The 57671-nt window shown below is 36.8% G+C and carries 53 protein-coding genes and 3 other annotated features (1 of these 56 running past the window's edge); of the genes, 9 read left to right on the top strand and 44 right to left on the bottom strand.

Annotated features, from left to right (window positions below; all coding sequences use genetic code 11):
- The 3 genes in view from polX to zapA are tightly spaced (at most 48 nt apart) and all read right to left on the bottom strand, a layout consistent with a single transcriptional unit that may run on beyond the window.
- Positions 1-407, bottom strand: partial view of a DNA polymerase/3'-5' exonuclease PolX gene (gene polX / locus AC1DFT_RS07145; protein ID WP_477918507.1) — the beginning only. 1297 nt of this gene lie to the left of the window's left edge; 407 of the gene's 1704 nt are visible here — the first part of the coding sequence; its start codon is at positions 405-407; the stop codon falls past the left edge of the window.
- A gap of 48 nt (positions 408-455) precedes the next feature.
- Positions 456-998 carry a CvpA family protein gene (locus AC1DFT_RS07140; RefSeq protein ID WP_477918506.1) on the bottom strand — a complete coding sequence of 181 codons (543 nt, stop codon included), beginning with the start codon at positions 996-998 and terminating at the stop codon, positions 456-458.
- A gap of 4 nt (positions 999-1002) precedes the next feature.
- The gene (zapA, locus tag AC1DFT_RS07135; RefSeq protein ID WP_477918505.1) at positions 1003-1263 is read right to left on the bottom strand and encodes a cell division protein ZapA; all 261 of its coding nucleotides are present in this window, start codon (positions 1261-1263) and stop codon (positions 1003-1005) included.
- A 77-nt stretch (positions 1264-1340) separates the two neighbouring features.
- Between zapA and rnhC the strand changes: the two genes are divergently transcribed.
- Positions 1341-2282, top strand: a complete 942-nt coding sequence (rnhC, locus tag AC1DFT_RS07130; RefSeq protein ID WP_477918504.1) for a ribonuclease HIII — start codon at positions 1341-1343, stop codon at positions 2280-2282.
- A 216-nt stretch (positions 2283-2498) separates the two neighbouring features.
- Here the strand turns inward: rnhC and AC1DFT_RS07125 are convergent, their stop codons facing one another.
- The 4 genes from AC1DFT_RS07125 to AC1DFT_RS07110 all read right to left on the bottom strand — a co-directional run bounded on the left by AC1DFT_RS07125 (position 2499) and on the right by AC1DFT_RS07110 (position 4732).
- A complete protein-coding gene (locus AC1DFT_RS07125) occupies positions 2499-2930 on the bottom strand; it encodes an SRPBCC family protein (RefSeq protein WP_477918503.1) in 432 nt (143 codons plus the stop codon).
- 3 nt (positions 2931-2933) lie between these two features.
- Positions 2934-4004 (bottom strand): NAD(P)H-dependent flavin oxidoreductase, encoded by a 1071-nt coding sequence (locus AC1DFT_RS07120; protein ID WP_477918502.1) that lies wholly within the window; start codon positions 4002-4004, stop codon positions 2934-2936.
- A gap of 73 nt (positions 4005-4077) precedes the next feature.
- Complete coding sequence (locus AC1DFT_RS07115) at positions 4078-4341, bottom strand: hypothetical protein (RefSeq protein ID WP_477918501.1); 264 nt, start codon at positions 4339-4341, stop codon at positions 4078-4080.
- Between the two features lie 157 nt (positions 4342-4498).
- Entirely contained in the window at positions 4499-4732 is a 234-nt protein-coding gene (locus tag AC1DFT_RS07110) for a hypothetical protein (protein ID WP_477918500.1), read from the bottom strand.
- 175 nt (positions 4733-4907) lie between these two features.
- On the opposite strand from AC1DFT_RS07110, the gene AC1DFT_RS07105 reads away from it, so the two are divergent.
- Positions 4908-6050: an MFS transporter gene (locus tag AC1DFT_RS07105; RefSeq protein WP_477918499.1), complete on the top strand. Its 1143-nt coding sequence runs from the start codon at positions 4908-4910 to the stop codon at positions 6048-6050.
- A 193-nt stretch (positions 6051-6243) separates the two neighbouring features.
- Positions 6244-7542, top strand: coding sequence for an RNA polymerase factor sigma-54 (gene rpoN, locus AC1DFT_RS07100; RefSeq protein ID WP_477918498.1), 1299 nt, complete (start codon positions 6244-6246; stop codon positions 7540-7542).
- A 77-nt stretch (positions 7543-7619) separates the two neighbouring features.
- Here the strand turns inward: rpoN and hutH are convergent, their stop codons facing one another.
- The 8 genes from hutH to hutU all read right to left on the bottom strand — a co-directional run bounded on the left by hutH (position 7620) and on the right by hutU (position 17211).
- A complete protein-coding gene (gene hutH / locus AC1DFT_RS07095) occupies positions 7620-9158 on the bottom strand; it encodes a histidine ammonia-lyase (protein ID WP_477918497.1) in 1539 nt (512 codons plus the stop codon).
- A gap of 22 nt (positions 9159-9180) precedes the next feature.
- Entirely contained in the window at positions 9181-10353 is a 1173-nt protein-coding gene (locus tag AC1DFT_RS07090; protein ID WP_477918496.1) for a M20/M25/M40 family metallo-hydrolase, read from the bottom strand.
- Positions 10354-10376: 23 nt separating this feature from the next.
- Positions 10377-11630 (bottom strand): imidazolonepropionase, encoded by a 1254-nt coding sequence (gene hutI / locus AC1DFT_RS07085; RefSeq protein ID WP_477918495.1) that lies wholly within the window; start codon positions 11628-11630, stop codon positions 10377-10379.
- Between the two features lie 58 nt (positions 11631-11688).
- Entirely contained in the window at positions 11689-13038 is a 1350-nt protein-coding gene (locus tag AC1DFT_RS07080) for a YjiH family protein (protein ID WP_477918494.1), read from the bottom strand.
- Positions 13039-13120: 82 nt separating this feature from the next.
- Positions 13121-13843 carry an amino acid ABC transporter ATP-binding protein gene (locus tag AC1DFT_RS07075; protein WP_477918493.1) on the bottom strand — a complete coding sequence of 241 codons (723 nt, stop codon included), beginning with the start codon at positions 13841-13843 and terminating at the stop codon, positions 13121-13123.
- Positions 13840-14496, bottom strand: a complete 657-nt coding sequence (locus AC1DFT_RS07070; RefSeq protein ID WP_477918492.1) for an amino acid ABC transporter permease — start codon at positions 14494-14496, stop codon at positions 13840-13842. Before AC1DFT_RS07070 ends, AC1DFT_RS07075 begins: the two co-directional genes overlap by 4 nt.
- Positions 14497-14566: 70 nt before the next feature.
- Entirely contained in the window at positions 14567-15382 is an 816-nt protein-coding gene (locus AC1DFT_RS07065; RefSeq protein ID WP_477918491.1) for a transporter substrate-binding domain-containing protein, read from the bottom strand.
- Positions 15383-15492: 110 nt separating this feature from the next.
- A complete protein-coding gene (hutU, locus tag AC1DFT_RS07060; protein ID WP_477918490.1) occupies positions 15493-17211 on the bottom strand; it encodes a urocanate hydratase in 1719 nt (572 codons plus the stop codon).
- 364 nt (positions 17212-17575) lie between these two features.
- Here hutU and AC1DFT_RS07055 point away from each other — a divergent pair, with 364 nt between their 5' ends.
- Positions 17576-19288, top strand: a complete 1713-nt coding sequence (locus tag AC1DFT_RS07055) for a sigma-54 interaction domain-containing protein (RefSeq protein ID WP_477918489.1) — start codon at positions 17576-17578, stop codon at positions 19286-19288.
- A 278-nt stretch (positions 19289-19566) separates the two neighbouring features.
- Here the strand turns inward: AC1DFT_RS07055 and AC1DFT_RS07050 are convergent, their stop codons facing one another.
- The 9 genes from AC1DFT_RS07050 to AC1DFT_RS07010 form a co-directional block, all read right to left on the bottom strand.
- On the bottom strand, positions 19567-20199 hold the full coding sequence (locus AC1DFT_RS07050; protein WP_477918488.1) for an FMN-dependent NADH-azoreductase: 633 nt from the start codon (positions 20197-20199) through the stop codon (positions 19567-19569).
- 336 nt (positions 20200-20535) lie between these two features.
- A complete protein-coding gene (locus tag AC1DFT_RS07045; protein WP_477918487.1) occupies positions 20536-20838 on the bottom strand; it encodes an AtuA-related protein in 303 nt (100 codons plus the stop codon).
- Positions 20825-22153, bottom strand: a complete 1329-nt coding sequence (locus AC1DFT_RS07040; protein WP_477918486.1) for an acyclic terpene utilization AtuA family protein — start codon at positions 22151-22153, stop codon at positions 20825-20827. The genes AC1DFT_RS07045 and AC1DFT_RS07040 overlap by 14 nt, the downstream gene beginning before the upstream one ends.
- A gap of 10 nt (positions 22154-22163) precedes the next feature.
- A complete protein-coding gene (locus AC1DFT_RS07035; RefSeq protein ID WP_477918485.1) occupies positions 22164-23459 on the bottom strand; it encodes a CitMHS family transporter in 1296 nt (431 codons plus the stop codon).
- Positions 23460-23721: 262 nt separating this feature from the next.
- Positions 23722-25059: a sigma-54 interaction domain-containing protein gene (locus tag AC1DFT_RS07030; protein ID WP_477918484.1), complete on the bottom strand. Its 1338-nt coding sequence runs from the start codon at positions 25057-25059 to the stop codon at positions 23722-23724.
- Between the two features lie 189 nt (positions 25060-25248).
- Entirely contained in the window at positions 25249-26664 is a 1416-nt protein-coding gene (locus AC1DFT_RS07025; protein WP_477918483.1) for an alanine/glycine:cation symporter family protein, read from the bottom strand.
- A 267-nt stretch (positions 26665-26931) separates the two neighbouring features.
- A complete protein-coding gene (locus tag AC1DFT_RS07020; RefSeq protein ID WP_477918482.1) occupies positions 26932-28089 on the bottom strand; it encodes a M20 aminoacylase family protein in 1158 nt (385 codons plus the stop codon).
- A gap of 80 nt (positions 28090-28169) precedes the next feature.
- Complete coding sequence (dpaL, locus tag AC1DFT_RS07015) at positions 28170-29399, bottom strand: diaminopropionate ammonia-lyase (protein ID WP_477918481.1); 1230 nt, start codon at positions 29397-29399, stop codon at positions 28170-28172.
- Positions 29400-29417: 18 nt separating this feature from the next.
- The gene (locus AC1DFT_RS07010) at positions 29418-29798 is read right to left on the bottom strand and encodes a RidA family protein (RefSeq protein ID WP_477918480.1); all 381 of its coding nucleotides are present in this window, start codon (positions 29796-29798) and stop codon (positions 29418-29420) included.
- A gap of 381 nt (positions 29799-30179) precedes the next feature.
- Here AC1DFT_RS07010 and AC1DFT_RS07005 point away from each other — a divergent pair, with 381 nt between their 5' ends.
- Positions 30180-30842: a GntR family transcriptional regulator gene (locus tag AC1DFT_RS07005; RefSeq protein WP_477918479.1), complete on the top strand. Its 663-nt coding sequence runs from the start codon at positions 30180-30182 to the stop codon at positions 30840-30842.
- A gap of 94 nt (positions 30843-30936) precedes the next feature.
- Here the strand turns inward: AC1DFT_RS07005 and pheT are convergent, their stop codons facing one another.
- The 3 genes from pheT to AC1DFT_RS06990 all read right to left on the bottom strand — a co-directional run bounded on the left by pheT (position 30937) and on the right by AC1DFT_RS06990 (position 35949).
- On the bottom strand, positions 30937-33348 hold the full coding sequence (gene pheT / locus AC1DFT_RS07000) for a phenylalanine--tRNA ligase subunit beta (protein ID WP_477918478.1): 2412 nt from the start codon (positions 33346-33348) through the stop codon (positions 30937-30939).
- Positions 33349-33360: 12 nt separating this feature from the next.
- Entirely contained in the window at positions 33361-34398 is a 1038-nt protein-coding gene (pheS, locus tag AC1DFT_RS06995; protein WP_400785151.1) for a phenylalanine--tRNA ligase subunit alpha, read from the bottom strand.
- Between the two features lie 210 nt (positions 34399-34608).
- Positions 34609-34844 (bottom strand) — a binding site (T-box leader).
- Between the two features lie 343 nt (positions 34845-35187).
- Positions 35188-35949, bottom strand: coding sequence for a TrmH family RNA methyltransferase (locus tag AC1DFT_RS06990; protein ID WP_477918477.1), 762 nt, complete (start codon positions 35947-35949; stop codon positions 35188-35190).
- Between the two features lie 92 nt (positions 35950-36041).
- Between AC1DFT_RS06990 and sspI the strand changes: the two genes are divergently transcribed.
- The 3 genes from sspI to AC1DFT_RS06975 all read left to right on the top strand — a co-directional run bounded on the left by sspI (position 36042) and on the right by AC1DFT_RS06975 (position 38806).
- A complete protein-coding gene (sspI, locus tag AC1DFT_RS06985) occupies positions 36042-36248 on the top strand; it encodes a small acid-soluble spore protein SspI (protein WP_477918476.1) in 207 nt (68 codons plus the stop codon).
- Positions 36249-36429: 181 nt separating this feature from the next.
- Positions 36430-37824 carry an FAD-binding oxidoreductase gene (locus tag AC1DFT_RS06980; RefSeq protein ID WP_477918475.1) on the top strand — a complete coding sequence of 465 codons (1395 nt, stop codon included), beginning with the start codon at positions 36430-36432 and terminating at the stop codon, positions 37822-37824.
- 1 nt (position 37825) lies between these two features.
- A complete protein-coding gene (locus tag AC1DFT_RS06975; RefSeq protein WP_477918474.1) occupies positions 37826-38806 on the top strand; it encodes a bile acid:sodium symporter family protein in 981 nt (326 codons plus the stop codon).
- A 183-nt stretch (positions 38807-38989) separates the two neighbouring features.
- Here AC1DFT_RS06975 and argF read toward each other — a convergent pair whose 3' ends face one another.
- From argF to AC1DFT_RS06955, 4 genes are all read right to left on the bottom strand, one after another.
- A complete protein-coding gene (gene argF, locus AC1DFT_RS06970) occupies positions 38990-39955 on the bottom strand; it encodes an ornithine carbamoyltransferase (RefSeq protein WP_477918473.1) in 966 nt (321 codons plus the stop codon).
- Positions 39956-40095: 140 nt separating this feature from the next.
- Entirely contained in the window at positions 40096-41184 is a 1089-nt protein-coding gene (locus AC1DFT_RS06965; RefSeq protein ID WP_477918472.1) for a M42 family metallopeptidase, read from the bottom strand.
- An 80-nt stretch (positions 41185-41264) separates the two neighbouring features.
- Positions 41265-43163 (bottom strand): DUF2207 domain-containing protein, encoded by a 1899-nt coding sequence (locus AC1DFT_RS06960; RefSeq protein ID WP_477918471.1) that lies wholly within the window; start codon positions 43161-43163, stop codon positions 41265-41267.
- A 69-nt stretch (positions 43164-43232) separates the two neighbouring features.
- Positions 43233-43718 carry a dUTP diphosphatase gene (locus AC1DFT_RS06955; RefSeq protein WP_477918470.1) on the bottom strand — a complete coding sequence of 162 codons (486 nt, stop codon included), beginning with the start codon at positions 43716-43718 and terminating at the stop codon, positions 43233-43235.
- A gap of 93 nt (positions 43719-43811) precedes the next feature.
- On the opposite strand from AC1DFT_RS06955, the gene AC1DFT_RS06950 reads away from it, so the two are divergent.
- The gene (locus AC1DFT_RS06950) at positions 43812-44198 is read left to right on the top strand and encodes a sigma-w pathway protein ysdB (RefSeq protein ID WP_477918469.1); all 387 of its coding nucleotides are present in this window, start codon (positions 43812-43814) and stop codon (positions 44196-44198) included.
- Between the two features lie 16 nt (positions 44199-44214).
- Here the strand turns inward: AC1DFT_RS06950 and AC1DFT_RS06945 are convergent, their stop codons facing one another.
- The 13 genes from AC1DFT_RS06945 to AC1DFT_RS06885 all read right to left on the bottom strand — a co-directional run bounded on the left by AC1DFT_RS06945 (position 44215) and on the right by AC1DFT_RS06885 (position 56782).
- On the bottom strand, positions 44215-44499 hold the full coding sequence (locus AC1DFT_RS06945; protein WP_477918468.1) for a DUF1294 domain-containing protein: 285 nt from the start codon (positions 44497-44499) through the stop codon (positions 44215-44217).
- 61 nt (positions 44500-44560) lie between these two features.
- Complete coding sequence (rplT, locus tag AC1DFT_RS06940) at positions 44561-44920, bottom strand: 50S ribosomal protein L20 (RefSeq protein WP_142609353.1); 360 nt, start codon at positions 44918-44920, stop codon at positions 44561-44563.
- Between the two features lie 43 nt (positions 44921-44963).
- Positions 44964-45164 (bottom strand): 50S ribosomal protein L35, encoded by a 201-nt coding sequence (gene rpmI, locus AC1DFT_RS06935; protein ID WP_053588661.1) that lies wholly within the window; start codon positions 45162-45164, stop codon positions 44964-44966.
- Positions 45165-45194: 30 nt separating this feature from the next.
- Entirely contained in the window at positions 45195-45758 is a 564-nt protein-coding gene (gene infC / locus AC1DFT_RS06930; RefSeq protein ID WP_221887547.1) for a translation initiation factor IF-3, read from the bottom strand.
- Positions 45759-45796: 38 nt separating this feature from the next.
- Positions 45797-45945, bottom strand: a sequence feature (ribosomal protein L20 leader region).
- A 67-nt stretch (positions 45946-46012) separates the two neighbouring features.
- On the bottom strand, positions 46013-47938 hold the full coding sequence (gene thrS, locus AC1DFT_RS06925; RefSeq protein WP_477918467.1) for a threonine--tRNA ligase: 1926 nt from the start codon (positions 47936-47938) through the stop codon (positions 46013-46015).
- A gap of 54 nt (positions 47939-47992) precedes the next feature.
- Positions 47993-48221, bottom strand: a binding site (T-box leader).
- Positions 48222-48290: 69 nt separating this feature from the next.
- Positions 48291-48998, bottom strand: coding sequence for an ABC transporter ATP-binding protein (locus tag AC1DFT_RS06920; RefSeq protein WP_477918466.1), 708 nt, complete (start codon positions 48996-48998; stop codon positions 48291-48293).
- Between the two features lies 1 nt (position 48999).
- Positions 49000-50631: an ABC transporter permease gene (locus AC1DFT_RS06915; RefSeq protein ID WP_477918465.1), complete on the bottom strand. Its 1632-nt coding sequence runs from the start codon at positions 50629-50631 to the stop codon at positions 49000-49002.
- A gap of 71 nt (positions 50632-50702) precedes the next feature.
- Positions 50703-51788 carry a Fe(3+) ABC transporter substrate-binding protein gene (locus tag AC1DFT_RS06910; protein ID WP_477918464.1) on the bottom strand — a complete coding sequence of 362 codons (1086 nt, stop codon included), beginning with the start codon at positions 51786-51788 and terminating at the stop codon, positions 50703-50705.
- Between the two features lie 206 nt (positions 51789-51994).
- On the bottom strand, positions 51995-52936 hold the full coding sequence (gene dnaI / locus AC1DFT_RS06905; protein ID WP_477918463.1) for a primosomal protein DnaI: 942 nt from the start codon (positions 52934-52936) through the stop codon (positions 51995-51997).
- Positions 52937-52945: 9 nt separating this feature from the next.
- Positions 52946-54301 (bottom strand): replication initiation and membrane attachment family protein, encoded by a 1356-nt coding sequence (locus AC1DFT_RS06900; RefSeq protein ID WP_477918462.1) that lies wholly within the window; start codon positions 54299-54301, stop codon positions 52946-52948.
- A gap of 27 nt (positions 54302-54328) precedes the next feature.
- The gene (gene nrdR, locus AC1DFT_RS06895) at positions 54329-54793 is read right to left on the bottom strand and encodes a transcriptional regulator NrdR (protein ID WP_477918461.1); all 465 of its coding nucleotides are present in this window, start codon (positions 54791-54793) and stop codon (positions 54329-54331) included.
- Positions 54794-55168: 375 nt separating this feature from the next.
- Positions 55169-55552, bottom strand: a complete 384-nt coding sequence (gene speD / locus AC1DFT_RS06890; RefSeq protein WP_477918460.1) for an adenosylmethionine decarboxylase — start codon at positions 55550-55552, stop codon at positions 55169-55171.
- A 207-nt stretch (positions 55553-55759) separates the two neighbouring features.
- Positions 55760-56782: a glyceraldehyde-3-phosphate dehydrogenase gene (locus AC1DFT_RS06885; RefSeq protein WP_477918459.1), complete on the bottom strand. Its 1023-nt coding sequence runs from the start codon at positions 56780-56782 to the stop codon at positions 55760-55762.
- Positions 56783-57671: the final 889 nt, after the last annotated feature.

Here is a 57671-nt window from a genome sequence, read left to right as displayed (position 1 = left end):
TCTGTTTTCGCTGCAAATCCAGCCAATGATTGTACTTTTCCTGCTTCGCAAGCTAATTTTAGCGCATCTATGGAATCGATTTGTAATTCTTTATATAACTTCGCAATTTTTTTACCACCAAGCCCTGGTATTTTCATCATTGGAAGTAAACCGCTAGGAACTGAATCTTGAAGCTCTACTAATAAGGAAGAAACACCCGTATTTAGTAAATCTTCAATAACGGCACCGGTTGAAGCACCTATTCCTTTTAAAGATAATATATTATCCATCTCGGCTAAGCTACGCGAATCAAGTTCTAACACTTGTGCAGCTTTTCGGAAAGCCGACACTTTGAAAGAGTTTTCTCCTTGTAATTCCATATACAATGCAATTTTTTCTAATGTATTTATGATTGTTTTTTTATCCATGAGAAGAGCTCCTTTCATTGCAAAAAAACTTCCCTCTAGTGAGAGAAGTCACTTTTCTATATAGATATACCACCAATTCTTCACTAGTTCCGATAAAATCGGCGTATGTTCCAACATCCATCCGGTTAAAATGGAGTTCGATATTAAATTTTGAATAAAATCAATTGGTAATAGGGCTAATACATATAGTAATACGAATACGATAAAGTAAAACTCGATAAAACCTAATACTGCCCCAACAAGATTACTTACAAAGCCTAGTATTGGCAAATACTTTAAGAAATCAAACATGGATGCGATCAACTGTAAGGCAAATTTCACCGCTATAAAAATAAGTACAAATGCAATCACCCGGTAAAAAGTTTGGTCTAACTCCAAATTATCTACTGCAATGGTTAACTTTGACCCAGCTGTTACCGCTGGAAATGGGATCCATAGAACAAATTTATCCGCAAGTGGTTTATAATAAGTGTACGCAACAATAAGTGCAATGATAAAACCAGTCATATGAATAAGTTGGACAATAAGCCCACGTTTTGCTCCGGTGATTAAACCGGCTACTAATAAGATTAATATAAGAATATCAAACATTTTTTCAGTCCTTTAATTTTTTCAATTCTGCTTCTAGTATTTCTAATTGCTCTTTAACTTTTATGTAATCGTTTACGGCATTTACTGCAGTAAGCACCGCAAGTTTCGGAATATCTAGCTGACTATTATGTGCCTGTATCTCTCTCATTTTATCATCCACCATAGAGGCAACAAGTCGCATATGACCAGTAGTTTCGGAGCCTACCATATTATAAGTTTGCCCATATATATCAACAGAAATTCTCGTTTTTTGCTGTTCTGACAAAGCCATACCCTCCTTGCAAAATCCTAATTACAATAATAACACGAAATAGAATACGATGTGAAGAAAGGAACAATGGAATGTCAAACGAAGTATTATTGATGCGACCCGATGAAATTGAAAAAGTAAAAGCATATTATGCTAAATATAAAGTAGAACGATCCGCTCCTGGAGTTATTTTCGCTGCAAAATTAGCAGATACAGCAGTGACCATCTATAAATCCGGAAAAGTCATGTTTCAAGGAAATGGAGCAGCTAGAGAAGCTTCACATTGGAGTGGAACTTCGAATAATCAAACGAAAAAAATATCCACTAGTAACGCAAAAGGCGATACACTGCCAGAAAACTTTGATTCACTTTCTGTCATTGGTTCAGATGAAACAGGGACTGGCGACTACTTTGGCCCAATTACAGTAGCAGCTTGCTTTGTTCGAGAAGACCAAGTAGAGCTGGTGAAAGAACTTGGTGTAAAAGATTCGAAAATGCTGACGGATGATATTATGCGTAAGATAGCTCCCGATTTAATGACCACTTTAACACATAGCGTGCTCGTGTTGAAAAACGAAAAATATAACGATATACAAAGTCGCGGATGGTCCCAAGGGAAAATAAAAGCGCTGATGCATAACCAAGCACTTAAACATGTGCTGAAAAAAATGGCGCCGGAAAAACCAGCCTATATATTAATTGACCAGTTTGCAGAACGTGGCATTTACTATAATCATATTAAAGCGGAGAAAGAAATAATCCGGGAAAATGTATTATTTTCTACTAAAGCGGAGCAACTCCATGTTTCCGTTGCAGCTGCTTCTATCATTGCAAGATATGCATTTTTAAAGGAAATGGACCGGCTGACTGAAATAGCTGGCACAACCATTCCAAAAGGAGCGAGTAGCAAAGTCGATGAAATTGGCGCTAGAATTTATTTAAAGCATGGGGAAGATTTTTTAAAATCCATCACAAAATGGCATTTTGCGAATACTGGGAAAGCGATGAAACTTGCGAACAAGAGAAGGTTTTAACTGAATTGGGTCGTTATTTTCAAATAAATGGTTAAGGGATACTAAATACATTATGTAGGCAATCATTTTGATGATGAAAGCAATTAAATCTCCTATTAGAGCAACTATTTAAGTTTTCAAGCAACCAATTTACCCTTGGAAGCAACCAACTAGAAAAGCTTAAAGGAAAATGACAAATTTCCTTTAAGCTTTCAATTTTTGAAGCTCTTTAATTGATTATGCCAATCCCGTTCTTAATTTGTTTACACCAAACTCTAAGTAGCCTTTTAAACATGTCAACATGTATACCCAACCTTCTTTATTGCCAATTAGCTGCTGAATAAAATCTGGATCGTCTTCTTTAAATCCTTCCTCGCTCACTTCAACTAATGTACTTTCATCACTTTGGGCTGTAAACGTAATTGTGACAATATGTCCTTCTTCATTTGGATCCCATTGATACACAATTTTTTGATTGTCGACGATCTCCATTACTTTAATCTCACCGATTGCATTATATTCTTTGTATTCCAATTTAATGGTCTTCCCTTGTTGCCATCTTTCTGAGCTCGATGAGAACCAAAAATTTCCGATCTTCTCAGGGTCAACAAATGCTTCAAAAACTTCATTTGCAGGCTTTAATATATTCATTTTCGTAAGGTTGTTCATAGTCTAACTCATCCCTCTTTCTGCATGTTTTATAATTCTTTGTATTAGTGCTTCTACGGTTTCATTTTTGGCTAATGTTGGACTTTGACCTGACCAAAGCGACATAAAGTCTGTATTATTTTGGGAAGATGAAGCTTTACGAATTGATTGTGTTAGTGTATTTTGAACCGGGTACATAAGAATTTCTACCTCATCTTCTTGCATTTCAATTGTAAATTTATTTTGGATGCCTCTTGCCCATTTTCCAGAGAATGCACGCGTTAACACGGTATCTTCATCTTTCGCATTTAGAATTGCTTCTTTGTGAACTGGATGTGCTCCGCTTTCTTCACATGTTAAAAAAGCAGTTCCCATTTGAACAACTTTTGCTCCTAAGCTTTGGGCAGCAATTAATCCTCTACCATCCATAATGCCTCCTGCTGCAATTACTGGTATAGTGACTCGATCTGCCACTTGGGGAATTAACGACATTATTCCAATCAAACCTTCTTCATGTCCACTTAAAAAGTTCCCCCTATGTCCTCCCGCTTCACTTCCCTGTACAACGACTGCATCCAGTCCAATTTTTTCGATAGTTTCTGCCTCTACAACCGTTGTGGCAGTGCCGATTAAAATAATAGCATGCTGTTTTAACTGCTCAATAATTTCAATAGTAGGAACCCCGAAAGTAAAAGAACAAATTGGTACTTTTTCTTCTATAATAACTTGTATTTGTTCATTGTACACTTGAAGTGCATTTTCCATACTTGGAAGCATTTTTTGTTCGTTTTCCATGTTTAATTGCGTACGGAATTTCTGTAATAAGTTGCTCGCTTTATTCCATTCATGTTCTGTTACTTCAAATTCGTTTGGCACAAATAAATTAACTCCAAAGCTTCCGGATGTCAGTTGCTTCACTTCTCTAATTTGTTCGCGCAATTGCGCAGGACTTAAATAACCTGCTCCAATCATACCAAGTGCACCATTATTCGTAACAGCAGCTACTAATGACGAAGTCGTAATCCCTCCTGCCATTGGCGCTTGGATGATTGGGTAATCTATTTTTAATAGTTTTGTAAGCTTATTCGTTAGCATATTTACCCTCCGATTTCATCTCAAAAAGCAACACCACTTATGATGCTGCTTTTATCTTTGTACCTCTTAGAGTTTAAAGTGATATATCCATTTTATTCAGTCCACTTTTTTCTAGAATATCGAGATTTTTTCGCGAAGTATGAAAAAAATAAAACTCATGATCCGGCTTTTGTTTGTGCAACTCAGCATGCCTTCTTAACGCTTCCATAGAATCATCGAAACGATCAAGTACTGCAATGTCTTCTACAAATCTCTTATTGTCGTTTGAATATGCACTAATTGCCTCTATAACAACCCATTGGTCTGGATAAGTCTGCCTTACTTCTTCCCATTGCATTGCGCTTCATCCCAATTTATTCAATGTAAAATAATGACCACCTCAGTATAGTGTCATGGTCTGCTTTCTTAATATAATTATACCAACATCAAAACAAACATCAAAGGAACTATATCATGTCCGCCATTTTGAGAACGATTATAAAATTACTCTTCCTCTATTTTCTTCGCTCATTTCCCCGTTTAAAGTTCCCAGTGATTTTTGCTAAAATTAATTGTTCTTCTTTTTCGTTTTCTGCTTCTTCTATTCTTTCTAAAAATTTTTCTGCTTCTTTACCTTTCAAAGTTTTCACACGTTTTCCGTGAAATTCTATAAAAACAGTATCATCTTTCGTAATTCGATAACTAAAAGGTTCTTCATCCAACCTATTCCTTTTATCAATATTACCCATTGGGGGACCTCCATAATTTTTCTTATCATTCACTTTCTCTATAGCGATGGATTTTTCCTCTTTCCTATTCTATAAGCTCAATAATTATGCTATTATATTCCTTCTGAATGCTTTTTCACTACTACAGTCAGATACAATTAAAGGAATCATTCCGTTCTAGGTAAGGAGAATTTATTTGAAAATACAAGTATTGCTAAAAGGGTATAATTTTTTATTTTTCGGTTTGCTGGCACTCTTTATTCCCTTTTTACCGGTATATTTGGGTGAACAAGGATTATCTGCTAGTGAAATAGGTTTAATTATTGGAACTGGAGGCTTTGTGACACTGATTGCTCAGCCATTATGGGGATTAATAAGCGATAAGACCAAAACTATTCGTAAGGTCATGCTATTACTCGTTTTCTTCACTGCAGTTTCGGGTTACTTTTTATTTAACGTAAATAGCTATGTATTACTGGTTGTTTTTGCATTGTCCGTTTATTTTTTCCTCATGCCACTTGACCCGCTTACGGAGAGCTTAAATTTCACGGTTTCTGAAATGGCGCGCATCAGCTATGGTTCCATTCGTACATACGGGGCACTTGGCTATGCAGTTTTATCATTAATTGCCGGGTTTGCAATGGATTATTTCGGGATGGGCAGCATCTCTATATTATTTGTCATGTTGGGACTGATATCATTCGGCATCATTTGGTTTATGCCCAATGTACAAGCTTCATCGAAACCGATCACCATGGCCGGACTGAAACAAGTATTAAAAAATAAAGAAATGCTATTATTTTTAGTATTGGTATTTATAAGTTCTGTGCCAGCACGTATGAATGACACATTTTTGGGGATTCATATGCTAGCACTTGGAGGAGACACTTCACTAGTAGGAATCGCCTTCTTTATAGCAGCCACTAGTGAAATTGTTATTTTTGCGTTAAGTTTTTGGTGGCTTCGTAAGGGCAAAGAGCTTGAGATGATAACGATTGCGACGTTTTTCTACTTCGTCCGCTTCCTAGCATCTGCTTTTGTCACAAGTCCAATTGCGCTGGTAGTAGTTCAACTATTGCAGATGGTCACATTCCCTATTTTTTATACTGCTGCAATTCAATATTTATACCAAATAATGCCGAAAGAATGGAGAGCTACTGGTCAAACCGTTCTTGCTCTATTATTCTTTGGACTGTCTGGTATTATCGCTTCTTATGCAGGGGGTTATATATATAACGAATTAGGTGGCCATACGTTTTATTTCATTAGTTCAATCATGTCATTTGTCGGTGTATTGTTTGGTATTTTCTTAATGATTCGTAAACGGAAAATAAGCTAATAGGAAAGGAGCTTGGCCTACAAATTGCCTAGCTCCTTTTTATTTATCCCATCTCTTCCAAATTCAAAATATTATATCGCACTATTAAAAATATTCTTATTTTTAATCGTAAATCAAATATATTCGTAGTATAATAGAAACTAGATGAAGGAAAACGCTTTCAATCTAAAGGGATTTTATGGGGGGGATAACTATGGAACTCGTTCTCAATCAAAGACAAGAACAAAGCTTAACGATGACTTTTCAACTAAGGCAAGCCATTGAATTATTACAATACTCCACTTATGATCTATATGAATATATAAAAGAAAAAGAATTAGAAAACCCATTAATCGAACTAGAAGAACATACGAAGGATTTTTCATTCGACGAAAGATCCACTAGAAAAGTAGCATCTTCTAGTACCTCTAAACAACTTATTGACTTTGTAAAAAGTCGAGAAATTTGTATGAGAGAAAAGTTATTTAAAGAAGCAAAATTACTATTTAAAAGTAAAGAAGATCTGAAACTTCTCCATTATATTATTTATAATTTAGACGATAGTGGTTATTTTCTGATAAAAGATCATGATGCTTTTGACGAGAAAGCTATTGAAAGAGGCATTCTCCTTCTACAACAGATTGGACCAGTTGGAATCGGTGCTCGAAGCTTGCGGGAATGCTTGCTTTTACAAGTAAAATATGAATTTCCTGAAGAGAAATTAGTCGAAACTTTAATTGAAAATCACTTAGATTTATTAGCAAATAGAAAATGGAATGAGATTGCACGTTATATGAAAATCTCGTTGTCTGACGTAAAAGTGATGTATGATTTTATTCAAACACTTAACCCAAAACCATTTTTCGGTATTTCTGATGGATCGGTGGAGTATTTAAACCCAGATATCATTGTGGAATATAAAGAAGGAAATCTCTCTTATTATTTAAATGACGGATACTTACCTGAAATTCATTTTAATAATGAGTATGCGGGATTACTACAAGAAAAGGATGAAACGTCCAAATACATAAACAATCAATACACGCAATATAAATGGTTGTTAAGTAGTATTGAGCAACGGCGTTCCACGATATTGAAAATAATAAAGGTACTTTTAGACAAACAAAAAATGTTTTTTACAGAAGGACTCGGCGCTTTAAAACCACTGACCTTAAAAGAAGTAGCAGTGGAAATTGACATGCATGAATCTACTATAAGTCGGGCAACAATGCACAAAGTCATACAGACACCACGAGGTACATTCGAACTGAAGTCATTATTCACTTCAAAGTTAGAAACAGCAGATGGAAGTTCCATTTCCCAAACAGAAGTTAAAGAACTTTTAGCCAGTTTTATCAAAAATGAAAACAAAACGAAACCATTTTCCGACCAAAAAATAGCAGATTATTTGAATACCGAAAGAGGGATTAATATATCTAGACGAACGATTAGTAAATATCGAGAAGAACTTAATATTCCCTCTTCTAGTTTACGGAAGGAAATTAGTGTTTAAATATATATAAAGAAGGGACAACGATTTTTATTTCGTTGTCCCTTCTTTTTATATGCCAATACTCTTTAGAACTCCAATTATTTCAAATCATCTGCTCGTAAAATATGCTGTGCAAGTTCTTCCATTTGATCAGAAATAGCACGGTCCGTATCTAATGGAGGGCATATTTTTCTTACTTTTTCTAAATAATTTCTCGTTGCTGGTGCCAATTGATTTTCAGCTTTTTCCAAGTAGATTGCTTGAGAAGCACATATTAACTCAATCGCTATTACCCGTGCACTATTATGAATGATTTCTCGTGCTTGGCGAGATCCGATTGTTCCCATACTAACATGGTCTTCCTGGTTTGCCGATGTCGGAATAGAGTCAACACTTGCTGGGTGTGCAAGTACCTTATTCTCAGAAACAAGTGCAGCTGCAGCATATTGTGCTACCATCAAGCCACATTCTAAGCCTGGATCAACCGCCAAGAAAGGCGACAAGCCGCTTAATTGTGGATTGACAAGTCTTTCCGTTCTTCGTTCCGAAATATTTGCCCATTCAGCTGCTCCTACTTTCAAAAAATCCATTGCTAGCGCAATCGGTTGACCATGAAAATGTCCACCTGAAATGATTTCGCCACTTTCTAAAATAATTGGATTGTCTGTCGCTGAGTTAATTTCAACTTTCAGTCTATCCTCTACATAATTAAACGCTTGCCAAGAGGCCCCATGTACTTGCGGTATACAACGAATAGAATAGGCATCTTGCATTCGGATTTCTCCTTGATGAGTAATCCGTTTACTTCCTTCTAACCATTTTCTCATTCTAGAAGCAACGAATTCCAATTCTGGATGCGGGCGCACAGCCAATAATTCACTATCAAAGGCGGAAATAATACCTTGTAATGCTTCCATCGTTAAACACGCAGCCATATCTGCGGCTAACCCAACACGCTCTGCCTCATTTAGCGCTACTACTCCAACAGCGGACATTGCTTGCGTCCCGTTAATCAAGGCAAGACCCTCTTTTGCTTCCAATGAAACTGGAGTTAACCCAGCGCGTTTAAGTGCTTCTCCACCGGATAGTATCTCTCCTTCATACTCCGCTTTCCCTTCACCTATTAATACGATGGCAATATGAGATAGGGGTGCTAAGTCACCACTCGCACCAACAGAACCTTTACATGGAACAATGGGATGAACACCTTTATTAATCATCTTTACTAATAATTGAAGTGTATCTTCTTTAATCCCAGAGAATCCTTTCGCTAGCGCATTGGCACGAAGCACCATCATCGCTCTAACAACTGCTTTTGGTAATGGATCGCCAACGCCCACAGCATCAGCTCGAAGTAAGTTTAATTGTAATTTGGCAATGTCTTCTTTTTCAATCTCAATATCACTTAATTTTCCGAACCCTGTATTCACACCGTAGATGACTTTTCCGTCCCTTAATTGCTTTTCAATACGTTCGCGACTTGCCCGTACTCTTATTAAGTCCGCTTCAGGTATTACTACTTTTGCATTTCCGTATACAACGTTTTCTATTTTATGTCTATCTAAGGTAAGCCCGTCTAGTTCTACTAATGTGTTTACTTCCGGTCTATCTAGCTCAATTGTTTTTTCAACTTTCATCTTTTCCCACTCCTTCTAATCGTTAAGCTTGTTTATGTGTTGCATACCATTGTTCAATTAATGCTGTTGTAAGTCTACCAGTGTTTATTAAATTTTCTACGCTAATACATTCTCTAAATGAATGAATGTTTTGAAACCCATTACCTAGTGTTAAACAAGTCAGACCATTTTCGTTCAGTACATTTGTATCTGCTCCGCCAAGTGTTTCTGTAAGATAGGGCTTTACATTTATATTTAGAGCAGCCGATTCAACTGTTTTTGTTAGTACGTGATCTTTCGGAATATCAAATCCACTGTATTTATTTTCAATTCTAATGTGGAGRTTTCCGCCATTTTTCTCGGCGGCTTTTTGCATTGCTTCTTCCATATGTTTTAACTGTAGTTCCAATTTCTCTTTTGAAAAACTGCGAACTTCACCTGCTACTTTCACTGAACCTGGTATGATTGATGTTAGCTCGCCACCTTCCAAAATCCCTATATTTGCGAGCGTCTCTTCATCAATCGTGCCAAGTTTCATATTCAATAATCCTTCTGCTGCAATAAGAAATGCACTATTCCCTTCTTCTGCATTCAAGGCAATATGTGCTGCTTTCCCTTGAACTTCCATCCAAATTCGACTACTATATGGCCCTTTTAAAATGATTTGCCCTACATCGCCGCTACTATCAAAAATATAACCAACTTTACTTTTTGCCTTACTATAATCCATATGGGTTGCTCCGACAAGACCTGGTTGTTCATTAACCGTTAATATAAGCTCAATCGGTCCATGCGGAACACCGCTTTCAATAATTGCCCGAACACCTTCTAAATAGGCTGCTAATGCTGCACGGTCATCTGCTCCTAATATCGTCGTTCCGTCGGAATAAATTACACCATCTTTAATAACCGGCTTTAGGTTTTCAGTAGGTAATACCGTGTCCATATGTGTGGAGAAAAATAATGGTGGAATCGATGAATCAGTTCCTTCTTTCCAAGCAATCAAATTACCAACTTCTCCGTTAAATTTTATATGTGCGCTATCAAATTCAAGTGTAAATCCAAGTTCAGTTAGAGCCTTGACTAAATAATCAGCTACAGGTTGTTCCTTCATACTTGGACCATTTATTTTCGCGAGTTCCAGAAATAGATTTAGTAAACGTTCCTCATTTACTTGTTCCACAGCAGTAGAAGCGGATAATTGATTTTTTGTCATTTGATTTCCTCCTATTTTTGAGTTTACCTACTAACAACAACTTTTCCATTTTTAATAACTGTTTCTACTATATTTGTCCCAAGTTCATATGCAACATGCTTATAGGTAGGAATATCCCAAATCTGCAAATCTGCTAATTTACCAACTTGAATCACTCCACGATCCTTCAAATTAAGAGCACGTGCTCCACCGTAAGTTGCCGCTTTAATAGCTTCTTCTACTGTGAATTTATACAATCGGCAAGCAAGATTAATAACAAACTGCATAGACTCCGTATAACATGCCGGACAAAGATCTGTTGCGAGTGCTATATTCATACCTAAGTCAAGCATTTTTCTTGCTTCAAAGGGTTGCTTATGACCCACCGCAAAATCAAGCGCCGGCATTAATACACCAGTTACTTCCGACTTTGCTAGCTTCTCCATCACATCTTCAGGTGTGAAATTCAGATGATCTACAGAAACCATGTTCATCTCCACCGCTAGATCAGAACCACCAATATATGAATATGCATCTGCATGTAATTTCGGTTTCATCCCATGTTGCAATCCTGCTTGTAATATTTTCTTAGACTCTTCTGCTGTAAAATATCCTTCATCGCACCAAGCATCACAAAATTCTGCAAGTTTTAACTCACCAACTTTTGGGATCATTTCATTTATAATGATTTCTAGATACTCACTTTTTGTCATACCTTCTGGGATACCATGGGCCCCCAAAAATGTATTGAGAACATCCACTGGTGTTTCCTTATTAAGCCTTCTTCCAACTTCAAGGATTTTAATTTCACTTTCCGTCGTCAAACCATATCCACTTTTACTTTCGATCGTCGTAATTCCATATTCTAGCATTGATAACATTCTTTTTTTCGATTGTTGAAATAATTCTTCTTCCGATGCATGACGTGTTAGTTCGATTGTTCGGTTCGGACCAGTTGTAATTCCAAGCTCTTTCAAGTTTTCAGCAACATCGCCCGCTAATTTTGCTGCATATTCTTCAACTCTCGAACCATTAAAAACAAGATGTGTATGACAATCAACAAACCCTGGTGCAACAACTTTTCCAAAAGCATCAATACTAGTTGAATTGTCTATGTCAAATTGGTTGTTTATCTCTTCTTCAGATCCAACCCCAACAATTTTGTCGTCATTAATAGCGATCCATGCATTTTGAATAACTCCGATTTCTTGCATACCATTTCCAGTGCAGGTAATTACTTCAGTTGCATTACAAATGACTAAATCTACTTTTGTCTTCACTTTAGTTTCTGTGTTCATTCAAATACCTCCATAAAAAATATTCACCGGCCCATTTTTTTACATTTTGTACTAACTTTCAAAGGAACAAAAATGCAAGTGGTGTAACGATAATAAGTGTTAATGCCGTTCTTAAAAACCAAATTGCCAGTATATGACTCATTTTGATCGGTATTTCCGTAGAAAGTATACAAGGTATCAACGCCGAAAAGAAAAGTATGGTGGAAATAGATAGAGAGCCAATAATGAATCTAGTTTCTAAACTTGCCTGCAAAACTACTAGTGACGGTAAGAACATGTCTATCAAATTAATAGCTGCAGCTTTTGCCGCAAGAAACGGTTCCGGAATTTGAAGTACCCATGTTAATGGATAAAAAATATAACCAAGATAATCAAATACTGGTGTCTGATTGGCCAAGATTAAACCTAATAACCCAATTGACATTATGGATGGTAAAATACCCATCGCCATCACTAATCCATCTTTAACGTTTACATATATGTTTTCCTTCAACTTTGGTGCATTATGAGCAGTAGTCATGGCTTGCTCCCACGCATGCCTAATACGATTTTCCTTGATAATTTCTTCTGGAAATCCTTCTTCAGTATAATAATCATCATTTATTTTATTAATCGGCCAGATTCTCACAGTAATAGCTGTCACGACAAAGGTAACTAAAAAAGTTAGCCAAAAATACAAATTCCAAATATGCATTATATCCAGGGTCTTAGCTACAACAATCATAAAAGTTGCTGACACGGTAGAAAATCCTGTTGCAATGATAATTGCTTCTCTTTTCGTATACTTTCCTTCTTTATAAATTCGGTTCGTTATTAATAAGCCTATCGAATAACTACCTACAAAAGAGGCAACTGCATCAATAGCGGATCTTCCTGGAGTTCGCCAAATTGGACGCATAATCGGTTGCATGAAAATACCGATAAATTCAAGTAATCCATATCCGACAAGCATTGCTAGAAAAATCGCTCCAATCGGTACTAGAACCCCAATTGGAATAAGCAAACTATAGTACCAATAAGGTCCCATGTCCTCAGCCATTAACCATGCTGGACCGATTTCAAATAGCACTAGAAATGCTGCAATCGCACCTAATACTTTGAAACCAGATAGCACCATCTCAATTTTACTTTTTCGCCAAGTTTTTGTGTAAAATGGGTAAACCGCCCCTAAAAGGACAAGAATCATCGCATAGTATGCACTCGCAGTACTCGACAATGATCGAAGCCATGTTACTAGATGATCTAATGGAATAGAACTTTTGCCGTTTAATTCAATAGGAATAAAAAACATAAAGATACCAATTGCACTAAAAAAGAAAAATCTGAAAATATTTCGAAATTGGTAAACACTTCTATCTTCTCTAGTGGCTAATGGAGAATTATCAATTGTTTCTTGAAGATTATTCATTTTTTCACCCCATAGATTGTATTAGCTAATTTAGAAAGAGTGTACTCATTTTCTTGTTTTTTCGAATAGTTTAACTCATTATCTATAAAACTTTACTTAAAAAAGATTTAGTTCGATCATGTTGCGGGTTTTCAAAAAGTTGTTTTGGTTCATTTTCTTCCACAATGTAACCGCCATCCATAAACAAAACTCGATCACCGACTTCTCGCGCAAAGCCCATTTCATGAGTTACAACTACCATCGTCATTCCTTCAAGTGCTAGTTGTTTCATAACTTCCAATACTTCACCAACCATCTCTGGGTCAAGTGCTGAGGTTGGTTCATCAAAAAGCATAATTTTCGGTTCCATTGCAAGAGCTCGAGCAATTGCAACTCGCTGTTTTTGTCCACCAGATAAAGAATCTGGATACGCATCTGCCTTTTCTTTCAATCCAACTTTTCGAAGAAGTTCTAGACCTTTTTCTCTAGCATCTTCTGCGGATAACTTTCTTACTCTCATTGGAGCAAGCATAATATTGTCGATCACAGTTTTATGTGGAAACAAATTAAATTGCTGAAAAACCATACCTACCTCGGTTCTTACTTTATTAATATCTGTTTTCTTATCAGTAATATCAACACCTTCAATCGTAACGTGACCTGCTGTAATGGATTCAAGTAAATTTAGACATCTTAAGAAAGTAGACTTTCCCGATCCAGAAGGGCCAATAACTACCACTACTTCTTTTGGATTTATGAGTGCGTTAATATCCTTTAATACTTCATTACTCCCAAATGACTTTTTCAAATTTTTTACTTCTATCATTCTGTCGCTAACCTTCTTTCAAGACGATTTAATAAGTAACTTAAAGAGGTAGTTAACACTAGATATATAAGTGCAGCTGTGAGATATGGTTCCCATACTCGGAAATACTGGCTTCCTAATGCCCGTCCATAATACATAAGCTCAGGAGCCGCCACGAGAGATGCCAGTGAAGATTCTTTAATAAGAACGATGAATTCGTTCCCAAGGGGTGGAATCATCCTTTTAAAGGCCTGGGGCAAAATAACATCTTTCATTGATTGAACATGATTCATACCTAAAGAACGAGCTGCTTCCATTTGCCCCTTATCAATAGATTGGATGCCAGCTCTAAAAATTTCTGATATATAGGCACCAGCAATCAAGGAAAGTGCTATTATGCTGGCAAGAATCCCATTTGTATTTCCAGTTAAGAGGGGCACTACACCAAAATGAATTAATAGTAATTGCACGTATAATGGTGTTCCACGAAAAAAAGTAATAAAACAACTACAAAGAAACGCAATTGGTTTATTTCGCATCATTTTCCCTAAACCGACTAATAATCCTAGTACTGTTCCAATCAAAATTCCTACTAATGATAATCCGATTGTCAGTAATGTTCCTTTTACAAAGAAAGGAATATATTCTACTACGATATCAAATCTAAAATCCATTGATTTCCCCCCTTATGTAAACCATAATTGCGTAACTACTTATAAAGAGTTACGCAATTTGATTATCCATTTACTCCTGTTCTGCTAGTATCGTTTCTACATCAGGTTCAGCACCAAACCACTCTTCATAAATTTTTTTATATGTTCCATTTTCAAGTACTTCAGTAACGGCTACATCAAAATCTGATTTAAGCTCACTACCTTTTGGAAACATAAGTCCGTAAAATTCTTTTTCAAAACCTTCCTCATCTTTAATTATGGATAATTTTTTATCGGGATTGTTATTTGCATATTCTTGAACTACTGCATTGTCCGCTACAACAGCATCAGCCCCACCACTTAACATCTCCAAAATTGCTAGATTATTATTATCGAATTTTTTAATATCTTTATGATTTTTGCCAAGAATACTTTCAACTGCTTCTTGACCTGTAGTACCTCCTAGAACTGCTACAACTTTGCCCTTTAAATCAGCGGCACTTTTTATATCACTACCTTCTGGTACCAAAATTTCATTTGTTGATAAATAATATGGAACAGAAAAATCATACGTTTGTTCACGTTCGTCATTTATCGTAATTGCACATATACCTATATCGGAAAGCTTATCTTTCACTTCAACAAATAAGGGATCCCATCCAACATGTACAAGTTMGATTTCGTAACCCGCTTCAGCTGCAACAGCATTAATAAAGTCGACATCAAAACCTGTTATTTCCCCTTGATCCAAGTATACAAACGGTGCATAGTTTGCTTCTGTCGCAACTTTAAGTTTTTTCTTTTCACTATTTTTTCCATCGGCCTCGGCATTTGTCCCACTTTGACCACAGGCTGCTAGGATTAGAGAGAAGATCATGACAATGATTAGAAGAGAAAACTTTTTCATTCAATTGTCCCCTTATATTTAATAGTTTTTGATCATCATACTGTTTGTGAGCCATTAAAAAAGGTAGAGAAATAATATCCACTTGTTCTCTACCTTTCCATTTTTCTTACTTACGCATTTACTTCTTTCTTCACATCTTTTGGCCCAAATGTCGCTTCCGGTTTCCACCATAATGGAATTTTTATGCTGTCATTTGTTAGTTTTCCTTTACCGTTCGCAACATCTTGTGCAGTTTCGTACCCTGCTTGTGCATGGCGTACTACACCAATCCCAGAATCTACCGTCATTGCTACTTCAAGTCTCATATCAGATTCTGCCGTTCCATCTGCTACCATTGTTACACCTGTGTGGACAGCTTCTCCCATTGAATAGTTTGCTTGAATAGCGATCAAATCACACATACCAACTGCGTTTAGAAGACCATTCAACATTGGCCAGTCAGAGATTAAGTCACTGCCATCTTTCATATTTTCAGATTCAAATGTTGGATTTACGATTGATCCTGAGTCCAAGTTGTCACGAGAGAAAGCAACCGGTCCAGATAATTCTCCTCGACGAATCATGTCATTTACTTCAAGTGCAAATGCTTTACGTTGACCGAATCCCATGTAACAAATACGTGCAGGTAAAGCTTCAATTGGAATATGTTTTTTCGCTAACTTAATCCAGCGTGTAACAAGTTTATCATCGCTAAATTTTTCTAAAATCATATCGTCAATTTTACGTAAATCTTCTGCTTCTCCAGATAAGCAAACCCAACGGAACGGTCCACGGCCTTCGCAGAATAGCGGTCGGATATATTCTGCTACGAAACCAGGAAGACGCTTTGCTTCTTTTTCATCCATACCCGCATCAATACATTCTTTGCGGTGACTTGTGCCGTATTCAAATGAATGAACACCTAAATCCATGAATTTAATAAGTGCTTTCAATTCACGAACCATCGTTTCACGCGCTTTTGCCAAGTACAACTCACGGTTCGTATCACGAAGCTCTTCTGCTTCTTGCACTGTGTATCCCGCTGGTAAGTAAGAAATAGGATCATGACCTGGCGTCATGGATGTAGAGATATCCGGTAGCCATCCTTTTTCAAGCACTTCCTCATAAATGTCTGCTGCATTTCCTACCACTGCTATACCAAGCGGTTTTCCAGCTGCAGCATATTCTTTTGCTTTTGCTATAGCTTCATCTAGTGAATTAGCTAGTTCATCGATGAATCCTTTTTCAATACGGCGTTGGATGATTTCGACATTTGAGTCACAAAGTATTGCAACACCACCATGCATAGTCATAGCACGTGTTTGGTTTCCGCCCATTCCGCCTGCACCCGCAGTTAAAAGGATTTTCCCAACTAGTGAGTCATTATAATGCAAGCGTGCAATTGCAGAGAGTGTTTCGAAAGTGCCTTGAATCACACCTTGCGTACCGATGTATTCCCATGGTGCCGCTGTATAGTTTGCATAAATTGTTAAGTTTTTATCTTGTAAATCATAGAACGTAGGCCAATCAGCTTTCATAATATTCGTTGTCGCCATTACAACGGTTGGTGCGTATTTATGCGTTTTAAAAATTGCAACTGGCATTCCAGATTGCACTACAAGTGTTTCATCATCTTCTAATTCTTTTAAAGATTTCACAATTGCATGGTATGATTCCCAGTTACGAGCCGCTTTTCCGATACCGCCGTAGATTACAAGTTCTTCCGGTTTCTCAGCATTTTCCATGTTGTTCTCTAACATGCGTAAAATCGATTCTTGTCTCCAACCTTTACAGCGTAACTCTGGACCTCTTTGCGCTTTAACGGAATATAAAATTTCTGGTGTTGTCATTAATAATTCCCCCTAATTCGAATGTAATTGGTTTCACACTTTTATATATTGCAAGTGTCGTGCCAACTTTTAAAAAAAGGTTGTAAATTTAATATTATTAGGAGGAATACAGTGTGCTATCAACAATATTTGTGAAACAAATATTATTGAATCAATAATTTCAACTTTAAGTATCATGATAAAAACGGAATGGATAGCAGATATTTTTTCAATCAATACACCATTTTGCAAGTATATAGAGCAAAATCCCTTGATTTTATTGGTTGACCACCACGCAGATACTTTTTGCATGCAAACTATTCTAAACCATCTGAATTATGATACGATAGTGATGATTTGAGTTAGAGAAAGGAGTAAGAGTAATTTGTCTATTTCGTCAATCGGTTTAATCATAAGAACTTTTGTAGATGGAATTATCGTATTAGATGAACAACACAAAATCCTTTGGAATGATATAAAAGAAGGAATTCCTTTCGAAGTTTCGGTAGGTACTTCGATTTCTAATTATTTTAGTACCGAAAATATAAGTTTTAGCGATAACGAAACGTTTCCGCTTGTGCTAAACGGAAAGCGTTTTTCAGTTGAAGTAAAACTCTATTCATCAGACTGTAGTTATATTTTTTTATGTTTAAAAGAATGGAAAGCAAGTTTAGTAGAATTAGAAGAACGATTATATTGTTTGGAAAAAATTATTGACTCACTTGATGAAGGGGTTATGATGAGCAATTCTGAAGGGGAAATACTTCTTTATAATGAAGCTCAGGAAAAAATGGAAGGATTAAATAGCCAGGATATTATTGGAAAACATTTATGGACTGTTTACAATTATAATCCACAGTATTCTGAGCATAGACATACATTCAATACAGGTAAACCAATATATTCTAGATATCGTGCACACTCTACAGTAAACGGTATTCCGAAGTATGTTAACTATAGTACGTTTCCAATTCAAAAAGATGGTAAAACCATTTCTGTTTTTTCATTAAGTACAAATGAATCAAGACTTAAAGATCGGCTGCACCAAACAATCGAGTTAAAAAGAAAAGCAAATATTACTACTGAAGAGAAAGCTTATTCAAAAAATGGCACAATCTATACTTTTAAAGATATTAAAGGAGATAGCCACGCATTATTAGGTCTTATTGAGGAAGCACAAAACATCGCCATCCATAATGCGGATACTCTAATTGTTGGTGAGACGGGTACGGGTAAAGAGCTTTTTGCACAAAGCATGCATAACCATAGTAAACGAGCAGAAAAATCTTTCGTTGCACTAAATTGCGCTGCAATACCGGAAAACTTACTGGAAAGTACCTTATTCGGCACTGTAAAAGGTGCATTTACTGGCGCAACAGACCAGATTGGGCTATTCGAATATGCACAAGATGGTACTCTGTTCTTGGATGAAATTAACTCGATGCCCATGACCTTGCAGTCAAAGTTAATGCGAGTATTACAAGAACGGTTTGTCCGAAGAGTAGGTTCTAATGAAGTGACCCCTGTAAAGTGTACGGTCATTAGTGCATGTAACGAAGATCCCGAGCTGCTAATTGCTGAAAATAAAATGCGGCTTGATTTGTTTTATCGAATAGCACACACGAGCCTTTTCATCCCTCCTCTTAGAGAACGTACAGAAGATGTTCATTTTTTTATAAATTATTTCCTTACGAATTACCAAACAAAGTTATCCAAAAAAGTTCCAGAACTTTCCGATACTTTACAAAAAAGTTTGCTCCGATATTCATGGCCGGGTAATATACGTGAACTAGAACATTTAATAGAAAATCTAATAATCCGTGTACCAGAACATGCAGAAGCTATTGATGTAGATCATCTACCTTCATACATGCGCACAAAATTAATCCCTTTTCATTCAACTAGCGCTTTCCAAACATCAGATGTAATCCAAAGACCTTTAAAGAAAATTTTCAATAACACGGAAAAGCAATTAATCGAAACGACTTTGAAACTAGTAAATTGGAATGTTTCTCAAGCCGCCAAAAAATTGGGTATCACTAGACAAAGCTTGCAATACCATATTAAAAAACATGAGCTTGAAAAACCTATCATTTAAAAAAATCAACTCGAAAGTTTTTAACAGCCGTGTTGATTAACCAAATGTATCCAGTAATTCGATTGTTAGGAAGGTGATTGCACACAAGGCACTATATATATATTGGTGCATTGGGATTGCTTTGAACGGAACCAGTTCCACACCATTATCGAGATTTCTTTATGTATAGGGATGCGATTACATTTCATCTCATCCCTATACATTTTTTTCGGATATCTAAAAAGAAAAAACGTTCATAAAGTCTCGCAAAAGACTCCATGAACGCCTATTAATATTTTTTATACTAATTGTTTTGAAAGTTTTGTAGCAGCTGCTTTTACTTTTTCTAAGCCTTCTGCAACAATAGCATCTGCTTGATCTGGTGCTGCAGCATGTCCTTCAATTACTACTTCATCCACGATTTGCATACCGAAAACTCCACCTAATACATTTTTCATGTAGTTAACTGCCATTTCCATTGGTGCTGCTTCTGGTGAAGAATAAATACCACCACGAGCATTTAAGATAACTGCTTTTTTATCCGTTAATAATTGTACTGCTTGCCCATTTTCGTCATATTTGAAAGAGAAGCCAGCTTGGTAAATATAGTCGATAAACACTTGTAATGGTGCTGGAATTGTTAAGTTCCATAGCGGGAATGCAAACACTACTACATCAGCAGCAGTTATAGCGTCCATTGCTTTTTGTTTAGCAGCGATTAAACGAGCTTCTAATTCTGTTAACTCTAATCCATCTGATAATTTCCCGAATGCATTAAAAAGGTCTTGTCCAATAAAAGGCATGTCTTCTGCAAACACATCATAAGTTGTAACGTTTGCACCTTCCAAGTTTTCCATAAATGTATCGTACATTCTGCTAGAGATACCTTCTGCAGAAGGGCGGTTGTTTGCTTTCACTACTAAAATATTCATGAGTCATTCCTCCAATGTTTTTATTACATTGGTTATGATAACAAGATATTATGCTACTTTCAATTATTTTGAATTCGAAATGAATGAAATCATTATATTTGTTCACTCATTATTCACAATTACATCGGTTTAGTAGTTTAACCCTCTACTCGGACAATTCCACAGAAATGTAATTATAGAGCAGCACCATTTCTACAATTTGGCTGTAGAAGCATATGCTTTTTTATTGGAAAGTTTCTCTTTTGCTGAGTTGGACCATCTTTTCTAATAGCTGGACAATGGCAAACGAAAATTGGACAATCTCTTAACTTGCATCCGACATAGGGTCATATTTACTTAACCTATTTCTAACTCCAACAAAGCAAAACTTAATGACTTCCCGTGCGTATCTAATGTTAATGAAGTTGTCACACCCGTTGCCAAAGCTTCTGAACAGACAAATTGTAGCGCTTGAATGTTCTGGACGTCATATCGTTTTACTTCTCCTTCCACAATGCCTTTTAAATGGTCCTTCACCACTTCTGCCGTCAATATCTCTTTTAATAACTCATAATCAGATTCTTCATAAGGTATAACAGATAGCGTAATGGTGTTTCCTTTATCTCCTGTGCGGCAATGCGCAATATCATATAGTTTCATTGGCTACATACTCCTTTAACTCGGTTTGAAAGTGAACGAGGTCTCGATCAATAAAGGTGGAAACTACTCCAATTACTTCGTTTACTACTTTTCTAGCCCCCCCACCACCGGCAGGACCATTCGTATAAAGTGCCTCTACCTCTTCTCCAATTATCGCTGCTTCTGCCATTGATTTTGCTTTTCCGGCAACCCTTAAACGCACTTCATAAGGGTCTGTCTCTCGAAAACTTTTTCTATGACAAGCATTCACTCCAATTAAATCAACCCTAAACTCATCATATAAGTGACCAATTCTTTCTTGTATAATGTCACCTGCAAGTCTTGCCCTTCCGCTTGCATTAGGACCTGCATAAGAGATTTCCCCTTCCCCATTGTAGCCAGCTTCATAGCCTATGCTTACTTTTAGGTTCTGCGGTTTAAGAAGTCCTACTGCTCCATGCACTTTTATTCGCCCATTAGATAATTCTTCTAATTTAACCGAAGTAAAATCTGCAACTACATCTGGCGTAATATAGGCGTGTGGATCGATTACTTCATATAGTAACTGTTCTTTCGCAGTGCGAAGTGAGATTCTTCCACCTGTATTTTCTACTTTTCCGAATGTTGCCGAACCATCAGCTAAGATATCTGCAAAAGGAAAACCTAAATATGCCATATCCTTTACATCTTTTTTCCCAGGATCTGCAAAATATCCTCCTGTTAGTTGACCAGCACATTCCAATAAATGACCGATTACCGTTCCTTTAGCCATTAAATCATAATCATCTAATGCCCATTTAAATTCATGAATAATCGGTGCCAAAAACAAAGAGGGATCCGCAATACGACCTGCAATAATAATTTGCGCATCTGATTTTAAAGCATCTAACAAGGCATCTACCCCTATGTACGCATTTGCCGAAACTATTTGTCCATATTCTTCTAGCGGTTTCTCAGTTTCCCAAGCAAGATCATCTGGAGATACTTTCGTCAATACATCGTCCCCTGTTACCGCGGCAACTTTCATGGAGATATTTAGCTCTTTTGCAATTTCTATTATTTTATTTGCTCCAGCTATTGGGTTTGCCGCACCCATATTTGTAATAATCCTTACTTTTTTTCCTGAAATCTTCGGAATAAGAGATCTCATTCGTTTTTCTAGCAACACATCATATCCTGTATGCGCATCTTGTTTTTTTCTTTTTTGCGCTAAAGCAATTGTTCTTTCTGCCAAACATTCTAATACTAAATAGTCTAAATTTGCTTGATCTACTAATATTTCCGCTGGTTCAATACGGTCACCCGCAAAGCCAGCACCTGATCCAATTCGTATCATCCCATTCACCTCAAATTGATATTGCGCCTGTAAGTATTGCAACAATTGTCATAACAATAGTTGTACCAAAGGCCCATTTAAATATAAATTTCTGATGCTCAAATAAGTCAACCTTCGTCAACCCGATTAAAATAAATGTTGCTGCTGTTAATGGACTTAAGGGAAAACCAACCGTCATTTGTCCAAGAATAGCTGCACGCCCAATTTCATGCGGGTTAATCCCTAAATTCGAAGCAGTTTCGCTAATGATTGGTAATACGCCAAAATAGTAGGCATCTGGAGTAAAAACTAAGCTTAAAGGCATACTCGTAATAGCTACGATAGTAGGTAAATAATTTCCTAATGAGTCCGGTATTAAACGAACAAGTGCTGATGCCATCTCACCGATCATACCCGTTCCATTTAAAATCCCTGTGAAAATCCCCGCTGCGAAAATCATTGATGCAACTAACAGTACATTTCCTGCATGACTTAAAATACGTGCTTGCTGATCTACATTCTTTGGATAGTTCACCATTAACGCAATGATAAATGCTAGGATAAAAACAACAGGCATTGGAAGCCAAACAAATAGTAATGCACAAATCATTAGTAATGTAAGTAATAGGTTAAAGTAAAATAATTTAGGACGACGAATCTTTTTCGTTTCTTCATCTAATTTCAGATTAAAATCTATATTCTCTATATTGATAATGCCTAAACGCTTTCGTTCTTTTTTACCGATTAAATAACTCGCAAACAATACCCAAACAATTCCTGCAATCATTGCTGGTATAACAGGATTAAAAATATCTACTGCTTCTGCGTTTAAAGTAGTCATCGCACGCGCGGTTGGCCCACCCCAAGGGATAATGTTCATGACACCTGCTCCGAGCGCAACAACCCCTGCCAAAATAAGTCGATTCATTCCCAACTTTTCATAGATAGGCAGCATAGCTGTAACGGTAATCATAAAAGTGGCAGAACCATTTCCATCTAAATGGACAATCATTGCTAAGAAAACCGTACCCATTACTACTTTTAGCGGGTCACCTTTTACGATTTGAATAATCTTTTTAATCATCGGATCAAATAACCCGACATCCATCATTAAACCAAAATACATAATTGCAAAAACGAGCATAATTCCAGTTGGAGCTACTTGTATTAATCCATCAAGCATTAATCCCCCAATTTCCGCACCAAAACCGCCAATTAATCCAAAAATAATTGGAATAATAACTAATGAAACAATGACAGATAATCTTTTCGTGAAAATAGCTAATAAAAATACTCCAATTGTTAGAAATCCCAATAAAGCTAACATCTAATTTCTCACTCCCTTAATTAATGCACCCCTTCGTACACTTCAAGTATTGTGCAAGTTTCATGCCAACTTGAAAACCCTTTCCTCTAAGCTATTATTTATGTTAGACCCGTCAAGATATTCTAGTTTTTTAGAATGAAAGAAATAGTTTGTTTTCATTTCATAATAAAAGCACAATTTCACTAAGGAAATTGCGCTTCTAGAGTATAATTCTAAATTTGTAGAATAAACAATAATTATTCTATTAATTTAGAATCAATTTTTATTCAAGTTCGTACTTACGTATTTTATTATATAAACTGGCTAAAGAAATACCTAAATTACTTGCTACTAATTTTCTACCTTCTATGTTCTTTTCATATCGCTTAAGCATTTGCTTTATGTACCTAGCTTCCGCTGATTCTACTACTGATTTTAACGTTCCATTTGTTTGAATGGAATCCTCAGGAACCTGATTTTTCATGACTTCAGGTAAATGATTCATCTCAATCAATCCATTATCAGTTAAGCAGGAAGCATAACTTAACATATTTTTTAATTCACGTACATTACCTGGCCAACTATAGGATTGTAAAAACTGCATGACTTCTTTACTTAATCGATAATTTGCCGGTAAAAAGCGTTCTACTAAAAACGGGATATCTTCTCTTCGATTACGCAGAGGAGGAATCGTTAAATGGGCTACATTTAAACGAAAATATAAATCGTGTCTAAATTTATTTTTTTGCGCCAATTGTTTTAAATCTTGATGCGTTGCTGCGATAATTCGAACATTTACTTTTACTTCTTTCGTATCCCCTATCCTTCTAATAGAACCCTCTTGTAATACTCGAAGTAAATTTGCTTGCACATTATAAGATAAGTCACCAATCTCATCTAGAAACAATGTACCTTTATTAGCCATTTCAAATAATCCAACCTTACCGCCCTTTTTGGCACTAGTAAAAGCACCATCTACATATCCAAATAATTCACTTTCAATAAGGGTATCTGGAATTGTCGCACAGTTTATAGCAATAAATGGATGTTCACTTCTATCACTGGCGTCATGTATGGATTGAGAAAACAGCTCTTTTCCTGTGCCACTTTCCCCTATTAATAGAACTGGTAAATTTGATTTCGCTATCTTTTTGGCAATTTTTTTATTGTCAATCATCTCGTCACTTTGCGTAATAATTTGGTCGAACGTATATTTCACGCTCGAAAGTTGCGAAATCTTTTCTTGCAATTCTTTAACTTGCTTTACCTTCTTATTTAGTTCATTTGATAAATCCTTTACTTCATTAATGCCTTTACAAACAGAAACTGCACCAATGATTTTACCGTTATCTTCAATAGGAGCCATATCTACTACGTATGCACAATCATTAATCTCACGATAAACACCAACTCGAATTTTCCCGTCTTTCAACGTTTCCGGTAATTGAGCACCCGGTCTATATGCAGAAAGTAACTTTCCTATTATTTCTTGTCCTACCCCTGTTATTCTAGAATATTCCGGATTAATAAATAGAACTTTCTCCAATTCGTCTATGACTAATATCCCATCATTAATCGATGTGATTACTTGTTCCCACCATTTTGTTGAATAAATTCTCATGATACACCTCCGTACTGCAAATAGTTAACCCATAACAATAATATAGCATCTTTGCAGTGTGCCCGTTAGAACAGTACCAGTTTCTAACACAATTCAGATTTGTGTTAGAAACTGGTACCTAAAGTGCGGGGTCAATCAAGCAGGTTAGAAAAAGTCCGGACATTATTGCTCACTCAGCCTAGTTTCTCGTCACTTGTTTATAATGGGCTCATCTACATCAGATAAGTTTATTTCTGTGATATCTAAATCATAGTTCCATCTAGGATTATCATTACCCTTTTCAATTTGCCTAAAATAGTGCTGATAAATGTATTTAACATATTTAAAAAGAAGCATTAAAGATATAACGTTGATAAACACTATGATTCCTAAAATTAGATCTACAGCTGCCCATATAACATTCAATTCTACAACACTTGCTAATACAAGAATAGCAGCTAGAACGACTCTGAATATTAGAATAGGAACCTTTTTCTTATCTTTAAAAATATAAGTTAAATTGGATTCACCATAAACTATATCTGCTAATAGTGTTGTAAATCCAAATAAAAACATCGCAAAAAACACAATCCAACTACCTAAGTTCCCCAAAACAGATCCGAAAGCAGTTTGTAATAATAATATACCATCCTGACCTGATTCTAATGAGCCCGTCATTAATATGGCCATTGCAGTAGCTGTACAAATAATAATTGTGGTGATAAAGGTACCAATCATCCCTAAAAACCCTTGGTCTACTGGATGTTTAACATCAGCAGAAGCGTGCATTATTGCAGCAGCCCCATTCCCYGCATCATTAGAAAACATTCCCCTAGCTACCCCACTTCTAAATGCCTCTGCAACAGTCCACCCTACTACTCCACCAACTGCCGATTTCCCTGTAAATGCACTTTCAAAAATACCACCAAAGATGGTCGGGATATAAGAAAAATTAATAATTACTATATAAAGCACAACTGAAAAGTAAACAATGACCATAAAAGGAACAATAAAAGTCGATACGTTCGTTAATCTTTTCATTCCTCCAATGGTTACTAAAAATGCCAAAATCACTACAACTATTCCTGGAATAATCGGATGAACGTCAACAACGCCTGTAAAAGCGTTCGCAATTGAATTCGTCTGAATAGATGCTATTGCAATACCAATGCCCAACACATAAAGGAATGAAATCAGAATAGCCAATGGCTTATTTCTCAAGCCTTTTTCAATGTAATATGCTGGTCCACCTTGGTAATTTCCATCTTGATCTTTAACTCGAAAAGCTTGCCCGAGAACTATTTCACTAAAACTTACAATCATACCAAACAACGCAGTCACCCACATCCAAAAAATAGCACCGGGACCTCCTATAAACAATGCGCTGCTCACGCCTACCAGACTCCCTGTACCTAATTGACCACCGAGGGCAGCCATTAAAGCACCGAATCCAGATATTCCACCTCTATCACCTTGTAAACTTTTTTTCATGGTCCGTATCGCTCGGAAAAAATCTTTAATTTGAGGAAACTTTAGTTTAATAGTGAAGTATAGACCAACACCTAGTAAAGCGTATCCTATTACATTTCCCCACAGCCAGTCAGTTATATCATATATTATTTGCATAACAACACTCCGGTCTATTTGTTATTTTTAGGTCACAAAATCAACTTTAGATTCAATATTGATACTAAGATTTACAACACCTCAATATACCAATCATTCAATATTTTCTGATATTCAAAAAGATAAATAGTCCCCTCAGTATGAATACTAATCTTTGTGAAGGTAACTTTTTTAAAGTGATTTGTAACCCCTTACATTTTTTAAATACTAAAATCTCCGAGTTAGCTAATAATTTGATGGACAAAACTAACTCGGTAAAGATTCTATTTATAGCGGTAATTTTAAACGAACGATTTCTGCAAAAAATTCTGCACCACGAACTAAATTTTCATCTTTATAATCAAACTTTGCATGGTGAAGAGGGTATACTTCTTCTCCCTCACGCTTACCACCAAGGAAAACATAGCATCCTGGAATTTTATCAATAAAATGCCCAAAATCCTCTGAACCCATCATCGGTTGTGCATTATCAACGATATTTTCTTTCCCAAGTACATTTGTAGCTGCTTGTACGACTGTATGATGACACTCCTCCCAATTAATTGTTGGCGAAAAGGAGTTTCTATAAGTGAATTCGCAAGTTGCCCCGTTAGCTTCACAAATATTTTTACAAATGGCTTGCATTCTCTCCTTAATAAGAGATTGAACTTCTGGTTTGTAACTTCTACAGTCACCAGTTATGATGACATTAGTCGGTATTACATTAACCGTACCGTCAGTATGAATTTCAGTACAAGAAACAACCGCAGTGTCAATCGGATCTATATTTCTTGCTACAATGGTTTGTAATGCTAGTATTATTTGGGAAGCGGTCACCAATGAGTCTACCCCCATGTTTGGAGCAGAAGCATGTCCTCCTTTCCCTTTTATACGAATTTCAAAGTTATCCTCACTTGCGCAAATTCCTCCTACTTTAGAATGGATTTGCCCCTCTGGTAAACCAGGCATATTATGCAATCCATAAAATTCATCGATAGGGAATCGTTCGAATAAGCCATCTTTTAGCATTGCAAGTGCCMCTTCACCATGTTCCTCTGCCGGTTGGAAAATGAAACGAACGGTCCCGTTAAAATCCTTTCGATCTGCAAGTAATTTTGCTGCACCAAGTGCGGTAGTAACATGCCCATCATGCCCGCAAGCGTGCATCTTACCGGGATATTTTGAAGCATATGGTAGATTAGTTTGTTCCTGAATGTTTAAAGCGTCCATATCAGCGCGGATTCCAATAATCCCCAAACCATCGCCATTTTTTAATGTACCCACAACTCCCGTTTTTCCAATACCAGTGACTACTTCATAGCCCATTTCTAGTAATTTTTCTGCAACAAATCGAGATGTGTTTTCTTCTTCAAAAGCAGTTTCAGGATGTGAGTGAAGGTAGTGCCTCCAATCAATAAGCTGATTCATTAAATTTTCATTGCTCATATTAACTTCTCTCCCTTATTACATTTTTTGTGAAATTCTTTCACTGCAATCCAAACTGTATCAAATAGCTCCGGCCTTACTTAGACGGATGGACATGCCCCATCCCATACTACTTTTCTATAATGATCTGGATCCGTGTCACCTTCTGTGCTGATAATAAGAATTTTCGAATCTTTATTCAAATTCAATGCTTTTTTCATATCATGAAGTATTTCATTTTCAGCCAATATACTAACTAATCCCACACCAACTGCTGCACCAGATTCGCCTGAGATAATACGAGAATCACTGCCTAATGGGTTTGCAAGAATCCTCATACCTCGTGCAGCAACGTAATCTGGACAAGAAACAAAGGTCTCTGCATAATCTTTTAAAATACCCCAAGAAGTTTTACTTGGTTCCCCGCATGCTAAACCTGCCATAATCGTAGTCAAAGCACCAGTTACTGAATGTGGCTCTCCATCATCAACATTAATAGATTTATACAAACATGCTGCTGCACCAGGTTCGACTATAACTGTAGTAGGACGTTCATCTCCTAATCTATCTACTAGATAGCCAAGCATACTACCGGCAAAAGACCCAACTCCAGCTTGTAAAAACACATGTGTCGGTCTGTCATTACCAAATTCAGCAATCTGTTCTAAAGCTTCGTCCAGTAGGGTTACATACCCCTGCATTATCCAAGCTGGAATCTCTTCATATCCATCCCAAGCCGTGTCCTGCACCAAAACCCAACCATTCTCTTTAGCCATTTTGCTTGCCATCCGGACCGTATCATCATAGTTAAGATCTGTTATCGAAGCCTCTGATCCTTCTTTTCGTATATTGTTCAATCTTATTTCTGATGACCCCTTTGGCATATATACTACTGATTTTTGCCCTAGCTGGTTTGCAGCCCAAGCTATTCCCCTTCCATGATTTCCATCAGTCGCTGTTACAAAAGTAATATCTCCAAGATTCTCTTTTACTTCTTTACTTCTTAGTTTCTCAAAAGAAAGAGTTGAAATATCAACATTTAATTTTTCAGACAAATATTTACCAACAGCAAATGAACCACCTAATACTTTAAAGGCATTCAGTCCAAATCTATAAGATTCATCCTTCACCCATATATGGCTAACTCCTAACTGTTTAGACAACTTATCTAAACTGTGAAGTGGCGTTACCTCATACTCAGGAAAGCTTTTGTGAAAATCTCTTACCTTCTTAGCTATTTCACTATTAATAAATTCAACCGAAGCCTTCTCAGTATCTGTGCTTCCTGCATTTTTATTGATAATATAGTTAATTTCCATTAAATTTTTCATTTATAATCTCCTCGTAATTTATTCTAAAATAGCGATAGCTTCTATTTCTATACCAACATCTTTAGGCAACCTAGATACCTCTACACAGCTTCTCGCAGGATAAATTCCTTCAAAAAACTCTCCATATATTTCATTGACCGCGGAAAAATGAGATAAATCTTTTAAAAATACCGTAGTTTTCACAATATTATCCAAAGAAGCTCCAGCTTCCTCAACAATTTCTTTTACGTTTGTTAAAGACTGTTTTGTTTGTTCTTTTATATCTTCTGAAATTTCACCAGTTCGGGGATTTACTGGCATTTGACCAGAAACAAAGATCATTTTATCCTTTTTTACCGCTTGGGAATATGGTCCAATAGCTCCCGGTGCATCTTCTGTGGAAATTACTTCTTTTACCATAATTGAGTTCCTCCTTAAGTTTCCTTATTTTTGTCTAATCAAATTATGCTTCTGCCATCCTTCACGCTCGTCACGGGAAAAAACTGCTGAATTAAGCTAAAATCGGAATGTTTACGCTCCCAAAGCAAGTATCAACTCACTAAAGGTTACAATATTCCAAATTGACTTTGCGTATTTAGTTCTCAAGCTATAATTTAATTTCTTAAGAGTAATATATCACACTTCACATACTAGTCAATATATTTTTTCAATTCTGTGAAATGAGTAAATGATTACCGTTACTTATATTCCCTTTGCGCAATTCTCCCGAAAACTAATAAATTGAAAGAAAATTATGGTATATTACATATTAGAATCAAGTTCGTAGGAAGGTGTTAGTAAATGACTATTGAGAAAAATGGAGATAAATTGAAACGGACGTTTATGAAGGATGAGGTATACAATAAGCTACGGACGTGGATTGTAACTGGGGAACTCGAGCCTGGCACAAAATTAAGAGATTTGGACTTGTCTGAACAGCTGGGCATTAGCCGCACCCCTATCCGAGAAGCTTTACAAAGGTTAGAAAGTGATGGGCTTGTGGTAACTAAGGCTAATAGGTGGACGTTAGTATCTCCAATTGATTTAAATGGGGCTAAAAGTATCTATTCCATTGTATGGACACTGGAGCGCTTAGCTTTAGAGCAGGCCTTTCCTCATTTTTCTTCAAAAGACATCGAAGAATTGGAGCAACTTAATGAAAGTTTTAATGCAGCCATTGCAACTGGAGATATTTATGCAATACTTCAGGCAGATAACAAATTTCATCATAAAATTATTCAGCTATCAAATAATTTAGAATTACCTCAATTACTCTCGAGTTTAAAAGTAAGGATTCAAAGAATAGAAATACATTATTTTAGTCATATCGATGCCAAGTACACGTCCTATCATGAGCATCAACAACTAATTGATGCCATTAAGAAACAGGATTTACATCTCGCAATAGATACGATTAAAGCAAACTGGAAAAATAGCTTAGATCGTATTCAACTAGATAACTGAGCATGAGGGGTAGCTTGATTTATTTTTTGAAAACAACAGGAGTGGGAGAACGAAAAATAGGAGCAGTACCATTCATGGCACTGCTCCTTTTATATTATCCTCTTAACTCCGCCCCTGCTTGTTCTGCAAGAGCTTTTAATACTTTATTATGTGCATTTACAACTTCTTCGTCAGTCAGTGTACGTTCTGGATCGAAATAAGTTAGAGAGAATGCAACCGATTTTTTACCCGGCTCCATTTTTTCTCCTTCGTATAAATCGAATAGATGTACAGCTTTTAATAATCTTCCACCAGATAATTGGATAATTGCTTGTAGTTCCCCAGCCGCTTTTTCGCTGTCTACTACTAATGCAATATCGCGTGTGATCGATGGGAATTTAGAAACTGGAGCATAGTATAATGTTTCGACTTCTTTATTTAGAACTTTTGCTAAATTCAATTCCACTACATACGTTTCTTTCAAGTCACGCGCTTTTTGTTCTGATGGATGTAATTGCCCGATCAGCCCAATTTCTTCTCCAGCAAGTTTAATAGAAGCTGTGCGCCCCGGATGTAATCCTTCAACTACTGCACGTTCAAAAGTAAGTTCATTTGAATGACCAAGTAGCTCCATTAATCCTTCGACGATTCCTTTCAGTACAAAGAAATCAACCGCTTTTTTCTCGCCTTGCCAGCTATGATCCACCCATTTACCAGCAATGACTGCCGCTAAATGTTCTTGTTCATGAGGGAGACCTGATTCTGTTTCGCCTAAGAAAACAGAACCCACTTCATAAAGAGCAACTGTATCTGCTTGGCGAGCAGTATTATACGTGACTGCATCTAGTAAATGCGGGATCAAGCTTTGGCGAAGTGTGCTGCGCTCTTCACTCATCGGCATTAATAGCTCTGTTACCGGTGCAGTTTCTAGTGCAAATTTTTGAGACATTTCTTTGGATGTTAAAGAATATGTGATTGCTTGATATAGGCCTGCACCTTCCAAGTAAGCACGAACTTGACGGCGTTTTGCTTGATAAGATGTTAATCCGCCTGGTTTAGATTCTTCCACTGGTAGTGTCATTGGGATTTCATCGTATCCATACATACGCGCAATTTCTTCGACGATATCTTCTTCAATTTTAATATCTTGACGACGAGTCGGTGCTTTAATATATAAATAACCATTTGCCGCTTGGTGGTCAAATTTTAATCTTGTTAAAATAGAAGTCATGTCTTCTAAAGAAATTTTCATCCCTAAACGATTATTGATAAAATCAGGAGACACCACAACTTCAACAGGTGTTTTGTCTAATTCATCTACAACAACAGATCCCGCTAGAACTTCTCCACCAGCTAGTTCAGCAAGTAGACTTGCCGCACGTTCTGCCGCTAAAATAACACGATTCGGATCTACACCTTTTTCAAAACGTGCGCTTGCATCACTGCGTAAATTTTGGTCTTTTGACGTTTGACGAACTGACCCTCCTGCGAAATAAGCAGATTCAATAACAACAGTCCTTGTGCCATCATGCACTTCTGAATTTGCTCCGCCCATAACACCAGCAATTGCAACTGGCTCTTTGCCATTTGTAATGACTAAATGAGTCGATTTAAGTGTACGTTCTTGATCATCGAGTGTGACAATCTTTTCTCCTTCATTTGCAAGACGAATGACAAGTTCTTTTGTTTCTAAACGGTCATAGTCAAAAGCATGAAGTGGTTGGCCATATTCCATCAATACATAATTTGTAATATCGACTACATTATTATGCGGACGAACGCCAGCAGCCATTAGGCGTTGCTGTAACCAAAGTGGTGATTCTTTAATTTGGACGTTTTTAACTACTTTTGCTACGTACATAGGATTTTCAGAGATTGCATCAACACGTAAGCTTAAGTAATCCGAAGCTTTTTCGCTACTTTCTGTGTACGTTGCTTCTGGGTATTTCATATCTTCCGATAAAATAGCCCCAACTTCGTAAGCAACACCTAGCATGCTTAGCGCATCTGAACGGTTTGGTGTTAAGCCAAGTTCAAGAATCGTGTCATCTAAACCAAGTAGTGTAAGTGCACTTTCCCCAGGAGTTGCTGTTTCTGGAAGCACATAAATACCTTCAGCATACGCTTTTGGTACTAATCTTCCTTCAATACCAAGCTCTTGAAGGGAACAAATCATTCCATTTGATTCTTCTCCGCGTAGTTTTGCTTTTTTAATCTTCACACCACCAGGAAGTACTGCTCCTGGACGTGCAACGATTACTTTTTGCCCTTCTGCTACGTTTGGAGCTCCACAAATAATTTGTGTTGTTTCTTCTCCTACGTCTACTTGGCAAATATTTAATTTATCTGCTTCTGGATGCTTGACGCATTCCTTCACATAACCGACTACTACATTTGTCATTCCATGAGAACGATCAATTACTGCATCAACTTCGATACCGGAACGAGTAATTTTTTCCCCTAAATCTTTTGGATCAAGTCCTTGTGTGTTTACATATTCTGCTAACCATTTCGTAGAAACTAACATATCATTTCCTCCTTACACTTCTGTTCGGTGGAATTGCGATAAGAAACGCACATCATTTGTATAGAAATGACGAATATCTTCCACTCCATATTTCAACATTGCAATACGTTCTGGACCCATACCAAATGCAAAGCCAGAAAGTTTTTTCGAATCATATCCAGCCATCTCTAAAACGTTTGGATGCACCATACCAGCACCTAAAATTTCAATCCAACCTGTTTTCTTACAAACGTTACAGCCACTGCCGCCACATTTGAAACAAGAAATATCCATTTCAACAGATGGTTCTGTGAATGGGAAGAAGCTTGGGCGTAAACGAATTTCGCGGTCTTCTCCAAACATTTTCTTTGCAAATACAGAAAGCGTTCCTTTTAGATCACTCATACGAATATTTTCACCAATAACAAGCCCTTCGATTTGTGTAAACTGGTGTGAATGCGTCGCATCGTCGTTGTCACGGCGGTACACTTTACCAGGGCAAATAATTTTAATCGGCTTGCCTTCTTTTGCTTCCATCGTACGAGCTTGCACAGGTGATGTATGTGTACGAAGTAAAATATCTTCTGAGATGTAGAAAGAATCTTGCATATCACGAGCTGGGTGCCCTTTTGGTAAGTTCAATGCTTCGAAATTGTAGTAATCTTTTTCAACTTCTGGACCTTCCGCAATTTCGTAACCCATGCTAATGAATAAATCTTCAATTTCTTCTACTACGCGAGTTAGCGGATGATGATTTCCAGTTTTCACAGGACGACCTGGTAGCGTCACATCAATCGATTCTTTTTCTAGTTGCGCTTGAATCGCTTGTTCTTGAAGTAACGTCATGCGAGCTTCTAGTACTTCTGTTACTTCTTCACGAACAACATTTACAAGTGCTCCCATTTTCGGACGTTCTTCTGCAGGAAGTTTCCCCATTCCCTTTAGTAAATCGGTAATCGGTCCTTTTTTCCCTAAATATGCAACACGCACATCATTTAATTCTTTGACATTTTGAGAAGCTTCAATTTTTTGTAATGCTTCTTCTTTTAACTGTTGAAGTTGTGCTTCCATGTTCGATATTCTCTCCTTTTCATACAAATTCGCCTTGGCGTATTTGCTCCTGCGCAAAGCTCGTCGCAGAAAACAGTGCGTCTAGATTTTGCATCGAGCTCGCCTCGATGAACTCCTTTACAAAATCTGTGACATCCGCCGGAGGCTGTTTCATTTCAATCAGCATGCTTTTAGCTAATTAAAATGAAACATAAAAAACCCCGCCCCTATAAAAGGGACGAGGACTAATTTCGCGGTACCACCCTGATTATTGCACGATAAAAATGTGCAATCACTCAATTCGACTAACGGCTCTACACCGGCACACCTTTACAGTCAATGACTGGTCCCGGTGGCAGCTAGCGGGGTGAACTTCTATATGCATTCTCTATTTACACTTTCAGTCCAGGTGTAAAATTCCTTTTTTTCGAAACATCATATATACTTTTCCCGATGACAGCTTTTATATATCAAATTATATACTATTATACGAAGTTTTAAACATTTCATCAAGTGTGATTTATTTTATGTTGCGCTAATAGGTCACAATGTAGCACATACTTGGGATAATGCGTCGTAAGCAAACGTAATAAATCCAATAAATGGATAAGAGCAACTAATCGAGCGTTGAAAGCAACCAGTTCTGTTCGGAAAGCAACTAAATCCGCACGAGAGCAACCAAATTGACGGTGAAAGCAATCATTTCTTATAATAACAAGTTTACTTGAGCTGAGACGACTATGGTAGCGACGCATTCTCCCTGTAACAGACATCAATCGCTAACTCGCAATAATATTGTTCATCTACATCCTATAATGCTAATCCGTATAACAGAATTCCTGTTGCTACTGCTACGTTTAAAGATTCGGCTTGTCCTAAAAGAGGCACAATAATATTCTGGTCAGTTTGCTCTAATAGCTCTTTGTTAATGCCGCTTCCTTCATTTCCAACGATTAATGCAAAACTTTTACTTTTTGTCACTTCGTTAAAAGGAGTGGAATTTTCAAATGCTGTACCAAAAACGGTCACTTGTCGATTTTTCAATGCGTCGACCCATTCATGTAAATCCCCTTTTACAATAGGAATATGAAAATGAGAACCTTGTGCAGAACGTAATGTTTTAGAGTTATATGCATCTGCAGAACCTTTCCCTAAAATAACTGCGTCAATTCCTGCAGCGTCTGCTGTGCGAATCATTGTGCCGATGTTGCCAGGATCTTGGACAGCATCTATTAATAACAAACGGTTCCATTTCGATTGTACTTGCTCGTCTATAGTTTGCTGTTTGCAGTGCGCAAATATTCCTTGCGTATGTTCCGTTTCGGCAAGTTCTTTTTTAATTACATCATTTACTTCAACGATTTCTAAATTGTCTACGTCCCAGTTTACAGGAATCTCACTCGTATCACTTAGCATAATGGTAAGCACATTTTCTTTTTGTTTAATCGCTTCTTCGACTAAGTGATAACCTTCTATAATGAATTCACCTGATTTATCTCGTTCCTTTCGAACACTTAATAATTTTTTCCAATGCTTCACAAGGGAATTTTGGGGAGATTCGATTCGTTTCATTTATGGGTAACCGCCTTTTTTCTTTTAAGTGTAACAAAATCATGTATAGCTTGCGAGAGTTTGGAAAAGATAATTACGAGGAGTGATGAAAAATGGATTTTCAAATTAGAGAAGCGATTTCTAACAATTTAAAAGGTAATTCAGCAACAGATATTCGAGATGTAGTAGAAGATGCTGTTCAAAGAGGAGAAGAACATCTTCTACCTGGTCTAGGTGTTATCTTTGAAAAATGGTGGAAAATGGCGGATGATACAAAACGAAATACAGTATTAAACGAAATCGCAACTGCATTTAAATAAAAACAATCCGTGAAGAAATATTACTCTTCACGGGTTGTTTTTATCTTTAAAATAGTTTGTGAAAAAATTCATAAAGTATCAATTGCAATTTGTCGAATTATCTGTATAATTACCCTATTAGAATTGAACGAAGATTTCTAATAAAACATATACTTATATTTTTATAAAGAGGCGAATTGAAATGACAGTATCAACAGAACAAGTAGTAGAAACGTTGAAAGAATTTTTAGAGGAAAGTCAAGTATCGGTTAATCAAACAATAAGAGAACTACATGGTAAAGATGAGTCCTACCATGAGATCAGTCTCCCAGATATTGTTGTATTTCCTAAAACAACAGAAGAAGTAAGTAACATTATGAAAGTCGCAAACAAACTTCAAGTTGCCGTAGTGCCATTTGGAAGAGGTACAAGTCTAGAAGGACATATCATCCCTTACGACAACGGTATTACCATTGACTTTTCATTGATGGATAAAATTTTAGAAGTTCGTGAAAATGATTTACTTGTAAAAGTACAGCCAGGCGTAACAAGAACACAACTAAATAAAGAATTAAAGAAATATGGACTATTCTTTTCTGTAGATCCAGGAGCGGACGCGACTTTAGGTGGAATGGCGGCTACAAATGCAAGTGGTACGACCACCGTCAAGTACGGCGTAATGCGTGATCAAGTACGTGATTTAGAAGTTGTGCTCGCTGACGGTACAATTATACATACAGGGAATTTAGCTGCAAAATCAGCTTCAGGATTTCATTTAAATGGACTTTTCGTTGGTTCGGAAGGAACACTAGGATGCTTCACCGAATTAACATTAAAAGTATACGGTATTCCTGAGTTTACGACAGCAGCAAGAGCAGTCTTCCCTACTGTGAAAAACGCCGTTGAAGCTGTTACATCTATCTTACAGGCTGGTATACCTATTGCTCGAGTTGAACTGGTAGATGAAAGCTCCATTCGACAAGTAAATCGTTTTAGTGAAACGGACTATGCAGAGAGCCCTACCCTTTTCTTGGAATTCGACGGAAACGAGGCAGGCTTAAAACAAGACGTGGAATTTACACAAGAAATAATGGAAGATCACGGCTGTACGGAAATTCAATTCGAAACAGATAACACTGCCCGTACAAAGCTTTGGGATGCACGACATAACCTAGCTTACGCTTATATTCATGGGAATGTTGGTAAAAAAATGATGGTGACCGATGTATGTGTCCCTATTTCAGAACTAGCAGATGCAGTCATTTATGCAAGAACAGAACTGGATGCAATCGGTCTTATCGGAGGAGTTCTTGGGCATGTAGGAGATGGTAACTTCCATGCCTTATTGATGATTGATATGAATAATCCAGAAGAAGTAGCCAAGGCAGATGAATTCAATGAAAAAGTCGTTCAATACGCACTGGAAAGAGATGGTACTTGTACTGGTGAGCACGGGGTAGGTATTGGAAAGCAAAAATACCAAGCTGCTGAGCATGGTGCCGCATTACAAGTAATGGAAAAAATTAAAGTAGCGCTTGATCCAAACAATATTTTAAATCCAAATAAAATCGTAAAAATAGAAAGTTTAGGTGAATAAATTGAAAGTATTAGAGTCTATTAGTAATTTCGCAGGAAAGTATTTTGCATTTTTAGTAGTCGCAGTAGCTGTAATCGCATTTTTAATCCCCGATACCTTCCTACCATTCGGTAAATATATTACTATTTTACTTGGTGTCGTTATGTTCGGGATGGGTCTTACGCTAAAAGCGGTGGACTTTAAACTAATTTTAACTCATCCAAAACCTGTTATTTTCGGGGTTTTAGCACAATTCATCATTATGCCTTTAGCTGCATTTACCATTGCTTATCTATTACAATTGCCAAGTGAGTTAGCAGCTGGCCTTGTTCTTTTAGGATCTGTACCTGGAGGAACTGCTTCCAACGTGATGGTTTATTTAGCAAAAGGAAATGTTCCACTATCTATTACGATGACATCTTTCTCTACAATACTGGCACCACTTTTAACACCGTTGTTACTACTGTTACTAGCAGGTCAATGGATGCCAGTGAATGCTGTATCAATGTTCATGTCCATCATTCAAGTAATCATTATTCCTATAGTTCTTGGATTACTTGTGAAAAAATTATTGCCGAATATTGTAGAGAAAAGCTTAAATATTGTTCCACTTATTTCCGTTTTGGCAATTATCACCATTGTTTCAGCAGTTGTGGCTGGTAATGTAAATAATATTGCTTCCGCTGGTTTCTTAGTGTTTATAGGAGTATTCTTACACAATGGGACGGGCTTATTACTAGGTTACTATGCAGCAAAGTTAATGGGACTTTCTGAATTAGATCGTCGCGCGATTTCTATCGAAGTAGGCATGCAAAATTCCGGGTTAGGTGTCGCACTAGCAACAGCTCACTTAGGACCTTTAGCTGCCCTTCCAAGTGCTCTTGGAGCAGTTTGGCATAATATTTCTGGACCAATTTTAGCTACTTATTGGTCAAAACGTCCTGTAAAAGACAGTGTAGAAACTACAGCAGTCCAAACAAATAGTAAGGTTTCAGAAGTGTAATCATTTGCAATGGGTCTATCTAAAAGATAGGTCCTTTTCTTTTTGAAAAAAATTAAATAAAGAGTGATTCAGCGTCTCCCGATCACTCTTCCTATGTAGCGATGAAGCCGTCCATCTTGACGATCGACATCGCAATATTCTACAAATTGCTAGGCACACCCTGCCGTCACATTTTGTTGTTCATCAAGCCATTACAGAAGCAAGCACCGCTTTTTGTGCGTGCAAACGATTTTCAGCTTGCTGGAAAATGTATGAGTTTGGCCCGTCGATAACAGAAGTTGCTACTTCTTCTTCACGATGAGCAGGTAAACAATGCAAGAACATATAATCACTCTTCRCATTTGCTACAAGTGCATCGTTGATTTGGAACTCTTTAAAGTCCGCTAAGCGCTTTTTAGCTTCCTCTTCCTGCCCCATAGATGTCCAAACATCTGTATAAACAACATCCGCATTCACAGCAGCTTCTATTGGATCATTCGACACGAATAACGAGCCACCGTTTTCTAAAGCAATCGCTTTAGCTTTTTCAATAATACTTTCATTTGCCTCATATCCTACTGGAGTTGCGACGGCAATATGCATTCCCATATTTGCAGCAGCGATAACTAATGAATGTGCGACATTATTCCCATCACCAATATAGGCAATCTTCAATCCTTTCGTATAGCCCTTCACTTCATGAATAGTTAAAATGTCCGCAAGCGCTTGGCAAGGATGGTAAATATCTGTTAAACCATTAATGACAGGAATACTTGCATGCTCTGCTAATTCTTTTACCATTTCATGTGAGTTTGCACGAATCATAATCCCATCCAAATATCCTGATAATACATGCGCTGTATCGTAAACTGATTCCCCACGACCAATCTGTAAATCACGTGCATGCATAAACATACCATTTCCGCCTAATTGCTTTATACCGACTTCAAAGGAAATTCTTGTACGCGTCGAATGTTTTTCAAAAATCATTCCAAGTGTTTTACCTTCTAAAAGTGGCGGGCATTTCCCTGCCTTTGTTAACTTCTTAAGGTCAACTGCAAGCTGAATTAAATCTGCTATTTCCTCTTTTGAGTAATCAAAAAGCGTCAATAAGTCTTTTCCTTTTAAACTATCAACCATTTTTAAATTCGCCCATTCTAATAATTTCATTTATAAAAACTCCTTTTCTCGTATATTTATGTAATGTTTATTATATAAATGTATAAACATTAAGTCAACTGAATTTTTATACAAAAGTAAAAATAAAAAATGTCTAGAAAAGCATGTATTTGCTCTTCTAGACATTTATATTAATCAAAGGTTATTTTATTCACTGCATCGCGGTCTAATTTTTTAATTACTTCTAAGATCAATTTCACCGTGTTTTCATAGTCATCTCGATGAAGAATTCCTGCATGCGAGTGAATGTAACGAGTTGCAATACCTATGGATAATGCAGGAACCCCGTTTAGGGAAATGTGCATAGAACCTGCATCTGTTCCTCCACCTGGAATCATTTCAAATTGATAAGGGATACCATTTTCTTCCGCAGTATCTACAACAAAATCACGTAAACCTTTATGGGATACCATGGAAGCATCGAATAACACAATTTGAGGACCTGCCCCCATTTTGCTAGTCGATTCTTTCGCTGTAATTCCAGGTGTATCTCCTGCAATTCCGACATCCACTGCGAAACCGATATCTGGATTTACTTTTACGGTAGCAGTTTTAGCACCACGTAGTCCAACCTCTTCTTGAACAGTTCCTACACCATAGACAATATTCGGATGTTTTTCATCTTTCAATCCTTTTAATACGTCGATTGCAATGGCACAGCCAATACGATTATCCCATGCTTTAGCAAGTAATAATTTTTCATTGTTCATAACAGAGAATTCGAAGTACGGTACGACCATATCTCCTGGCAATACTCCCCATTCCATTGCCTCTTCTTTAGAAGAGGCACCGATGTCGATGAACATATCTTTTACATCCACTGCTTTTTTGCGAGCATCAGCCGTTAAAATATGAGGAGGTTTTGAACCGATAACACCGGTAATTGTATCGCCTTTACGAGTTACAATTGTTACTCGTTGTGCAAGCATTACTTGCGACCACCAACCACCAACTGTTTGGAAGCTTAAAAATCCTTTGTCATCAATCTTAGAAATCATAAAACCAACTTCATCTAAATGTCCCGCTACCATAATTTTAGGACCATTTGCATCGCCCACTTTTTCCGCGATCAGGCTTCCTAAATTATCGTATTCAATATTATCCGCAAAAGGTGCGATGTACTTCTCCATCACTTCTCTCGGTTCTCGCTCGTTTCCAGGAATCCCTTTAGCATCTGTCAATTCCTTTAGCATCGTTAACGTTTCATCTAGCTTCGGCATTATTTCGACCTCCTAAATATATCTACGATTTAATTATATTCTAAATTAATGACGTTTTCAAAATTTGAACATGAAATACATCAATCAGCTCCCGCTCCACCGCCACCGTCTCCTCCACCATCAGATGAACCTCCCCCGTGAGAACCTCCTCCATCAGATGAAGAATAAACCTTTGTCCACCACCAAGATTTTGTAACGTAATCTATCGGGTCTGAACTTGCTAGTAATAGTGTAGCAAGTGGAATAGAGACCTCTTCAAGTGAAATATCCATATTTTTCTTTCCCAGTAAATAAGCTCTAACTATCCATTTCTCTTGTTCAATATTATTTAAATTAGTTGGTATCCCATCCTTTAATTGTTTTCGATAGAAACGGACTGCATCTTTTGCGCGTACTGCATTCATCGAAAGAATATTTCTAGGTACGACTGAATATAAAATGACAATCAGCAATAACAATCCAACAGTCAAATCGACTATTTCGTCATTTCCAATGGAAAGAGTAAAGAAAAATAATAACACAGCATATATACTAAAAAATAATGTTGAACGTTTTTTTGTCCAAAGTATAACTAAGAAAACAATCGTAAATGCAGCTATACAAGCAATGGCCAAATAGCTTTGTACATTTGCATAATAAGCGAACATAGTAATCAGTGAAACTATAAGGGTAGCAAAAGTTATGATTAGTAAAGGAATTTTACTATTAATAGCTCCCGCCTCTTCAAGCTCTTTTTCTACTAATTGATGCCACTCTATTTGTTTCTTTTTAAATACTTTTATTTTGCTATGAAAGAATTTGGAGTTCTTATTATCTTTTGCAGCCCCTGCAGCATCATGTAAATGAAATGCCCACTTTCTAGAGCCACTTCTAGTTGTAAATAGCCAACCTGTCATATGTTTTTCAAATACTGATGTCGCCAGCCCTCCATTTGTAAGCTGGAAGTCCAAAGTTTCTTCTGGAGCTTTCGGATAGTGTTTAAAACGAAATGCGGATTTTGCTTGTCTAACCTTTACTGCTCCTTTTTCCGCTAATGAGAAGAGACCTGCAAGAAAGGCTTTAGGATGCGGTTTTCCACATTTATCAACAAAAAACAAATACAATACATCCGTATTTAAAACTTCGTCACTATGTCCTTTTCTCCAAAAATGTCTTTGTGGCAAGAAAAATAGGAAGCATAGAATGATGATTAACACTACAAATGCGACTTTCGGTATGAATGAGATAAGTGAATCCATATAGGACAGTTTTTTATTCCATTTTTTTTGCTCTTCTATTTCATTAGCCAAAGCATCTTTATAGGATAATGATGCTTTGGTTTTTCCGGTTAATGTAATTAGGTCTGCAGGAAATATTAAACTCGTCCTCGTTTCGGTATAGGCTTTGGAAATATGAGTGCTAAATMGAATACCAATATTATTTTTTCCTGTTTCCACTTTCGCTTTATTATATAAAACTCCTTCAAATCTATTTGTTTCAACTGTTTCCGGGAAAATATAATCAATCGTTACATTAAAGTAATTCTGGTCATGTGCTTCCCCTTCTTCAAAATAGACAACATCCAGTTTGTTATATTGATCATAAGCAATGACACTATTTTTAAGCGTATATGTATATAAAAACGATACCTGCTGATCAGGTTTATCTATGTTCGTATAGTAAGTGTTGTTATCTTTCGACACTTGCAAGGGGGTCATCATAGTTTGATCAATAAACCCTGGTTCCAAGTTAAATGGAGGTAACTCATATGCATAAAATTGTTCTACGTTTTTCCCATGATCCAGTGGGAAAGAACGACGCAAACTAGAGAAGGATCCGTCAAAATGATATGTAAATACTTCATTTACTAAAAGATCCCCGTTTGGTTGAATCCACGACTTTATATGCACTTTTTCAATAGAATAAGACTTTGCTTCCGCTACTATTCCAAAAGAAAGTGATAGAAATACTAATATAATTGATAATAGAAACTCTTTCATAGATTCCACCGCCATTCTAACATGTATTGTTATTTTTACGGCTCAAATGTGAAGAAGTTTCACTCAAAATCAATAACCATTTTTTTGTCGTTCATAATTCGTTTCATTTTTGGCAATATACGCCCGTAAGACATCCTCACTACTAAAACCTAGTTTTTTAGCGATTGCGCCATACATTTCCCACACTTTTCCGTAGTGAGTTGTTGTCGGTTCATTTAAAAATGTTAGAATGGATTCATTTGTGCTTATGAAAAGTTCAGTTAAATCGCCATCGATAGTTTTATAAGGCCATTCCTCTAAATCTTGAAATCCCTTTTCTATTCCTAACGATAATATAAAGTGAATAGAATCAACATACTCCTCTAAAATAACACTTCGTTCGGATGGTCCCTTCTCACTCCAAAATTTAAAGCATCTCGTTTCGTTCGCCAGTTCCGCAAGCTCAACTATAAGTGCCAATCCTTTTTTCATAAAAACATTTTCGTCCACTTGTTTGTTTGATTGAATGTATTCGTCTAAAGCACGTTGCATCGTAAAAAGTTTTGTTAAATTCATCATTTCCTCCAATAATTTTAAATTATTTTGAAACCAAACTACCTCTTCTATCGTATAGCAATTACTATGTATTTTACAAGGAGGACATTTTTAATGATCTTATTACTTCGATTGCTAATAATTATCATAATCATATATGCTTTTTATAAAATTCTTCGTTATTTGTTTGATCCAAAAAGGAAATTAGATGAATMCTATGAGAAAGAACAGTACTATTTTTATGATGATATAAAAAATGTCCGTAAAAACTTTTTTGTTACGTATAAAGGTGCGTTATTCGAAGGTGAAAAGTATTTAGGTACGACTGAACAAGCGTTTGAAGTAGTATCTATTTTCGTCTGGATAAAAGACCCTTCCAAGCTACAAGGGTTTACAAAAGAAGATTTTCGTTTTTTACAAAATGAAATACGGATGAATTACCCTTCTGCCAAAATCAATTGGAAAAGCCCCATTGAACAACTGATGAAAGAAGAAGCATAAAAATAGCGAACACCCCTTATGTAATCATAGGGTTGTTCGCTTTTACTAACCAAAAAAGTAAAAATGCATATAAAATGAGAAGCATTAAAAAACCAACTCGGAAATTTGTATGCTTTGTTTTGTGACGAAATAGCTGCATACCTAAATAAGCACCAATGCCGCCACCAAAAATGGCAAGTGTCCATAGTATGTTCTCCGGTACTCGTTGTCCGCGTTTTTTCGCTTGTGACTTATCATAACCCATTACGATAAATGAAATAATAGACATGATTAATATAAGAATAGGAATAATTTCAGTCATCTTTAGCTACTCCTTGTACAAAAAAAGCTGATAGAATCTCTATCAGCTTTTTTATCGTTTATTATTTAGCGATTGCTTTTTTTGCTGCATCTGCAAGTTGTGTAAATGCTGCTGCATCTGTCACAGCTAGATCAGCTAACATTTTACGGTTTACTTCGATTTCAGCTAATTTTAATCCGTGCATTAAACGGCTGTATGAAAGACCGTTAAGACGTGCTGCCGCATTGATACGTGTAATCCATAATTTACGGAATTCACGTTTTTTGTTACGACGGTCACGGTATGCATACATTAGTGATTTCATAACCTGTTGGTTAGCTACTTTATATAATGTATGTTTTGAACCGTAATAACCTTTAGCTAATTTTAAGACTTTTTTACGACGCTTTTTTGTTACTGGTGTACTTTTTACGCGTGGCATGATTCATTACCTCCTGCTATTCTTTCAAGATTTAAATTTCTTATTATTTCATGTAAGTAAGTAAAGTTTTGATACGTTTGTAATCGCCTGATGAAGCTACTTTAGTTTTACGTAGTTTACGTTTAGCTTTAGTAGATTTATTAGCGAATAAGTGGCTTCCAAAAGCACGGTCATGTTTTAATTTTCCTGTACCCGTTTTTTTGAAACGCTTTGCAGCTCCACGGTGAGTTTTCATTTTCGGCATGTCGAATTCCTCCTAAACAATTGTACTCTGTTACTGTTTTTCGTTCTTTGGTGCAAGCACTAAGAACATACTACGGCCATCCATTTTCGGTTTAGATTCAACCGTGGATACTTCCGTACAAGCTTCTGCAAATCTATCTAAAACGCGTTGACCAATCTCTTTATGAGTAATGGCACGACCTTTAAAACGAATAGATGCTTTCACTTTGTCTCCTTTTTCAAGGAACTTGATCGCGTTTTTAAGTTTCGTTTGGAAATCATGTTCATCGATTGTTGGGCTCAGACGAACCTCTTTCATCACGATGATCTTTTGATTTTTACGAACTTCACGATCCTTTTTTTGCTGCTCAAATTTGAATTTACCATAGTCCATGATACGAGCGACTGGCGGCTTGGCTTGAGGAGCCACAAGGACAAGATCCAAATTTACACGACCTGCAATTTCAAGTGCTTCGTTACGTGTTTTCAATCCTAACTGATCGCCATTTTGATCAATAACTCGTAGTTCGCGTGCTCGAATGCCATCGTTCACATACATGTCTTTGCTAATAACAATCCACCTCCAAATAGTGTCGCGAATACATGGTTTGGGCATAAATTCCGTAGAAACGAATTACATACGCCTTTTCGATCAAATAAAAAAACGAGCAGACATAAGATGTATGTCTGCCCGCCGATATAAGAACATGTAGATGTCTACATATTACAGTCGATCGTGTGCTTACCAGTCAACAACATAATGTGTCGAACAGGTGAGAAGCGGGCAGCCTCTTCTTATACCACAAACTAGTATTCAATAACCTAAATAACTATACCATGTAGATTAGTACATGTCAACAGTATTTATGATTAATGTTTTGTTTCTTCTTGGATGCGAGCTAAAAACGCATCAAATGGAATACTTTCCGATTGCTGTTCTCCATATTTACGTACGTTTACATTACCTGCTTCTAACTCTTTATCACCTAAAACGAGCATGTACGGAATTTTTTGCATTTGTGCTTCGCGAATTTTATAGCCAAGTTTCTCTTCTCGATCATCCATTTCTACTCGGAAACCTGCCGCTACTAATTGCTCTTCCACTTGTTTAGCATAATCGAAATGTACTTCATTTGATACTGGAATAATTTCTACTTGAACTGGAGCTAACCAAGTTGGGAAAGCACCTTTGTATTCTTCGATTAAAAATGCAACAAAACGTTCCATTGTTGAAACGACCCCGCGGTGAATAACAACTGGACGATGTGGCTTACCATCTTCCCCAACATAAGTTAAGTCAAAGCGCTCTGGTAATAGGAAGTCCAATTGAACAGTAGATAAAGTTTCTTCTTTACCAATTGCTGTTTTCACTTGAACGTCTAATTTCGGTCCGTAGAACGCTGCTTCTCCTTCTGCCTCGAAATAATCTAAGCCAAGCTCATCCATTGCTTCTTTTAACATTGCCTGTGCTTTTTCCCACATTGTATCGTCGTCAAAATACTTTTCTGTATCTTGTGGATCACGATAAGATAAACGGAATGTGTAATCTTTTAAGTCAAAGTCTTTATAAACAGAAATGATAAGCTCTACAACTTTTTGGAACTCTGCTTTAATTTGGTCTGGACGTACGAAAAGATGCGCATCATTTAAAGTCATCCCACGAACGCGTTGTAAACCTGAAAGAGCACCTGACATCTCATAGCGATGCATTGTCCCAAGTTCTGCAATACGAAGTGGAAGATTACGGTAAGAGTGCATGCCATTTTTGAAAACCATCATATGGTGAGGACAGTTCATCGGACGCAGCACTAATGTCTCATTATCCATTTCCATTGGTGGGAACATAGAATCTTGATAGTGATCCCAGTGACCAGAAGTTTCATAAAGCTCTTTAGAACCAAGTACTGGTGTATATACGTGTTTGTAGCCAAGTTTAAGTTCTTTGTCTACGATATAGCGCTCGATCACACGGCGAATTGTTGCGCCATTTGGTAACCAAAGTGGTAAACCTTGTCCTACTTTTTGGGAGTTCGTAAACAATGCTAGTTCTTTCCCAATTTTACGATGATCGCGCTCTTTCGCTTCTTCTAGCATATCTAAATGATGCTTAAGCTCTTCTTTTTTGAAGAAAGCAGTACCGTAAATACGTTGCAACATTTTGTTGTCGCTATTTCCGCGCCAATATGCTCCTGCGATACTTAGTAATTTGAATTCTTTTAACTTACCTGTAGATGGTACATGTACTCCACGGCAAAGGTCGAAAAATTCACCTTGCTCGTAAATAGATACTTGTTCGCCTTCTGGTATAGCTTCTAGAAGTTCTACTTTGTATTCGTCTTCTTTAAATTTCTCGAAAGCTTCCGCGCGGGAAACGTCGTGGCGTACTATTTCGATGTTTTCGTTAATGATTTTTTTCATTTCTTTTTCGATTAACGGGAAGTCTTCTGCAGTAATCGGTTCAGGTGAATCAATATCATAATAAAAACCGTTTTCGATGACTGGGCCAATTCCAAGTTTCACATCTTTAAACAAACGCTTAATCGCTTGTGCAAGTAAGTGAGCTGAACTGTGACGAAGAATTTCTATTGCTTCTACCGATTCTGGCGTAATAATCGCTATTTCCCCATCCGTTGTAATCGGTGTTTTTAGGTCGATTAGTTGTCCACTTAGATTACCTGCTAATGCTTTTTTACGTAATCCAGGACTAATAGATTGTGCAATTTCTTCTGTAGTTATCGAAATCGGAAATTCCTTTACTGCTCCATCTGGAAATTTTAACTTAATAACTTCGGCCATGTTGAACACTCCTTGTAAAATAATTTTGGAAAACGCAAAAAAAACTCATCCCTAAAAAGGGACGAGGTTCAAATCGTGGTTCCACCCTTCTTCTGTCTACCACAAAAATGTAGACGAAGCTCTGCATCGGCTAACGGGCCGGTGACCGGTAATTGCTACTTGAAATTCACAACTACTGCTCGGAGGTGGTAAATCGATTGCCGATACTTAAGAAGCTTACAGCCAAGGCTTCTCTCTCTAAAAAGTCGTACAAACTGATTGTTGTCCTCTTCAACGCATTTACTTATTCTTATAGAAAAAAGTATACTGGTATGTTTAAAAAATTGCAAGTGAATATTACTTATCGGACTTTTTACCGCGTTACTTCTTGTTTGATTGACACACCTAACATATCACAAGGTCTACCAATCTTGACAATTTTCCCTTTATCAATTTTCACAATTCGGTCTGCTAAAGCATGGGCATCATTTTCATCATGTGTTACAAAAATCGATGTAATATTAGCTTTTTTTAATATATCACGTAAATCTTTTCGAATTTTATACTGTAATTCAGCATCCAAATTAGAAAAAGGTTCGTCTAAAAGTAAAAGATTTGGCTTTGGTGCAAGTGCCCGTGCAAGAGCAACCCGCTGCTGCTGACCGCCACTCAATTGATACGGGTACCTTTTTTCAAAGCCTGTTAGTTCTACTAATTCCAAAACTTCTTTTATTCTTTTTTCTTTTTCCTTTTTACTTAATCTAAATAAACCAAACCTAATATTCTCGGTCACTGTCATATGAGGAAAAAGAGCATAATCTTGAAAAACTAAACCAATCCCACGCTTCTCCGGGTGAACAAAAATATTAGAACTAAATAATACATTGTCACCTATCGTAAATGTACCTTTAGTTKGCAATTCTAACCCGGCAAGAATACGTAAAATCGAGCTTTTACCACTACCACTTCTTCCCAAAATAGAAATGACTTCCCCTTTTTCAATTGTCATACTGAACTCATCAATTGCATTTTCTTTTGAGTTGGAATAAGAAAAGCATACATTTTTAATTGCTATAAACATCTTATTTCGGCTCCTTTTCAAGTAAAAAATGAAATACAAAAATTGCAATTGCACTTATCGTAATAATAAATATAGAAGCTTGAGAAGCTTCCATGATTCTTTCATCACTTGCATATTGAAAAGCTTTTGTTGCAAGCGTATCAAAGTTAAAGGGGCGTAATATTAAAGTTAACGGAATTTCTTTCATAATATCAATAAACACAAGGATAAACCCGCTTATTATGGCACCTTTCATCATTGGAAGGTCTACTTTGACAAAAGTTCTCATTAAGCCAGCCCCAAGTATGCGAGATGCGTGACTAAAATCTTTACCAATTTTATCATAGCCAGATTCTATTGCGTTATAACCAATAGCAAAAAATCGGATGATATAAGCAGTAACTAACATGACAATGCTCACACTTAGTACAAGCTTTGAATCTATCCTCATAACTGCATAAAGAGGAGAGAGAAAGCGATCTAAGGCAACAAACGTAGTAACGACTGCAACGGCAATAACTGCTCCAGGAATTGAATAACCTAGCACGGTAATCTTAGGCAGTATTTTTACATACTTCCCTTTGACTATACGACTGAAGTTTCCGATAATGAGTGCACAAAATATGATAATTGCGGCACTAACCCCAGCTACAAAAACCGAGTTTTTAATATGCTGGAAAAATTGATCTGTAGGAATTTTTCCAAAAGTTAATATAAACCAACTCACTAATTGAGCGACTGGTATTAAAAATGCGAAACTAAAAATAATTAATACATAGGAAGTTGCAAATAAAGCTTTCAATCCTCCTAGCTTTATTAATGGTAATGGCTTTACTTTAGTTGAAGCAAAACTGAACTGCTTTTTACCTCTAAGTAGCTTTTCGAAAACTAAAATCAATATAACAAATCCCATCAATGAAGCGGCAAGTTTAAGGGAGGTTTCAATATCTCCAAATCCAAACCATGTTTGAAATATTGCCGTACTAAATGTTTGAATACCAAAATATTTTACAACACCGTAATCATTCAAAACTTCAAGTACTACTAAACTTGATCCTCCAATGATTGCAACTCTAGAGATTGGAATTACTATTTGAAAGAAAATTTGCCAAGGTCCTTTCCCAAGAATCTTAGCACTTTCGATCAATGAAGCAGATTGATTGGATAAAAAAATACGTGTAATGGTGTAAACATAAGGATACAAAAATAACGTATAAATAAATATTGCACCTGGAATGTTCATTATATCAAAATAAACTGGGTTAACTGTAATATCAAATTCATTGCGCAGCGTCTTTTGTATTACTCCAGTATAATTTACAATTCCGTGATATGTATATGCTCCAATAAATGGAGGTATGGCTAAAGGCAAAATTAATGCCCATTTAAAAAAGTTTCTTAATGGAAATTGATATTGCGCAATAAGCCAAGCAAGACTTAATCCTATTACAATACTAAAAATTGCTGTAAAAACTACTAATATTACAGATGTTTGTATGTAATCTTTTAAAACGAATTCTTTCATATGCTCCCAATTTTCATTAGAAGGAGTAATAATACCTTTCAAAATTGTTAAATTAGGTAAAAATAATAAAATAATTATGCACGTCGCTGAAACAGTCCAGCTATTTACATTTAGCATAAGCCTCTTCATGGAAGAAAACACCTCAGTTTATAATAGCAAGAAACCCCTTGCCGAATATATCAGCAAGGGAGTACTCTTTATTATTTCCAACCAACCTCATTGAAAATCATAATAGATTTAGCGTTATTGTCACCTAAAACAGAAAGCTGAATATCTTGTTCTTTAAAATCCCCCCAAGACTTCAGAAGATCTGAAGACTCAACATTAACGTTTACAGGATATTCAAAGTTTGCAGTTGCAAATGTTCCTTGTGCTTCTGGAGCTGACAAAAACTCTAGAAGCTTAATAGCATTATCTTTATTTTTGGAATGCTTTACAATTCCTGCTCCACTAATATTAACATGCGTTCCTGTAGTTTCTTGGTTTGGGAAGAAAACACTTAGTCCTTCCGCAACTTTTACTTCTTCCGGATCTTCTGAATTCAGCATTTGACCGTAATAGTAAGTATTCATTATAGCAACATCACCAATTCCAGCAGCAATCGCTTTTGCTTGGTCGCGATCTCCCCCTTCAGGGTTACGAGCTAAATTAGCAACAATTCCTTCTGCCCATTCTTTTGCTTTTTCTTCCCCATTAATGTCAATGAAAGAAGCAAGTAAAGATTGGTTGTATACGTTTTCCGACGAACGAATAAGCACACGGCCTTTCCATTTGTCTTCCGTTAATGCTTCATAAGTTGATAATTCTTCAGGTTTAACTTTGTCTTTATTATATATAATAACACGGGCACGTTTCGTTAAACCATACCACATTTGATCATTATCTTGAAATTTCTTTGGAATTTGTTTGTCTAATAGCTCACTTGAACCAGACTGTAGAACTCCCTCTTCTTTTGCGCGAAATAGACGTCCAACATCCGCTGTATACAGAAGATCTGCTTGTGTAGCATCTCCTTCACGTTTAATACGTTCTAATAACTCGTCCGCTTCGCCTTTAATTACATTTACTTTGATACCAGTTTCTTTTTCAAAGTTAGCGTATAACTCATCATCCACATCATAATGGCGACTAGTATATAAATTGACTTCTTTACTCTCTGTACTTTCTGTAACTGATTCCTCTTTTTTTGTAGTACTAGTTGTCTTTGCAGGTTCACTTGTCTCATTTCCACAAGCTGCAAGGATAAGCAATAAGCTCATCACCAATAAACTAATTATTTTTCTCATTCTTTTCTCTCCTTAATAATAATTGAAACTCAAGATGATAACGATTATCAATTTCATTTATAATTATAATTGATAATAATTTAAAAGCAATAGAAATTATTATCGATTATAAAATTTGAGTTAACAGTCAGAATAAAATAGAAAAAAGAACGAAGAAATATCCTCGTTCTCCAATAGTTCCTATCATTTTTGGTTTGAAAGAAATATTATGAATCTCTCCAATTCTTGCCTTGAAGTGAAATTGGAATCGTAAGTGTACGAATTCGTTCCATAATCCGTCCAGCTTTCACTACTTCTTTTTCTCCTCGTTGCGTAACCGATAGATGATGTTCTAACTCACTATAATTGAAATTGGACGTCATAAATGTAGGTAGCTGTTCCGACATTCGATAATGCAAAATAGTCCCCAAAATTTCATCTCTTGTCCAGCTTGACATAACTTCTGCCCCAATATCATCTAACATTAAGACAGGTGCATTTTTGACGAACTCTATCTTCTCGGAAAGTGAATGATCTTGAATGGATTGTTTCATCTCCCGCAAAAATTCAGGAACGTAGACAACGACAGAATGAATATGTCTACTCGCTAATTCATTGGCTAAAGCACCTAGTAAATAGGATTTCCCTACACCGAACTTACCGTGAATATAAAGTCCTTTTTTAGGTAATGAATTCGTTCGACCCCATTCCTCCAAAAAGTCAATAGCAGCCCGAACGGCAACTACTCTACTATTATCATTCACGTCTACGTTGCTAAGACGTGCTTCCATGACCTCTTTTGGCATATGTATGCTATCAATCATGGATGTCACTTTTCTTCGCTCATCCTCTATAACTCCTCGGCGACAACGAATATACTCTAAATCAATTAGGCCACGCTCTAAAACTAGTTTCGGCTCATAGCCTTTCATATAATTCTGGCATTGCTCTAAAGATTCACAAGAACCGCAATCATGCGACTGTGATTTATATTCATATAACTTACTTAATCCCCGATCTACGATACGTTTTGATATGTCGGATGCATTTTCTTCTAAAAATTTTTGTACACCTGGATCTTCCAACACTTCTTGTTTCATTTCATCTAGCCTAGTTGAAAATTCCGGTGTTTGTACCATTCTTTTTAACGTTTCATTTATACGCTCCATTTTTTCCACCTACCTCTTCAATGCATTCAAATCCGCCAACAGTTTTTGTCTTTCTTCATCTATATTTTGAATACCATTTGTTTCATTGCCAGATAGCTTTGTTTCTCCATCTTTTTTATAAAACCAATCCGGCACTTTTTCTTCGCGCACGGGTTTTTTCGAATAAGATTTCTGCTTAGACCCTTCACTTTTCCATTTTATATATTGTTCATGTTCGCTTCTTGCAAGATCCATCGCCTGTTTTGCTGTTTTCACGTCTTTTCGCATCCAATGGGAAGCAATTTTTTCTGCATAATTTTTCGTTAGTTTCATATCCGTTCGAAGTAGTACATATTGCAACAACACATTGACAACACCGATTGGCATTTTAAAATGGGTGACAAAATGATTAGCCAACTGTACATCTGCTAAAATAGGTTCTTTACCGTTCGCGATATCTTTTAATACAATTACTGGAGCAGTAGTTTCTAAATAATGGATAAGTTCTTCTTCTTTCGATATGGGCTGGCTCTTTTCAAGTTCCGGTTTAGTTAATTGTTCGATTTTCTCAATAGCGGGAGCGGTTTTCGAAACAGTTAATTTATAGTAATCAGCACATGCTTTTTTTAACCTTGCCTCAGACAGGTGAAGTTCATCATCTAATGCTAGTATAACTACTTTTTGCATTTCCACTGGATGCAGGTTGTATAAAAAAGCTAGTTTTGCAATTACTTCTTTTGCCTCTATCGTCATCGCCGATTTTGGTACAAGTTGTTCCGACAACCCTTCTTGTAATAATGCAAAATCAAATTGATCGAAGTAAAAAGGAAGAGAATCCATTCTTTGTTTAGATTGGAATTCATCTGCATATGAAATAGCATTCCCTGTTTTGGATGAGGGTTTAAAGACATCCATAAACGTTCGGGAAACATCTGTAAATCCATCACGCCAATTCGAAGGTTGGATAAATCTGCTGCGTAATTGTTTATATGCATTTTCCCCAATTTTCCCTAACAAAAACATCGATAATAATGGATCCTTTAAAAAAGACTCTGCATCAAGCGGGGCAGTTAACTCATAATAAAAGACCCGACCATCATTCTCTGACTTTTGCCAAGTACGAAGTAATCCAATTGCTTCTAATGCAATTCTCGCATGAAAAATTTTGCCGATGGAAACACCTAATACATTCATTAGTTGATAATGGGGTAATCCTTCGTTCTTTTTTGCTTCTCCATCTGCCCATAACGTTAAGTATAGGCTGATGCTTTCTGCACCAACTAGTGGTTGATAAAATAATGTTAATAATTGGCGATCATAATCTGAAAAAGAATATGGCAAGCGAATCATATACATGTCTGCTGGCTGAAGCTCCTTATATAACATGGACTGTTGCACCTACTCTCTTGCTACCTATAATGTTGGATTCTTTTTTATTATTTCTTTTAATTCTTCTATAAAAACAGTTATATCTTTAAATTGACGATAAACAGAAGCGAATCGAACGTAAGCGACTTCATCTACTTCAGCAAGCTTGTCCATTACTTTTTCGCCAACTTCCTCCGATTTCACTTCGGAATTTCCCGCTCTTCGCAATTCTTTTTCTATCGAAAACACGATATCTTCCAGTTGATCTAATGCGACTGGTCTTTTCTCACATGCACGTATCAGACCTCGAAGTACTTTCTCGCGACTAAATTCCTCACGTGAACCGTCTTTTTTCACAACGATTAAAGGAGTTTCTTCTACCTTCTCAAAGGTTGTAAACCGAAATCCACAATCTTCGCATTCTCTTCTTCTTCTAATCGCCTTATTATCATCGATCGGTCTAGAATCAACCACTTTCGTACCATTATATTGACAGGTTGGACATCTCATATTAGTTTCACCTAATTCCTTACATGAATTTGTATATCTATTATAACAATATTCTCTCATCAATTACGACTTGGCGTAATTGCGTCCAAATTTTGAATTGCGTTCGAGGTCTACAGGATGTAGGTCATGCTCCTGCGGTTACTCGTCGCAGAAAGACATTGCAGTCGTTGCGACAAAAGTTCTTTTGCGACGAGCTTTGCGCAGGAGCAGGAAGTCGCGAACTTAGACTGCCTTCCTCGACACMTTACAAAATTTGTGACATCCGCCGGAGGCTTTAACTTGCTTCACAAGGGAGCTTGGGCTCCCTTGTGAAGCAAGTTAAAGTCGAAAAAGCAGAGGAATCGCTTCCTCTGCTAAGTCATCTTGGCTAAGTTATTACGCTTGAACTGTCATGCGTGACTTAGGTACATTAACTGGACCCATACCACGAGGCATTTCAATCGTTTCGCGTATTCCAGCATTAAGAGCATCTGCAATATAGCTAGCTGCAATTGATGGATCTAAATCACCACATGTATACACATCAATGCTCGCATAACCATGCTCTGGAAAGCTGTGAATCGTTAAATGTGATTCGGAAATTATAACGACTCCACTTACACCTTGTGGTGCAAATTTGTGAAATGCAACTTCTCTGACTTCTGCACCAGATTTCAATGCAGCATCAACAAATGTTTGCTCGATAAATTGCATATCGTTAAGTTTGTCGAAATCGCATTCCCATAGTTCTGCAATAATGTGACGTCCCATTGTTTCCAATGTCCGTTTCCCCCTTTGATAAGTTTTAGTTTAGAAAATAACAATCAAAGTTGACTACCACGGGGGAAAGTTAGTCCAAAGAGGTCCTAACCCTTTAAGTAGTCCATGTACGTGAAGTACACGATTATCATTATATGACGTATCGATAAAATAAGCAACAAATAAAAAATTCTCTTTCTAAAAAAATTTAGAAAGAGAATTTTGTTCTTATAAACTTGAAACTACTTTAAGACCAGACGCTACTTTTTTCGTCAGATCAACTACACGTGCAGAATAACCCCACTCGTTATCATACCAAGCAAGTACCTTTACTTTACGATCACCAATAACCATAGTAGTTAATCCATCGACAGTTGAGGAAAGAGTAGATGTATTAAAATCAATAGAAACTAAGGGCTCAGTCGTAAACCCTAAAACTCCTTCCATAGCCCCCTCAGAAGCTTGGATAAATGCTGCATTTACTTCTTCAACCGTAACATCTCTTTGTAAATCTACGACTAAATCAACTAAAGATACATTCGGAGTAGGTACACGAAGTGCCATCCCGTGAATTTTGCCTTCCAATTCTGGCAACACTAATGTAAGCGCTTTTGCTGCACCTGTAGAAGTTGGAATAATAGATTGCCCACATGAACGAGCGCGTCTCAAATCCTTATGCGGATTATCTAAATTGTTTTGATCATTTGTATATGCGTGAACCGTCGTCATTAACCCATTTTCAATTCCAAATGTGTCATTTAATACTTTTGCAACTGGTGCTAAACAATTTGTTGTACAACTTGCATTAGATATTATATGGTGCTTTGCTAAATCTAATTTTTCCTCATTTACACCCATCACGATCGTTGCATCTTCGTTTTTAGCAGGAGCAGTGATGATTACTTTTTTCGCTCCAGCTGCTAAATGAGCACTTGCTTTATGTCCATCATTAAATTTCCCCGTTGACTCGATTACGATATCGACATTCAACTCTTTCCAAGGTAAATTCGCTGGATCACGATCATTCACGATTTGTACTCGTTTGCCATTTACAACAAGCGCATTTTCTTCTATCGTTACTTCTCCAGAAAAAGTACCATGTGTTGAGTCATATTTGATTAAATGTGCTAATGTTTCTAAAGGATACCTTGCATTAATTGCCACAACGTTTAATTCTTCCTGTACAATCGCTTGGCGAAATACCATTCGTCCAATACGTCCAAAACCATTTATTGCAATTGAAGCTGTCATGTGAAAATCCTCCTGTAACTGTGTGATACTTTATATTTTACAACTTGTAATTAGTATAACACATTATCTCAATCATGTAGCCCCTGTTTAAAGAAAGATTTTTTTATTTACTATGTGGTTGTATGCCGTGTTCGCAAGTTGGATTGTACGAACACAAACAAAAGTGCTAAGGTGTCTGTTTCTGGTCCGATTTAGCAAATGGGGACGGGAACAATGAATGGAATGACACACATATTAGGGAAACTGCGACGTAGTGAGTTGAATGAGGTATCCGCTGGGATTTTCGCTGCAGGTCGGACGCTTTCCATGGGATTAAGCTGAAATTAATGGAAACTACAGACTTATCTGTGCATACCAGTTGAAAAAACAAAATTTTAACCAGTTTTTCCATTGCATGCATCCAGTAAATGGATTAGGGCAACCAACCGATGACTGGGAGCAACCAGTTATACTAAGAAAGCAACTAAATCAGCACGAGAGCAACCAAATTACTCGTGAAAGCAACCAATTCTCAAAATGGCTCTTTACTTGATGTGAGACAATTATAATTCCGATATATTATAGGAATTATATGTCTTAAAGCCCGTCGAACACGCCTGGCCGGCATCCACTCGACTAGTTTGTCGTGTTCAAAGGCAAGATTGTCGCGTTCGCAGTGGATATTGTCTCGTTCAACCATTTATTGTTAATATGGGATCTCAATAATTTAGCCATTTCCATTGATTTTCGCTACAGGCGGCGACTCCAGTGGAGGCCAACACGATGTTGGTCACGAAGGCGTTGCCACACGATGTGGCGTTCTTAGCCTTTGTTCCTCTGCCTGAGTAAGATGAGACTTCACAACGTACGCGCAAGYGGCGGTGAAGGCTCATCACTCACCCACTCACCC

Source organism: Psychrobacillus sp. 05T411 (genome assembly GCF_056396485.1).
Note: the sequence above shows the minus strand (reverse complement) of the source record. Positions and strands in the feature narration are given on the sequence as shown.

Bases quoted from the DNA above. Each gene is read 5' to 3' on its own strand.
- AC1DFT_RS06980 (WP_477918475.1), top strand. From the start codon at position 36,430: ATGACAGTATCAACAGAACAAGTAGTAGAAACGTTGAAAGAATTTTTA.
- hutU (WP_477918490.1), bottom strand. From the start codon at position 17,211: ATGACAACACCAGAAATTTTATATTCCGTTAAAGCGCAAAGAGGTCCA.
- thrS (WP_477918467.1), bottom strand. From the start codon at position 47,938: ATGGCCGAAGTTATTAAGTTAAAATTTCCAGATGGAGCAGTAAAGGAA.
- dpaL (WP_477918481.1), bottom strand. From the start codon at position 29,399: ATGAAAAATTTAATGGAAATTAACTATATTATCAATAAAAATGCAGGA.
- AC1DFT_RS07075 (WP_477918493.1), bottom strand. From the start codon at position 13,843: ATGATAGAAGTAAAAAATTTGAAAAAGTCATTTGGGAGTAATGAAGTA.
- rnhC (WP_477918504.1), top strand. From the start codon at position 1,341: ATGTCAAACGAAGTATTATTGATGCGACCCGATGAAATTGAAAAAGTA.
- dnaI (WP_477918463.1), bottom strand. From the start codon at position 52,936: ATGGAGCGTATAAATGAAACGTTAAAAAGAATGGTACAAACACCGGAA.
- infC (WP_221887547.1), bottom strand. From the start codon at position 45,758: ATGCCCAAACCATGTATTCGCGACACTATTTGGAGGTGGATTGTTATT.
- AC1DFT_RS07045 (WP_477918487.1), bottom strand. From the start codon at position 20,838: ATGAAACTATATGATATTGCGCATTGCCGCACAGGAGATAAAGGAAAC.
- AC1DFT_RS06900 (WP_477918462.1), bottom strand. From the start codon at position 54,301: ATGTTATATAAGGAGCTTCAGCCAGCAGACATGTATATGATTCGCTTG.
- AC1DFT_RS07030 (WP_477918484.1), bottom strand. From the start codon at position 25,059: ATGAGAATTTATTCAACAAAATGGTGGGAACAAGTAATCACATCGATT.
- rplT (WP_142609353.1), bottom strand. From the start codon at position 44,920: ATGCCACGCGTAAAAAGTACACCAGTAACAAAAAAGCGTCGTAAAAAA.
- AC1DFT_RS07050 (WP_477918488.1), bottom strand. From the start codon at position 20,199: ATGAATATTTTAGTAGTGAAAGCAAACAACCGCCCTTCTGCAGAAGGT.
- AC1DFT_RS06990 (WP_477918477.1), bottom strand. From the start codon at position 35,949: ATGAAACGAATCGAATCTCCCCAAAATTCCCTTGTGAAGCATTGGAAA.
- AC1DFT_RS06915 (WP_477918465.1), bottom strand. From the start codon at position 50,631: ATGAAGAGGCTTATGCTAAATGTAAATAGCTGGACTGTTTCAGCGACG.
- AC1DFT_RS07080 (WP_477918494.1), bottom strand. From the start codon at position 13,038: ATGAATAATCTTCAAGAAACAATTGATAATTCTCCATTAGCCACTAGA.
- AC1DFT_RS06965 (WP_477918472.1), bottom strand. From the start codon at position 41,184: ATGCCGAAGCTAGATGAAACGTTAACGATGCTAAAGGAATTGACAGAT.
- AC1DFT_RS07005 (WP_477918479.1), top strand. From the start codon at position 30,180: ATGACTATTGAGAAAAATGGAGATAAATTGAAACGGACGTTTATGAAG.
- hutH (WP_477918497.1), bottom strand. From the start codon at position 9,158: ATGAAAGTTGAAAAAACAATTGAGCTAGATAGACCGGAAGTAAACACA.
- AC1DFT_RS07040 (WP_477918486.1), bottom strand. From the start codon at position 22,153: ATGATACGAATTGGATCAGGTGCTGGCTTTGCGGGTGACCGTATTGAA.
- AC1DFT_RS07070 (WP_477918492.1), bottom strand. From the start codon at position 14,496: ATGGATTTTAGATTTGATATCGTAGTAGAATATATTCCTTTCTTTGTA.
- AC1DFT_RS07010 (WP_477918480.1), bottom strand. From the start codon at position 29,798: ATGGTAAAAGAAGTAATTTCCACAGAAGATGCACCGGGAGCTATTGGA.
- AC1DFT_RS07140 (WP_477918506.1), bottom strand. From the start codon at position 998: ATGTTTGATATTCTTATATTAATCTTATTAGTAGCCGGTTTAATCACC.
- AC1DFT_RS07120 (WP_477918502.1), bottom strand. From the start codon at position 4,004: ATGCTAACGAATAAGCTTACAAAACTATTAAAAATAGATTACCCAATC.
- hutI (WP_477918495.1), bottom strand. From the start codon at position 11,630: ATGAACACAGAAACTAAAGTGAAGACAAAAGTAGATTTAGTCATTTGT.
- AC1DFT_RS06945 (WP_477918468.1), bottom strand. From the start codon at position 44,499: ATGACTGAAATTATTCCTATTCTTATATTAATCATGTCTATTATTTCA.
- AC1DFT_RS06955 (WP_477918470.1), bottom strand. From the start codon at position 43,718: ATGAATTTAACAAAACTTTTTACGATGCAACGTGCTTTAGACGAATAC.
- nrdR (WP_477918461.1), bottom strand. From the start codon at position 54,793: ATGAGATGTCCAACCTGTCAATATAATGGTACGAAAGTGGTTGATTCT.
- AC1DFT_RS06910 (WP_477918464.1), bottom strand. From the start codon at position 51,788: ATGAGAAAAATAATTAGTTTATTGGTGATGAGCTTATTGCTTATCCTT.
- AC1DFT_RS06885 (WP_477918459.1), bottom strand. From the start codon at position 56,782: ATGACAGCTTCAATTGCAATAAATGGTTTTGGACGTATTGGACGAATG.
- rpoN (WP_477918498.1), top strand. From the start codon at position 6,244: ATGGAACTCGTTCTCAATCAAAGACAAGAACAAAGCTTAACGATGACT.
- sspI (WP_477918476.1), top strand. From the start codon at position 36,042: ATGGATTTTCAAATTAGAGAAGCGATTTCTAACAATTTAAAAGGTAAT.
- AC1DFT_RS07115 (WP_477918501.1), bottom strand. From the start codon at position 4,341: ATGCAATGGGAAGAAGTAAGGCAGACTTATCCAGACCAATGGGTTGTT.
- pheT (WP_477918478.1), bottom strand. From the start codon at position 33,348: ATGTTAGTTTCTACGAAATGGTTAGCAGAATATGTAAACACACAAGGA.
- rpmI (WP_053588661.1), bottom strand. From the start codon at position 45,164: ATGCCGAAAATGAAAACTCACCGTGGAGCTGCAAAGCGTTTCAAAAAA.
- AC1DFT_RS07125 (WP_477918503.1), bottom strand. From the start codon at position 2,930: ATGAACAACCTTACGAAAATGAATATATTAAAGCCTGCAAATGAAGTT.
- AC1DFT_RS07110 (WP_477918500.1), bottom strand. From the start codon at position 4,732: ATGGGTAATATTGATAAAAGGAATAGGTTGGATGAAGAACCTTTTAGT.
- AC1DFT_RS07035 (WP_477918485.1), bottom strand. From the start codon at position 23,459: ATGTTAGCTTTATTGGGATTTCTAACAATTGGAGTATTTTTATTAGCT.
- pheS (WP_400785151.1), bottom strand. From the start codon at position 34,398: ATGGAAGCACAACTTCAACAGTTAAAAGAAGAAGCATTACAAAAAATT.